We start from the raw sequence: 46691 nt of genomic DNA, 5'->3' as shown, positions 1-46691 counted from the left end.
CCCAACCATCCTGGACTCAATCTCCACCCGCCTGGGCAGCCTGCCACCCGAAACCATCGTCTACACCGGACACGGCGACACCACCACCATCGGCGACGAAATCGTCCACTACGACGAATGGGCCGCCCGCGGACACTGACGGAGCCGATCAGCCCTCGAGGATGCGGCGCTTCTCGTCCTCGAACTCCTTCTCCGTCAACGCCCCCGAATCGCGCAGGGCGGCCAGCGTCTTGAGTTGCTGCAGCCGGATACCCTGATCGGTCGGAATGTAGCTCGGGGCGGGCGCCGCACCATAGGCCGGACCGTAATCGCCGACGCCGTAGGCGCCGACATCGGGTGACTCAGGGTCCACGGCAAGGATCGGCTCGCTTCGCTTGCCCCCGAACGCCGCCCAGAACACCGCGGCAAGGAACCCCAGCACACTGAGCGCAAACAGCCCGGCGAACACCCAGACCAGCTTGCCCGACGAGCTGTCGTGCCCGAATGCCAGCCGCGGGTTGATGTACCCGTTGACGTTGCCGTCGGTCACGACGGTGTAGGTGCCCGCCTGCGGAATCCGGGCCACCCATATCCTCACTCGCACGTCGCTGTTGACAGTTGTTGTGCCGCTTCGACTTTCGCGCAGTTGCGGCTGCACCACCCCGTCGGGCGGGATGAGGGTCAGCTGCACGGGCGGGACGGGGAATCCACTGGCCGTGCTGCCGGTGGTCAGCGTGTGGAAGCTGATCGTGGCCTCGCCCGCCGGCAGCTGCACGCTGCCCCTGCCCGGGATGGGTACCTCGCCGTAAGCGTTGAACTTGTCCAGGACGAACACGTTCATCACCATTACGATGACGAACCCGGCGATCGACACCACCATGGTGATCGCCGGGACCACGATCGCAACCCGCTTGGCGAGTCGCCGATTGCTCATGGCCGAAGTCTGTCACGCACGCGACCGGCCCGCCGCGCCAACGCACCAGCCGCACCGTGACCGATCCGATGCCGACTCAGCCGGTGCACGGCGCATGGGGCGACTACCGTGTCTCGGTGCCGGTCAGTGCCCCGGCAGGAGGTTGCCATGGCCCGCGACGACGTCTCACCGACCCGCGAGTCCAGCATCGTCGTGCGCCCCCCCACGAAACCGGGCCCGACCTACACACCCGCGTCGCGGCTGCAGGCGACCGGGCTGCGGCCGGCGATCACGCTCTTCGAGCGCGCCGCCGAGGCCGTTCCGCTGCCCTCGCCTCCACAGCCCATCGTCATCGCCGACTACGGGGCGGCCACCGGGCACAACGCGCTGTTGCCGATCAACGCGGCGATCACGGTGCTGCGCAAGCGAACCCGCGCAGATCACTCGGTGCTGGTGGCGCATACCGACCTGCCGGGCAACGATTTCACCGCGCTCTTCCGGACACTGACCGACGACCAGGACTCGTACCTGCGGCGGGATGCCGCGGCGTTCGCCTCGGCCGTCGGGCGGTCGTTCTATACCCAGATCCTGCCGTCCAACAGCGTGACCCTCGGCTGGTCCTCCTGGGCGATCCAGTGGGTGAGCCGGGTGCCGGCCGACATCCCCGACCACCTGCAGGTCGCCTACTGCGGCGACGAGCGGGTACGCGCGGCGTACGCCAAGCAGGCCGCCCACGACTGGCACGAGTTCGTCGCGTTCCGGGGCCGCGAGCTGTGCCCCGGCGGGCGGCTGGTGGTGATGACGACGGCACTCGACGACCGCGGCGAGTTCGGCTACCGGCCGCTGTTGACCGCCATGGTCGACGAACTCGCCGAGATGGTGGCCAAGGGGTTGATCAGCGCCGACGAACTGCGCCGGATGTCGATCCCGACGGTGGGACGCCGCGCGGCCGACTTCGTGGCGCCGTTCGCACCATCGGGGGTGTTCGAGCGGCTGACGGTCGAACATCTCGAGGTGTTCGACGCCGAGGACAGGTTCTGGACCCAGTACCAGAAGGACAGGGAGGCCACGGTTTTCGGGGCACAATGGGCGGCGTTCGCCCGGGCGGCGGTGTTCGGCGCGCTGGCGGCAGCCCTGGACGGCGGCGACGCGTCACGGACGGCGAAGTTCTTCGACGGGCTGGAGGCCGGGATCGCCGCCCGACTGGCCGCAGCACCGGAACAGATGCAGATCCCGCTGGCCCACGTGGTGCTGACGAAGCGGCAGGCGTCGCATTGAATTGGAGTACTGACCCGGAGTGCTGATGCAACGACGCAGAGTAGACGCCTACCCCAATTCCCTTGTGCGCCCCGCCCACCAGCGGCTGGGCCAGCAGCAGTCCATACATCGACAGCTCGGACACCAGCACCAGCTTGCGTTCCAGCGTCCCGACGGTCGCAGGCAGCGCCGGTGCACGCATCCGCAGCCGGTTGAGCACCCGGACCACCGCCACCAGCAGGACCACGATGCCCAGGGTCTTGTGCACGACGAGCAACGTTGCGTAGCCGGCCAGCGAGTTCACCATCGCGTACCCGATGAGCAGCATGCTGAACACCAGAACCGCTGTCGCCCAGTGTAATATCCGCGCGACGACGGCCCGTGATTAGTTCAGGGCAAGCCGATATATGACGTGTGCCACAGGCCTCATCGGCATCGGCCCAGGGCCCCCGGATCGCAATCCAGCGCTCCACGGGAACGGCATGTCGGTCTTGCCGGCCCGCAGCCGTCGGTGTGACGACGCGCCTCAGCCCCCGAGCGTGGTGCGCATCAGCATCACGCTGTAGTTCGACCACAACGACAGCGTGAAGTACAGGTCGCGTCCGGTCGACCACGGGTGGATGTAGGGGGCGTAGATGCCACCGGGGATGTCGGCGGTTTTGACGATGGTCGTCGCCTCGCTCCACGGCCCCTCCGGTTTGTCGGCGGTGCGCATCACGACGTCGTTGAGCGTGTTCGTGTAGAGCATCACGAACTTCTTCAGGTAGCTGTTCCATGCCACCGACATCTCGCTGCCCGGCGCCCACACCACCTGCACCGCGAGGAATGGCAGACCACGCAGCCACCCGAACGGTGTGTAGTACTCGTAGGCGTCGCGGTCGGCGACCTGCCCCTCGGGAACCCTGGCCAGGAACGGCATGCCGCCGCGGCCCGCGCCGGTGCCGTAGTTGTAGACGTAGCCGCCGGATCGCAGGTAGGCACCCATCTGGAAGTTCTGGTAGCCCCAGACGAACGGGATGCCGGGGACGGTGTTGAACCAACTGGGCCGGATGCTCGAGCGCGGCACGCTCCACGTCTCACCGTTGTTGTCGGAGACCGCCACCGCGGAGAAGTTGGTCGACCACTGACCCGGGTTGCCCCAGCCGCTCACGGACATGAAGTTGACGTATTGCCTTGTGCCGACGGAGATCCCGGCGGACGGAATGACGGTGACCTCGGTGCCCGCCAGCCCCAGGCTGTCGATGACCTGCCGCGAGAAGTTCGGACGCTGCGCCGAGAGCACCGGCGAGCCGGCGTACGGGTTGCCGAAGGCAGGGTTGGGCACTTCCATCCCGTTGGCCAGATTTCGGTCGGAGCTGCGGAACAGGGTGTTCTTACGCCACTGCTGGTCGGGTGCGGAGCAGTCGCCGAACGTGTCGCCGAACGCGATGAGCACCTGGTTGTTGGCGCCGGTCTGCCCGTTGTCCCACATGATTCCGAGGTCGGCGCCCGAGATGGTGAACCGCTGATAGCTGTTGGTGTTCGGTCCGGTCAGCCAGCCGACCCTGGTCGCGGTGGCGGCGGACGGTGCGACCGCGGCCCGCGCGGCGGTATCCGGGGCAACCGCGGTGTCGGCGGCCTCCTCGGGTGTCGAGGTGACGCCCGCCAGGATCGCGGGTTTACGCCCGATCGGCAGGTGCAGGACCTCGATGATCTGGGACAGCGTCGGCGCCGACGACCGCGACGAGGCGTTCGGCGCCGCGACCGAACACGGGTCGGCGGCGGCATGCGGCGCCGTCGTGAGCGGGATCGCGAATGCGACGGTGGCCACCGATGCGATCGAGACCGTTGCGCGCCGCCAGGGGGCCGGCATGGAAGTCACACCTTTCCGGAGTCGCCGCGGGCGGCAACTCGGCATTGAGCCCGCAACCAATCGTGAACGATGTGACGATAGTGACTGAAGTGACGATTGTGCCAATTGAGCCGCTGAACTGACACGTTTCCGTGGCCGTGTCGAGACCGCCCTCCGCGCGCGCTCGCGACAACCCGGCGGCCCGGGAGCTACCCGTGCGGAGTTCGGCGGGCGTCAGGCGGGTATGGCCGAGACCGGGATATCCACGCTGCCTTCGCATTCCCCACGCGTGATGGTGGTGCGGAAGACCCCCGACAGGGATCCGTCGGACTGCGGCACGTAGTTCACGATGGAACGGGCCGGGTTCCATTCGACGGTGCCGTCGGGACGCAGGCAGTCCCATTGCCACCTGCTCGACTGTCCCCACTGCGTGCCCTCCCACGTGAAGCTCATGGGCTGGGGAACGACGAGGTTCTTCGACGGCGGTCCGTCGACGATCGTCGCCTCACAGCTGCCCGAGGAGCAGTCGGTGATGAAGACATAGTTCTTCGTATAGGCGGCTTCGTACTGACCGGCGGCGATGCTGGTGCCGGTCTTCTGGTCGACGTGAAATGTCACCGCGTACGGGCCGTTCCAGGCCGGGGTGCCGCCCGCGTGCGCGGTGGGCGCCACGCACAGCGCGCCCGCGATCACCGCCGCCAGCCCTCCCGTGAGGAGTCGTGTCATCGCCCGCCTCGCTCTCGACCCGATCACGCCAGTGTTACAGACGGGCATCGATCGCGTTCCGGATTCGCCGATCCGCATCTATCAGCCGGTATGTATGCGTGAAAGGCGTTGCGCGGGGGGCGATGTGACCCGACGCCGAACATCCGCATGATCGACACCTGCGCGGCGGTGCGACCGCGATGACCCGACGCGGCACCGTCGTGGCCAGGACGGCGATTGCCCGGAGCATGCACGGACCGTATGGCGCCGCGCGTGCGCGGCACACGCGTAGTCGACTACCTCAACACCGGGCCGTGCCCGGACGCCTTACGTGTGCTTCGAGTGGCGTTCGTCGGCGTCGCGCTGTTCCTGCGCGGTGACGACGATCGCGTCCGGCCCTGGGTAGACAGTCGAGTCGTGTTCGTCGCCGAGCCAGTGCACGACGTACGGCGGGGACCCGTCGGGCGAACGCACCTCGGTGATCCGCCCCCGCACGTCGTGGCGGTCGACAGTCGTTCCTTTGATCACCAGCCAGTCTCCGACCTCGGCCTTCATCGCTCGCTCCTTCCGGTCGTCATGTCCCATGGTGCGCGCATCGGCCCGCGGGGGGAATAGGCGGTGGCTGCCATTGGAGAGTGGCACTCCCTCACCGCGCACCGGACGGCCCGCCGTGGCAAGGTTTGCCGATGGAGAAGGTCCGCGTTCACCGGGCCGACTCGAAACAGGAAACTTCCCGAAACACGGAAATGTCACAGTAGCGCGCCTCCGTTTTGGAGACCAGCAGGCAGGGACAGGGAGACACCCGTGACCGACACAGTTCAGACACCGTCCGGAGAGTCCATCCCCCTCGACGGAGCGCCCGTTGCGGCGCCCGGTCCGACGGGGCAGACACGGAGCGGCATGACCGCCGACGCGCTGCGGCACGCGGTCGCCGACCACCTGCTGTATTCGATCGCCCGGCCCCCGTCGGTGCTCGCCCCCGAGCACTACTACCGCGCGCTGGCGCTGGCCGTGCGGGACCGCATGCAGAAGCGCTGGATGGCCACGACGAAGGACTGGCTCGACCTGTCCAGCAAGGTCACCTGCTACCTGTCCGCCGAGTTCCTGATGGGCCCGCAGCTCGGCAACAACCTGCTCAACCTGGGCATCGAGGACGCGGCGCGGCAGGCCATGGCCGATCTGGGGCAGGATCTGGACGAGGTTCTCGCGTGCGAGCCGGAGCCCGGCCTCGGCAACGGTGGCCTCGGCCGCCTGGCCGCCTGCTACCTCGACTCGATGGCAACGCTGGAGCGCCCGTCGATCGGCTACGGCATCCGCTATGAGTTCGGGATCTTCCGGCAGGAGATTCACGACGGCTGGCAGGTAGAGCAGACCGACAACTGGCTGGTGCGCGGAAACCCTTGGGAGATCGACAAACCCGATGCCAGCTACCTGGTGAACTGGGGCGGCCACACCGAGGAGTACGAGGACGTCGCCGGCCGGTTCCGGGTGCGCTGGGTCCCGCAGCGGGTGCTCAAGGGCGTCTCCTACGACACCCCGATCCAGGGCTATGGCGTCAACACCTGCAACACGTTGACGTTGTGGAGCGCGCGGGCGGTCGAATCGTTCGCCCTGGAGGCGTTCAACACCGGCGACTTCTACAAGGCGGTCGACGAAGAGGTGGTCTCCGAGACCGTCTCCAAAGTGCTCTACCCCAACGACGAACCGGAAGCCGGCAAGCGCCTGCGGCTGCTGCAGCAGTACTTCTTCGTCACCTGTTCGCTGCAGGACATCCTGCGCATCCACACCGAGCGCGTCGGGCTTCCCCTGAGCGCCCTGCCGCGGAAGTGGGCCATCCAGCTCAACGACACCCACCCGTCGATCGCCGTCGCCGAACTGATGCGTCTGCTCATCGACGAGCACCAGATGACCTGGAACGACGCCTGGGACATCACCGTCGCCACCTTCGGCTACACCAACCACACACTGCTGCCCGAGGCGCTGGAGACCTGGCCGCTGTCGATCTTCGGCGACGCCCTCCCGCGTCACCTGGAGATCATCTACGAGATCAACGAGCGCTTCCTCGACGAGGTGCGTTCGAAGTTCCCCGACGACGAGGACCGTATCCGGCGGATGTCGCTGATCGGCGAGGAGGGCGGCAAGTCGGTGCGGATGGCGCACCTGGCCACCGTCGGCAGCCACGCGGTCAACGGTGTCGCCGCACTGCACTCGGAGCTGCTCAAGGCCAGTGTGCTCAAGGACTTCTACGAGCTGTGGCCGGAGCGGTTCGGCAACGTCACCAACGGTGTCACACCGCGGCGGTTCCTCGCGCTATCCAACCCAGGGCTGCGCGGGCTGCTCGACGAGACGATCGGCGACGGCTGGCTCACCGACCTCGACCAGCTGCGTGGCCTCGAGGCCTACGTCGACGATCCGGCGTTCCGGCAGCGGTGGCGGGAGATCAAGCGCGCCAACAAGTCTCGTCTGGCCGAGTACGTGCATTCGACCACAGGCATCGAGCTCGACCCGATGTGGATGTTCGACATCCAGGTCAAGCGGATTCACGAGTACAAGCGCCAGCACCTCAACGTGCTGAACATCGTCACGCTCTACCACCGGCTCAAGACCAACCCCGGCCTGTCGATCCCGCCGCGCGCGTTCATCTTCGGCGGTAAGGCAGCGCCCGGCTACTTCATCGCCAAGCGCATCATCAAGATGATCACCGCCGTCGGCGCCACCGTGAACAACGATCCCGACGTCAACCGCTTCATGAAGGTGGTGTTCCTGCCGAACTTCAACGTCCAGAACGCCCACCTGGTCTATCCGGCGGCCAACCTCTCCGAGCAGATCTCCACCGCGGGCAAGGAGGCGTCGGGCACCGGCAACATGAAGTTCATGATCAACGGCGCCCTGACCATCGGCACGCTCGACGGCGCCAACGTCGAGATCCGCGAGGAGGCCGGCGACGAGAACTTCTTCCTGTTCGGGCTCACCGAGGATCAGGTGGAAGCCGTCAAGGCGGACGGCTACCGCCCTGCCTCCCGCATCGAGTCCGACGCCGAGCTGGCGGCGGCGCTGGAACTGATCGCCTCGGGCCGATTCACCCACGGAGACACCGACATCCTGCGGCCCGTGGTGGACAACCTGTGCCACCACGACCCGTTCCTGGTGCTCGCCGACTACCGGTCCTACGTGGATTGCCAGGACCGGGTGAGCGCCGCGTGGCAGGACCGCGACCGGTGGTCACGCATGTCGATCCTCAACACCGCGCGCAGTGGCAAGTTCTCCTCGGACCGCGCCATCGCCGAGTACTGCGACGAGATCTGGGGCGTCAGTCCCATGTCCGTGCGCATCTAGCGCGCGTCGGCGCGCCACCCGGCGATCATCCGGGCTGACCCTGCTCCTCCTGGGGCAGGGCGGCCGGTCCCCCGCACACGATGGCGGATACCGCCAGGTGACGCTTCGGTCGTCCTGCCCGCCCGTGGGTCCCGGGTGCCCGCAGGTCACGGACACCAAAGCAGTTGATAACGGCCCGATCACGCGCCGCGTCGGGGCCGCTGACCCCGATGCCGCGCTGCTAGCTTGCGGTGATCGGGAGGTGACGGTGAGAAAGCGACTGGCGGCACGCAGGCGGTGCGTCCGCGTGCGGCGGGCCGTCGCCGTGGGGATCGCGGCGGCGCTCTCGGCACTGGTGGTGGCGGGCGTGGCACCGGTCGCCGGCGCTTACTCCCGCGACGGGCTGCCGGTGGAGCAACTCGATGTGCCGTCTCCGTCGATGGGGCGCGACATCCGCGTCGAGTTCCAGTTCGGCGGCCCGCATTCGGTCTACCTGCTCGACGGTTTGCGCGCCCAGGAGGATCTCAACGGGTGGGACATCAACACCCAGGCGTTCGAGTGGTTCTACGAGTCCGGTGTGTCGGTGGTGATGCCCGTTGGCGGCCAGTCGAGCTTCTACACCGACTGGTATGAACCCGCGGTGGGCACCGCGGGCACGGTGACCTACAAGTGGGAGACATTCCTGACCCAGGAACTCCCGGCGTGGCTGGCGGCCAACAAGGGCCAGGATCCCAAAGGCAATGCCGTTGTCGGGCTTTCGATGTCGGGCAGTGCGGCGCTGACGATGGCGATCTGGCATCCGCAACAGTTCATCTTCGCCAGTTCGCTGTCGGGCTACCTGAATCCGTCATTGGGGTTGTGGCCCACGCTGATCGGACTTGCCATGAGCGACGCGGGCGGCTACAACCCGCGCAGCATGTGGGGTCCGGTCAGCGATCCCGCCTGGCGACGCAACGACCCGATGGTCAATGTGAACCGGTTGGTGGCCAACGGAACCGCGTTGTGGATCTACTGCGGCAGCGGCGCGTCGTCCGATCTGGACAACGGCTCGGATTTCGGCCTCCAGTTCAGTGCCGGGTATCTGGAGAACATCACGCTGAGCACCAACAAGCAGTTCCAGCAGCGCTATGTCGCGGCGGGCGGCCGCAACGCGGTGTTCAACTTCCCGCCCAACGGAACCCACAGTTGGGGCTACTGGGGTGCCCAGCTGCAGGCCATGAAGCCGGACCTGGTCCGGATTCTGACCACCCCGGTTCCGCCGCCGCCTCCACCCGCACCGCTGCCGGGCGTTCCCCCCGCCCCGCTGCCCGGTGTTCCAGGTGTTCCCCCCGTGCCCGCCGCGGCTCCGCCACCGCCGTAACCGGCCGATGAGGCGCTCCTACGGGATGGGTCTCGTCGCGTTGAGCGCGACGGCGCTGCTGGGCTGCGGCCACGGCGACGTCGACACGGTGGGGACGACGGGGACGTCGGGGGGGACGTCGGGGACGTCGGCAAAGATCACCGCGACGGAGTCACCGGCCGCGGCGGGCGTACCGTCCGCGCCCCGGACCATCGCTTGGGTCGACCTCGACGTCGGCGACTGTCTGGCGGGCGTTCCACCGACGGACCCCAGCGTGATCACCGTCTCGGTGGTGGGCTGCGGATCCCCGCACATTGCCGAGGTGTACTTCCGCGGCCCGGTGGCCGTGAACCGGGCGGTCACCAATGTCGCCGACAACGTGTGCGACTCCGCGTTATCCCAGTTCACTGCACACCCCGTCGACAGAAGCAGGTTCGCGGTGACCTACCTCATCGACTCCAGCCAGGACCGCACCGCGGCCAACCCCGACCCGAGCACGGTCATCTGCCTGCTCCAGGCCGCCGACGGTGGGCCGGTGACGGGGTCGGCGCGGCACTGATCCCGCACTGTGATTCGGGGAAAGATCAATCAGATTGTGTGTTGCTGCCACGCCGGGGCGGTCGGCCTGGCTATCTTCTAGGCGGCGATCCAGGCAAACGTGTCCGGTCGCCGGATCGGACTGGAGGTCGAGCATGGGCGGTTCCGCGTACATCGGTCGGATCGGTGCGCTGGCGGTCGCGTTGGGGGTCGGTGCGGCAGTGGCCTCCGGTAGCCATGGCGTCGCATGGGCGGATTCGACGTCCTCTTCATCGGGGGCATCGGAATCGTCGTCCCCGGCCTCGGGGCCGTCCGGATCGGGGTCTGCGGCATCGTCGGATTCCGGTGCGACGCCGAAGAAGATCCGCTCACCCAAGCCCAACACCGGTCCGCGGGCGCCGTCGACCTCCCGGCAGACGACATCGTCCGCCGATGACGATGCCACCGCCGCGGGTACCGCGCCGACATCTTCGGGGACGACAGAACCCCGCCCCAAGCGCTTGATTCAGCGTGCCATCGACGCGCTGACCGATTCCCAGCCCGGCAAACGTGACCGGAAACCAGCGGGCACGTCGGGAGCGTCCGGGACGGCCGAGCAGCCAGGCACCGACGACGGCGCCGAATCCAAGGGCCGCGACACCGCGACCGGCGGCGAACACACCACGCCGACTTCCTCCTCGAGCCCGGACCGGGTGCGCGCGACGCGTCCGGAGGCGACACCGCCGGTACGAACCACACCCAAAGACGCCGGCGGCGAGCAAACGCTATCCACTGCCCCGGCGGCCGAATCCGTGGGCGCAGTACCGGATTCGCCGTCAGAACCGCCCGTCCCGAAGCTGGTGTCGCAGGCGCTGGCCGCCGTGGGCCTGTCACCGCTGGCGCCCGACGCCCCCTCCGCGCCCGGCACACCACCGGCGGGTTTGGCGCTGCTTGCGTGGGCACGCCGCGAGTTCGACGGCTCGACACTGCGCACCGCCACCGCCACGTCCGCGGTGGAGGGAGCCACCCCGGTCGCCACGGCGCTGGCGGCCGACGTCACGCCGACGGCCGCGGTGGCGGTCGCACCCGCGGTCGGTTCGACTCGGCAGGTCGGCTGGATCACCGGGCCCTTGGGCACCAACAACACCCCGGGCAGGTTCAACATCGGCGGCACCGACCTCGGCATCATGTGGGACGACGGGAACGGTCGCATCCTGACCATCTTCGGCGACACCTTCCGGGAACCGGCGATGACCAACGACTGGCGCTTCAACGTGCTGCTGCGCAGCACCGATGGCAACCTGTCGAACGGCATGACATTCGACGACGCGCTGATCCAGCCGGGTAGCACGAGGCTGTTCGGCCAGGGGCCGGCCATCACGGCCATCAACGATCCCGGATTCCTCGGCCTCTTCGGCCACCACACCACCACCATCCCGACCGCAGCCATCTCGGTCACCGACGACAAGGGCAAGACCACCCAGTACGTGAACTTCATGTCCGTGCGGACCTGGGACACCCCCGGCCGCTGGACCACCAACTACTCGGCCATCGCGTACTCGACCGACGGCGGTCGGACGTGGACGGTCGACCCCGACACCGTGCGCTCCTCGGGATGGTTGCGCTCGACCAAGAGCTACCAGCCGGGTAACCAGAACTTCCAGCAGGGCGCCTACACCTATGGCGATCCCGACGACGCCAGCTCGTATAACGCAGACGGCACGCCTTACGTCTTCTCGTACGGAACCCCGTCGGGACGCGGCGGTTCGGCGTACCTGTCGCGCGTCGCCGAGGACGAGATCCTCGAGCAGGGTGAGTACGAGTACTGGAACGGGTCGACGTGGATCAAGGGCGACCCGTCCGCGGCGGTGCCCGTGATCGGGGCCACCGATCAGCCTGCCCCGCAGCCGGGTGTGTTGGGGTGGATTCAGAAGGCCTTCAACGACTTCCTCGGCGGAATCGTCGTCGGCGGTCTGACCGGTGGCAACGTCAGCGAGATGTCGGTCCAGTACAACCCCTACCTGGAGAAGTACGTGGTGCTCTATACCGACGGAAACAACAACGTGGTGATGCGCACCGCTGATTCACCCCAGGGCACATGGTCGGATTCAAGGACGCTCGCGACGTCGAGCACCTATCCGGGCCTGTACGCGCCGATGATCCATCCGTGGTCGGGCACGGCGGCCGCCGGTGCGGGTAACGAGCGGTACCTCTACTGGAACCTCTCGCAGTGGACGCCGTACTACAACGTCGAGCTGATGGAAACCGACCTGCAGCCGACGAAGCAGCAGGCGAACGTCATCGCCGTGTAGGACGCGAATCGAGTGGCGCGAATGTCCGGTGCGCCCGGGATTCTCCTCACTACAGTCACGTAGACATGCCGCCGACATCCCGCCGACGGAGGCGCCGTGACATCACCGACCAGGGCCGGCGCCGCGCGCGCCGGGCGCATCAGCGGGCTGGTTGTTGCGCTGGGAATCGGCGCGGCGATCGCGGGCAACGTCGGGGCCGCGGCGGCCGATACGGGCGACACGGGTGCGTCACAGGCATCGCAACCATCGCGCACCGCGTCGGCGTCTTCGGGCTCTTCGGGCTCTTCGGGATCGGCCGACACGTCGGCTCCGACCAAACGCAGATCCATGGCCATCGACCGACCACCTGACAGCACCGCATCGGCCGACACCGGGGCGGACGACGCCGGCGCCCATGCTGCCGCCGCGAATGAGGCTGCGGCGCAGACACGTCCGTCGACGAGGCCACATTCCGAACCGGTCACCAAGGTTGCCCACCGGCCGATCACCGGTGCTCTGCCGAGACTACGGCCGTCGGCCCGCGGCGCGACTGAGGACCCTGTTGCCCCGGTACGGGGGCTGGGCCTGGTGTCGATGCTGGGTTCGGCACGACGCGAAGCCGTCGCGCAACCGGCCCCCAGCCCGCTGGCCCCAGCCACCCCGGCCAGCCCGCTGGCCACAGCCACCCCAGCCAGCCCGCTGGCCCCAGCCACCCCGGCCAGCCCGCTGGCCCCAGCCACCCCGGCCAGCCCGCTGGCCACCACCGACCAGCTCGTAGCCGAGCAACGCGCCAGCCAGATCGTCGACACGCCGGTGGTCGGGCTGGCCAAGGTGGTGCTGAAGGCGGGCTGGCAGATCTCCGCGTACACGAATCTCGCCGCGGTCGGCGGCCCCGACAGGGAGAACCTCGCGCAGCTGAACCGGTCGGTCGACGAATACGCCAATCAGGCCGCGATGGAGGTCCAGCTGCTCAACCCGAACAACCCGAAGGTGCTTCAGCAGGTGATGCCACCGCACACCTGGTACGGGCAGACCGCGGGCGGCAACCGCATCTGGTACGACAACCCGGACACCGTCTACCGTTTCGTTGCGGTCAACGCCGCGTCGGAGTACGTGATCACCGGCCGATTCGACCGCGACCACATGCCCGCCGACACCAACTTCAGCGTGTTGACAGGATTGAACGGGAACACCGCATGGAATCTCAACGCCAGCGACCTCGACCTGGATGCCGAGGGCAACTTTCGCATCACGGTGAGTTCCCGGCCCGCACGTGCTGGCGAGGATCATCTGCAACTGCCGCCGGACGCCACCCTGATCACCACGCGCAACACGTTGTCCGACTGGGCCGACCAGACCCCGATGAGTGTGTCCATCGAGCGGGTCGGCGGGCCACCCGACAGCCTGTTCGCCCAGATCGGCGGGTTCCTCATCCCGGGTATCGGACCGGCGATCACGCAGAACTCGCAGCTGGTGTCGCTGGTGTCGATCATCCCGCCGTTCAAGGATCCGCCGCTGGTGCTGCACGCGACGGAGACCGCGCTGCTCATGCTGTTCCTCGGTCTGACCAAGCAGCACGAGTACCTCGCGGTGGCGACCACCGACCCGGCTACCGGCAAGCTGCGCAATCCCAACGAGCTCTCGGAGCCCGCGCACAACGCCCAGTTCCTGTCCACTCAACTGCAGAGTGCCGGGCACTTCCAGCTCGCCGACGACGAGGCGCTGGTCCTCACCGTCGATCCGGGCAGCGCCACCTACTTCGTCGTCCCGATCACCAACGACTGGACGATCACCGACGACTACTGGAATCAGCAGACCAGCCTGAACAACGCCCAGGCGGTGCCCAACCCCGACGGCACCTACACGATCGTCATCTCCCCCACCGATCCCGGGGTGGCCAACTGGGTGTCGACCGGCGGGCTGAACCAGGGCACCATCTCGGTGCGCTTCCAGGGGGTAGACCCGAAATCGGCTGACAGACCGACCGTTTCCACGCGGCTGGTGGCACACGACGATCTGCCGAAGGTGCTGCCCGAATCGACGCAATACGTCACTCCCGCGGAGCGGCGAGAGATCCTGGCCGGACGCAAGGCCGGATACGACAGCCGGTACGCGCCGTACCCGCAGCGGTAGCGGTCACTCCGATGCGTACTGCAGTGCGGGTTCCGACGAATCCACGTGCCCATCGCTGAGAATGGTCAGCCGGTCCGGGCGCACCTCGTAGCGGGTGCCGTCATTGGAGTTCACGACGTCGAACCCGCCACCGGAACGCACGGCGTTGCCCAGTTCGATGCTGGCGCCGTCGCTGAGGCGTTCCCCACGGTAGTAGTACCTGTTGGGACCCGACTCGCACACCACGGCCAGCGACTGGGCGGTCCTGACCATCGCCGCGGGCGCGTCTCCGGAGTCGCAGCGCGCCGAGCGTCCGACGAAGCCCTGCGCGTCGGCTCCGGTCATACCAGCGCGTGCCGTGGGGGACGTCGACGACGCGGAGGTTGTGGTCGTCGTCGGGCTTGTGGTCGTCGTCGGGCTTGTGGTCGTGGTGGCCGTCGTCGTCGGGCTTGGGGTGGTCGTCGTCTCTGTGGTCGTGGTCGCGGTCGTCGACGCTGTGGTCCCGGTGGTGGTTTCGGTGGCGGCGGACATCGGCGGCTGCGCCGCGGGGGTGAGCCGGCCCGGTGACGTGTCCCAATTGCCGGTGATCAGGATCGCGGCGAGCACCGAGGCGACCCCGAACAGCACCACCGTCACCGCGACCAGACCCACCTGGGCGGGGCTGAATCGCGGCCGCCGCTGCGGTGCCTGCGGTGGCTCCTGCGGTCGCTGCTGCGGCGGGGCAGGCGGGTATGGGGTGTATCCCGTCGCGGCCGGGTTGGGGTAGACCGCCGTGAACTGCCGGGTTTGGGCCAGCTGGCCGGGGCCCGTCGCGGGCGGAACCGGCGCCGCCGCAGATGCCGCCGCACCGGCCGCCCTGGCCAGCTCACCGGCCGAGGCGAACCGGTCCGCGGGTTGTTTGGCCATACCGCGGGCGATGACTGCGTCGAAGGACGGGCTGATCCCCCGGCGTGTGATGCTGGGCCGCGGCGGCTGCGCGAACATGTGAGAGCTCATCATCTGACGCACATCACCGTTCTCGAACGGTGGCCTGCCGGTCACAGACTCGTAGAGCAGGCACGCCAGCGAGTAGACATCGGCCTGGGGCCCTACCGGCCCGCCGCCGAACCGTTCGGGCGCCATGTACGCGCACGACCCGATCACCAGCCCGGTCATCGTCACGCCGGGGTCGCCGCCAGTGTGCGCGATGCCGAAATCCACCAGGTAGGCGAAGTCGTCGGGGGTCAGCAGGACGTTCTCGGGCTTGATGTCCCTGTGCACCAGCCCGTCGGCGTGGGCGGCGTCCAGCGCCGAGGCAACCTGAGCGATGATCGAAACCGCTCGCGCGGGTTCGAGTCCGCCGCCGGCCCGGATGGCGTCGTTGAGGTTGATGCCCTCGACCAGGCGCATGTCGATGTAGAGGGCTCCGTCGATGTCTCCGAAGTCGTGCACCGGGATGACATGAGGTTCCTGCAACCGCGCGGCCACCCGCGACTCGCGGCGGAACCGTTCCTGGAATTCGGGGTCGGCGGCCAGGTCCGCGCGCAGGACCTTCACCGCGACCATCCGGTCCCGCAGCGTGTCGTAGGCCCGGTACACCTCACCCATTCCGCCGACGCCGATCAGCGACCGCATTTCATATGGCCCGAAGCGGGTACCGAGACGCGAGCCACGGTACGGGGAGGACATCGGCAATCCCTTCTGATCGATCTGCTCGATCGGCGCGTCCTTGCGCCGGTGCGGGCCGTCATGGGCCGCTGCGAGCCTTCGGGTGTTGCGACCCGGTTTTGCGATGGAGCGCTCACTGACCGCATCGGCGAGGCAGCAGAGCTTCATCCGCTCGGTGCTCCACAGTAGCGACATCGTGAGTGTGGTTCGGCACACGCGCAACCCGTGGACGGGGGTGCGGAATGCGCTTGGGCGTGTCGGCAAACCACCGCGCGCGGATAAGGAGAGTCGTGGACGGCCGGCGTCGGGTCGCTGATCCTGTCCCAGTTGCCGTCCTCGTCGCCGTCCTCGCCCACGCCGTCCCACCCGGCGTCCTCGTCGCCGTCCCCATCGACCCAGCAGACGGAAACGAAACCTCCCGGTCAACCAGAGCCAGTACCCTACCTCTACCCAAGACGATGAGGACTCCCCCGATGCGCCTGAGAATTGCACTGCACGCCGGGCAGCGCCATGCCTGAGACCCAGTCCGCCCCAACCAGTATTGGTGTACTCACCAGCGGGGGCGACGCCCCCGGAATGAACGCCGCGGTGCGGGCGGTCATCCGCACCGCCATCTATCACGGCATCGACGTCCACGCCATCCATGAGGGATACCTTGGCCTGATCAAGGGCGGGGACCTCATCCGGCGGATGGAAGCCCAGGACGCGGACGGCATCCTGCACCGCGGCGGGACGGCCATCGGCACCGCCCGGTCCAAGGATTTCCGCACCAGGGAGGGACGCCGGATCGCGGCGAAGCACATGGTCGAGCGCGGCATCGACGCGCTGGTGGTGGTCGGCGGTGACGGAAGCCTGACCGGCGCCAACCTGTTTCGCCAGGAGTGGCCCGAGCTGCTCGCGGAACTGGCTGCGGCCGGAGAGATCTCGCCGTCGGCGGCCGCCGGTCATCCGTTTCTGCGGATCGTCGGGCTGGTCGGATCGATCGACAACGACATGTCGGGCACCGACATGACGATCGGTGCGGACACCGCACTGCACCGCATCGTCGAGGCGATGGACGCCCTTCGCAGCACCGCGTCCAGCCACCAGCGCACCTTCGTCGTGGAGGTGATGGGCCGGCACTGCGGTTACCTGGCCCTGATGGCGTCCCTTGCGACCGCGGCAAACTGGTTGTTCATCCCGGAGGATCCGCCCGCCGACGACTGGGCGCAGAAACTGTGCAAGGCCGTCTCGGAGAGCCGGACCATCGGGCGCAGGCAGAGCGTCATCATCGTCGCCGAGGGGGCGTGCGACCAAAGCGGCAATCCGATCTCGGCCACCAGCATCCGGTCCCTGCTCGAGGAGGAGCTGGGCGAGGACACCAGAATCACGATCCTCGGTCACGTGCAGCGCGGCGGCGCTCCCAGCGCCTTCGACAGATACCTCGCGACGCTGCTCGGGCATGCCGCGGTGGAACGGCTGCTCAGCGACGAACCCGACGCCCCGGCTCAGCTGATCGGATTGAACGGCAACAGGGTGGTCAGCTCACCGCTGATGGAATGCGTCGCGCAAACCCAGGCCGTGGCCGAGCGGATCAAGGCGAAGGACTTCGACGGAGCAATGCTGTTGCGCGGCGGCAGCTTCCGCGAGTCCTACCAGATCCTGCGGACCATGCAGCAGGCCGCGCCGCGGCCAACGCCGGCAGGCAGGCGACGCTTCCGGATCGCGGTGATGCACAGCGGCGGGCCGTCGCCGGGGATGAACAACGCGGTGCGCACCGCGGTTCGGCTCGGCCTCGACCGCGGCTACACGGTGCTGACGGTCAAGAACGGCTTCCGTGGGCTGCGCGATGGGGACGTCCACGAGATGGGCTGGATGGACGTCAGCGGCTGGGTCTCCGACGGGGGCGCCGAGATCGGCTCCAACCGGTACGTCCCCAAGCGTGCCGCGGTCGCCCAGATCGCCAAACAGATTGCCGCCCATCGGATCAATGGGCTGCTGATGGCCGGCGGGTGGACGGGCTATCAGGCCGCCTACGAACTGCACCGGCACCGGGACCAGTACGCCGCCCTCGACATCCCCATCGTCTGCATGCCGATGACGATCAACAACGACGTCCCGGGCACGGAGATGAGCATCGGCAGCGACACGGCACTCAACAGCATCGTGTCCGACGTCGACAAGATCCGGCAGTCCGCCGTCGCGTCCAGGCGCGTCTTCGTGGTCGAGGTGATGGGCCGCGACTGCGGCTACCTGGCGCTGCTCAGTGGCCTGGCCACCGGGGCCGAACGGATATACCTGCCCGAGCACGGGGTCACGCTCGACGATCTGACCGCCGATGTGCACTCCCTCGCAGACGGATTCCGCTCCGGCAAGCGGCTGGGACTGATTATCCGGAACGAGAACGCCGACCCGGTTTACACCACCGGGTTCATCACCTCGCTGTTCGAGAAGGAGGGCGGCGACCTGTTCGATGCCCGCCAGGCGATCCTCGGGCACATCCAGGAGGGCGGTGACCCAACGGCTTTCGACCGGATCCACGCGACCAGGCTGACCGCACGCTGCATCGAGTTCCTGTCCAACCAGCTCGAGTCCGGGGGGCGGGCCAGCGCGATGATCGGCTTCCAGTCCGGGCGACTGCAGTTCACCGACCTCACGTCGTATCCGCAGCTCATCGACGAGGAGGTGCAGCGGCCGCTGGAGCAGCGATGGATGGAGCGCCGCGTGCTGGCCAAGATCATGCGCGGGTAGGCCAGTACCTGATACACGCCGAATGCACGGTTGTTGTACGGGTTTCGCGAGAGCGTCCGTCAACAACCGTACATTCGGCGCAAAGTGACTCCAGAGCGCGGGACGGCGCGGTAGCTTTCAGGACACCATCGCCCTGCAACAGCGCCTCACGGCTCAGGACGGCAAGTGAATCACATCGACAACGGCCAGACGCCACACGAGGGCGCTGGGGACATCACCTACGCGTACCCCGCTCACCTTTTCGGCGAGCTGGACGCCCCGGCGGCCGACGGTGTCGAACCCCGCACGTTGCCCACGCAAGGCCCCGGCCCCCAGGCCCGGCTGCTCGTCACCCGCGGCCCCATCGCGGGGGCTCAATTCCTGCTCAACCGCCCCGTCACCTCTGCCGGCAGGCACCCGGACTGCGACATCTTCCTCAACGACGCCACCGTCAGCCGCCGCCACGTCGAGTTTCGGCTGGAGAACGGACAGTTCCTGCTCGTCGACCTCGATAGCCTCAACCAGACCTACCTCAATCAGGAACCGATCGGCTCCGCGACGCTCACCCACGGCGACGAGATCCAGATTGGCAAGTTCCGTCTGCTGTTCCTGACCAGGCCCACGTCGGACTGACCGGACTGAACGCGATTCCTCTGCACCAGAACGTGATTGACTACCGGGTCGTAACCGGGTCGCCCACCGGCAATGAGGTGCCGGTCAGATCCTCGGCCACACTCCACAGCGAGGCGGCCAGGTCGATGCCGCGCGCGCTGCGCGGGTAGGCCACCTTGGCGGTCGGACCGACGAGCGCGAACCGGTTCGGCCCGTAGTACGCGCCCTGTTCGGCGGCGGGGTCGGCGGTGGCGAACAGCAGCGGTTCGGTGCCCTGCTCGGGTCCCTGTGACGGCGACACGGCCATGAGTGCCCGGTACAACAACGGGGACCTGTCGCCACCGAGGTTGGGGCCGGCCGTCTGGAGATTGGTGCGGGTGTATCCGGGGTGGGCGATCGTGCTCAACAGGTTCCACCCGCGGGCAGTCGCCACGGCGGCCAGATGCGCACCCATCAGCAAGTCGGCGAGTTTGGACTGGGCATAGGCTGGCACGGCGCGGTAACGCGCGGTGAACTGCAGATCGTCGAAGTGGATGCGGCCGAAATTGGCTGCGCCGCTGGACATCGTCACCACCCGCGGCGCCGGGGCGCTCAGCAGGACCGGGAGCAGCCGGTTGGTCAGCGCGAACGGGCCGAGGAAGTTGCTTCCGAACTGCAGCTCAAACCCGTCGGCAGTGGTGTGTCGCCGCGGTGGGGTCATGACGCCGGCGTTGTTGACCAGTGCGTGCACCGGCTGTCCGTCGGCGATCAGCTCGTCGGCGAAGCGATGGACCGACGCCAGGTCGGCGAGGTCGAGGCGGCGCAGTTCCAGTACCGCGTCGGGCACATCACGCAGGATCTCCTCGCGGGCGGCGGCGGCCTTGTCGAGGTTGCGCACCGCCATGACGACGTGCGCGCCGGCGCCGGCCAGCCGCTTGGCCGCCTCCTTCCCGGTGCCGCTGTTGGAGCCGGTGACGATGATTCGGCGGCCGGACTGGTTGGGGACCTGGTACACGAGATACTCCTTCGGATCAGTTAGAGACCGTTGGTCTCCAATGCCGACGACGCTAACAGACCATCGGTCACTAGGCAAGAGACCGATGGTCTGCAATACTTCCGGCATGACGTTCCGCCGGGCGCACAGTCCGCAACAGCGCGAAGTCCGTCGACGGGCCATCCTGGATGCCGCCGCGGCCATGCTCGGCGAGATGTCGGTATCGCAGATCTCGCTCAACGAACTGAGTCGACGCGCGGACATGGCGAAGTCGAACGTGCTGCGCTACTTCGAATCCAGGGAAGCGGTGCTGCTCGAACTGCTCAGTTCGCAGATGAACGCCTGGATCGACCAGGTGGCACTGGCGCTGGACGCCGTCGCCGATCCCTCATCGCCTGCGACCGTACGCTCGCAGCAGTTGGTCGACGTCCTGGTCACGACACTGGTGGGCCACCCGGTGCTGTGCGACCTGATGTCCGAGCAGGCCGCGGTGCTCGAGCGCAATATCTCCGGCGAGGCCGTGCTGCAGCACAAGCACGCCAGCATCGCCGGCATCGAACGCCTGATGGACATCGTGCGGCGACAGTTGCCCGAACTCGGCACCGAGGGCGCGACGCGGTTCACCATGCTCGCGGCGCTGATGACAACCGCAGCGTGGCCGCACTCCAACCCTCCCGCCGCCCTGGCCGCTGTGTACCGGGACCACCCCGAACTGGCTTGCTACCGGGTCGAATTCGCGACCACGCTGCGCGAATCCTTGCAGATCATGCTCACCGGCCTGCTGGCGTCCCCGCGGTGATCGGCGAAGCTCAGCCTGCCAGAGGGGTTTCGGCGCCGGCCGTGCTGTCTTCGTTGGCTCGCTCCCCTCTCTCCAGAACCCCCCGCCGCCACGCCAATGCGGTGTGGGCATTCATCTGGTGATAGTCAAGCCATGCGAGGTTCGCGTCGCCCACACATTTGTGCGGCGTACCCAGCCACGAGGGCCGTTCGGCACCGCAACGGCGGCACGTCGACACCGATCGGCGTTGGGTTGTCTTCGTCCCTGGTGTCGGCTCCATCGGCCACTCCTTCCGCCATGGTGACCCCGGTGAACTGACCAACGCATCGCACGCCGCCCTCCATGCCGCCGTGATTCGTCGGCGATCACCCGCCAGCGGCGGTGGATGGATCGATGCGACCAATCTCGACGCCCTGAGGTGCGGCTATCGGCGTGTTGGCGCCCGTCGACCGCCCCGAACGAGGGTGATGAAGGTTACAGTTCGGCTTCTCGCCCCGCGTCCGTACTTCCGCAGTGTCGAGTGCATGTCAGGGCTCCCCAGACCGGCTCAGCTCAGCTTCCCGGCCGTCGCCCACGTCCCGCAGCGCCCGCCTCGGTCCTATCTCACCGCGCAAACGCCTCCGTCAGGCTGCCGCCGCGCCACTTCAGCCGTTCACCGACGAAATCTGTTCTCCGCCAACCGTGAACGTCGACTCATTGCTCAGCACTGCAAGGGCCCGGGTGGCAATCGAACCGTCGTCTCCGCCGCGGGAAGGCTTGCGCCGGTGTCCACCGGCGGTCAGGAACGCGCGCTCATGTCGCCGGTCCCTGGCGTGCCATCGGCAAGACCGTAACGCAGGTACACGGTGCCTTTTCCACCGGCCACCGGGGGTTCGAGGAGAGTGACGTTCGTGGGTACCGCGCCACCGTCGAACACCTTCTTCCCGACGCCGAGCACGATCGGGTGCAGCCAGAGGTCGAGCCGGTCGAAGAGCTTCTCGCGCAGGAGTGTCTGCACCAGGTTCAGGCTTCCTACGACCTTCACGTGCTCGTGCCGGTCACGGATCTCGCGCACTGCGACCGCCAGATCCGGGCCGAGTTGCGTGGACCCGGCCCAGGAGAGGTCGGGCGTGCCGCGCGAGGCGACGTACTTCGGGACGGAGTTGAAGAGCGTGGCGATCGACCCGTCCTCGCCGCCCTCCTGATGCGGCCAGTAGGCGGCGAAGATGTCGTAGGTGCGCCGGCCGAGCAGCAGGGCGTCCGTGCCCTCGTAGGCGGCACCGACCTGCGCGCCGGTGACCTCGTCCAGCAGGGGCGCCTGCCATCCGCCGAACGGGAACCCCACCGGGTCCTCCTCGGGGCCGCCGGGCGACTGCCCGACGAGGTCGAGGGTGGCGAACAGTTCGATGTGGATGAGGCCCATGCCCTGCTCCCTGATGTGTCGGAAGTTCCGGTCGCAAGGTAGACCCATGGGTGCAGGCAGACTCATCGCACCCGCCATCGCCTCAACATCCGCGGTCGCGTTGACGTTGCGCGCTGTCGGTGGTCTGACCACCCGTCAGATCGCGCAGGCCCGGCCTAACATGATGCCCGCGGTGAAGGCTGGGAAGTGAATAACCGGAGTATCCAATGACTTTGGCGCGAGAAGGGTCTACGGGTCCCGCAGGACGCAAGCACAAACGTCACGATACGTCCACCGCGCCACCGACTGTAGTGACGGAGGCGCTAGACCGGGTGTGAGCGGTGGACTTCCAGTTCGACGTGACCACCGACGGGCGGCCGATCAAGATCGTGTCGCTCATCGATGAGCACACCGCGAATGCCTCGGCGCATACTTCTTGTTCTTGTCGGGCCGATGAGATGAGCCCTCGATACATGGCCCGAAACGCCGCGATCGAGTAGTGGACTACTCAAGCCATCGGTCTCGGCGGCCAGGACGATCTCCTCATGCGGCAATAGTCAAGGCTGTTCGCGCGGCTTGGCGCTTGCGACGCCGATTCTGGCAGGGGGAGACAAGTGTGCCTGATCCGAGCCTAGATCACAGCTGCTTGACTTGCGATGATCCGATCGCCGCAGAACGCTTCTACACCAGCGGTCTCATGGCGAGGAACCTTCCAACCGACTTCTCGGCGGCGATGCTCGAGGCGGTCATGAGCATCCTCAGCGCGGTCGAGGACGGGTCCGGAGGACGCCGACGGTTCTGCGAGACTGCCGCCGCGCTCTTCGCATGCGGCGCCGTCGCCCACGCCGTGCTGGACCCCGTGCACCACGGCTGGTCGCTATGCCTGTGGCGGTCGACGCCAGCGGGCGTCGACTACGCGACCGCCGCCGACGTCGCCCAGGACCTGGCCGGTGACGTGATGGCCGACTGGTGGTCCGCGAGCCCATGCCGCCGGGTAGCTCTCAAGTGGTTCGACGGCCCGTACCTCATCGAGGTGCCGCTTGCACGGGACGGCCACGAATGCCGCAGCGTTCTCGTGCTCGGCCGGGACACCGTATTCGGCGACGAAGAGACCCGACAGATGGCCACGACGCTCCATCAGATCGCGGTCGTTGAGCGTGCCGTGCTGCGACTCGAGGCCCCCATTCTGTCCGCGCCGAGCCGGTGTAGCGCGGTGACGGAACGGGAGGTTGAGGTTCTGCGGCTGCTCAGCGATGGGCTGATCGCCCGCTCGATCGCGCACCGGATGTCCGTCTCCGAACGCACCGTGCACAAGCACCTGGAGAACCTGTACCAGAAACTCGAAGTGCACGACCGCCTCTCGGCGGTGATCCGCGGGCAGCAGCTCGGCCTCCTGCCCGACCGGCACCCCGCTACGTAGTTCTACGCATGGTCACCCGGCCCCCGCCGCGCCGATAGTGAAAACCGGGAGGAGGGGCAATGGCGACGTTCATCGATCGGGCGCTGGTTTGGCTGCACGACCCGGGCACCCTCGGTGCGCTGCTGCGTGGCGCGCCAGCCACTTCCTATCCGCACCTGGAGCGCCTCGTCGCCGCCGTGTTCGACCCGGCGGGAGTCACCATCGACCGGATCGTCGGTGCCACCGTGACGAACGTTGCACCGATGCGTGCGCTGGCGGTCACCGACCGCGTCGAGCTCAACTGGCAGCAGCACCAGCCGTCGTTCCAACTCGCCGACGTCCGCGGCACGTTCACCCGGTCAGGCACCGAGGTGTGGGCCGACTTGTACGCGACGCTGCGTCTCGACCTCGTCGCCGAGGTGGATCCCGGCGGCATCGAGTCCGCGGTGTCGTCGTCGATCGGGAACATCACCAGCCTCGCGGACTTCCAGTCCCGCTTCCGGTTCCTGGACCTGGACGACTTCCTTGCCCGGATGCGGATCTCCACCGTCGAGGAACTGCGCGAGTCCGCCGAGTACTTGCTCACCGAGGTCCGGCTGCGCCAGCTGCCGCCGTTCGACCCGACGGACCCGGCGAACGCGAGTTCTGTGACGCTCGACGTCGCGGTGGCTGTCCGCGAGGAGCGTGACCTGGCCGCCGGGCTGCAGGCAGCGCGGCGCCTGCGGGCCGCCGGTCGGACCGCCGACCCTGGCCGCTCCGACCCGGTTTTCGGTCCTGCCCTCCACCCCTACGCCCTGGCCGTCGTCCTACCGCCGGCCGCCGCAGGCGATCTGGACGACGACGCGGTCGATGCGCTGTTCGGCGCCGCCGGCGTCCTCCCACTGACCGCCGACCCACCGTGACGGCCGCGCCGACCCGGTATCCGCCACGCCACTCGAGAAGGGATCCACCATGACCGTCCGGTACGTCCGGGTGAACCCGGTCGCCGACTTGTTCGCGCCCGCCGTGCGTGCGTACGGCAACGTGGCCATCGTCGGCCCGGTCACCCCACCGAGCCCCGCCCCACCCGACCTGCTCGTCGTCGACGACCCGGTCGTGTTCACCGACCCCGCCGAAGCCCGCCGCCGCGCGCCAGGCCCGCTCGGCGACGCGATCGCGCTGGCCTTCGCCCAGTCCCCGGGCCCGTTGCAAGTCACCGGGGTTCGGGTCGCCACGACGCCGGACTGGGACGACAGTCTCGCGGTGCTCGCAACGCGAGACATCCAGATAGTCGCTCTCGCCGACCAACCGCTCGACGCGACGTCGGGCGCGGCCGGCGGTTCGGTGCGGGCGCTCGCGGACCACGTCACTTCGGTGTCGAACACCGGCGGCGACGGACTCGAACGCATCGGGGTGGCCATGCTGGCCAAGGACGCCACCGATCCGACCATCGTGACCGGCGCGCTGGCGAGCGAACGACTCGTCTACGTCGCGCACAAATCCGACGAGGACGTCGCGGCCGCGGTCGCGGGCACCATCGCCGGCTACGAACCGCACGTATCGATGCTGTTCAAACCCGTGGCCGTGTCGAGCGGCGCCTTCACGTCAGCGGAGATCGGTGAGCTCAACGGGTCGGAGACGTTCACCTCTGGTCCGGCGGGCAAGGGCGTGAACTGGCTCGTCGACCCGCCGCTGATTCCCGGCCAAGCCGTGTACCTCGGCGAGGGCTACACCGGCAACCCCGGCGGCAAGAAGTACATCGACATCGTCCGCACCATCGACAACGTCACGTTCCTGCTCAAGGCCCGCCTCATCCGGTCGATCGGCAACGTCCGCATCTCCCGGTCCGGCTTGCGCACCCTGGGCGGCCAGATCGAGGCGGTGCTCGAACCGCTGATCCGCCAGGGCGTCATCGAGGGCTACACCATCTTCATCCCGGTGCTGACGCTGCTCGACAAACCGGTGCGCACCCCGGCCGAGGACCAACAGATCAACAACGCCCAGTCCGAGCGCGTCGTCGAGGTGCTCGTCGCCGTCGACTACGCCGGGGCGATCCACCGCATCGCCCTCACCCTCAAGTTCGAATAGGAGGCCCAGCAATGGCCGATTCGTGGGGTAGCCGCCTCGAAGTCAAACTCGGTGACAAGACGATCTCGCCGATCACGAGCATCTCACCGACGTTCACCGTGCCGCACACGGTGCTGCACAGCATCGAGTCCGACAACGTCGGGATCATCCGCCAACCGTTCACCGTCACGTTCACCATGGCGATCCCCGCGATCGCCACCGCAGTCGCCGACCTCACCGAATTCGCCCTCACTGGAAAGGAATTCGACATCGCGGTGGTGGACAAGGAGGGCGACGACTGGGCGTTCAAAGCGCTCAAGTTCCGCCGATGCTTCGTCACCAGCGCGGCGCCGAGCAACGTCGTCGTCGACGGCGTACCGCAGGCGAACTTCAACGTCACCGCGCTGGACGTAGGTGTGGAGGTCTGACGTGGAATCCGACGACGTCGACCTGGACGCCGCCCAGCGCGTCGAACGCACGGGCCTCGCCCTTGTGCACGAGGGCGAGCTCGTGGTGCCCGCGCCTGGCGCCGAAGCTCGCCTGACGCCAACCGATCTCGCCGCCGACGAGGGTCCGGCCGAAGTGCATTACTGGTTCCCCGTGCAGATCGAGGTCGTCGGACTCGACGAGCAGACCGCCGGCGGCGTCGTCCAGCGGGTCTTCGACGAGCTCCAGCAGGAGCTGGAGAGCTGGGGGTGACCGCCGGTGAGCGTCTTCTCGCAGTCGGTGAAAAACTTTCCCGTCCTCATCGGCCCGGTGCCGTTGTTCGCGGTGCAGTCGATGGTGCTCACCGACGGGTACAAGATCGAGCGCGTCTACGGCAGCAAGTGGTCGCAGGCGCTCATGCCGACCGCGAAGACGATCCAGATAGAAGCCACCCTGACGGGCCCAGAACGCTTGCTGTACAAGCACTTCCTTGAGGACCTGGCACTGGCCACCCGATGGGCCGCGGCGGCCGCGGCACCGTTGCTCGCCGTCGCCGGTATCCCTGTGGTGTCCGGGATGGCGGTGGCCACCGATATGCAGATCACCGAGTTGAAGTTCACCCATTCGGTCAGCAAGCGCGAAGCGCTGGACCTCAGCATGCAGCTCGTGCACGTCTCCCGCAGCGCCATCATGGATCTCGCGGGCGAGGCGCTGGACCTCGCGCTCGCCATCGCCACCGCCGCACTGCCGACGCCCGGGCCGCCCAACCCGGTGACCCGGGTCGCGTAGGAGCAGCCGTGAGCACCGTCGCCGATCCGCTCCTCACAGCTGGCCTGCGCCGCCTGCCAGTGGACGCAGATGAGGGCTTCCCGCAGTCGTTCCTGCTCGCACTGGCGGAGCTCACGTACCGCGTCGAGCTATATGTCGATGTGCCCGAGCACCTCCTGCCGCCCCGACCCGCGCCGCGCGACGTAATCGACGTCGTCGGCGCCGCGCCCTCGGCCGGCGAACCGCACGACGCAACCGGGCTTCTGATCGCCGCGATCTCCCGGCAACAAACCGATGGAGTGTTGGTGCCGCTGCTGCGCAGGCGGCTGCTGCCCGGGCTGATGCACACCGCCAGCGAACTGGTGCTCGCCGTGGACGAGGTGCGCATCGCGGCGGGAAACCTCAACGGCGCCGGTAAATTTGGCTCGGTGGTCGAGGCCCGGGTGGGTGTGCGATGAGCAGCTTCGTGCTGTGGCACAAGCTCGTCGTCTCCGACCCGGCGGCGCCGACCGGGTTGCTGGCCGCGGCCGCTTCGGCGTTCGGCTTCGGGCTGCCGCTGACCGTGTCCAACAGTGTGTACGGACTCGGTCTCATACTCGACGCCGACGTGACCATCGTCGCCGGCGAGGGCGCCAACGCGACGACGTTCACCGCGACGATCTGGAACCTGCCCGAGGATATGCAGACGACCCTTCAAGAGGCGAACGGCAAGGACAAGAAGAAAGCCGGCAACCTGCGCATCGAGATCTCCCTGGGCTACCTCGACAAGTTCACCGTCACCTTCACCGACAAGCCGCTGCTGCGCGGCCGCATCCTCGAGATCGACGGCTCGATCGCCGACGACGGCCGCAGCAAGGTGGTGCTCAAAGGCGAAGAGGAGACCGGCTTTCTGCTCAAGCACACCGCGGCGTCGGCCAAACTAGACGGCAAGGGCGGCCTGGACTCACTTGTGAAACAGCTTGTCGCCACGGTGAATACCGAGGCGAAGACCTCAGCGGTGCGGCTGGCGCCTGGCTCCACACTTGGCAAGGACACCAAGGATTTCACCGTCCGCACCGGATCGGTGCTCGCCGCGCTCGCCCAACTGACCGAGGACGCGGGCAAGGCGCTCGTCGTCGGCGACGGCGTCGTCGCGATCGGCCCGGCGGTCGGCAAGGAGAAGGCGCCGGTGAAGATAGACCGGGCCGAAAACCTCGTCGCGCTCGGCACGGTACAGAAGGACGACAAGTCCGACGACGATCCAGCCGATTCGAGCGAGAACCGCAAGGTCGTCAACGAGAACACCGTCACGCTGCTCGGCCACCCCGGCCTGCGCGTGGGGCAGGCCATCCAGTCCACCGCCCCGAAGCTCAACGGGAGCCGCCGGATCAGTGCGCTGACGACGCGCTATTCGACGAAGACCGGCTTTGTCAGCGAGCTCGTCCTGACCGACGCGAAGGACGGTGCGCGCAGCAAGATCGCCACGCCCGCAGGCAAAGTGGTGGACCAGTTCAACAAGACCATCGCCGCCGCGCGGCAGAACAACCCGACCGTCGACGTCGGCGAGGTGACGGCGTACACCGCCGCCGACGGCGCAGCGGCAGGCGAGGCGCACCGCGTCACCCTGAACTACGCGCAGGTGCCGGAGAAGGACGTCAAGGCGCCGAGCATGGACAGCCCAGTGTCCACCGAGGCTCAACTGGTCAAGAAGCCGATGGCTTCGGTGTTCGCGTTCGACAAGGTCGGTCTCGTCACGCCGGTCTACCCGGGGATGCGCGCGCTGCTGGCCCACAACCGGTCACTGACCAACGACGCCGTCGTCACCGGTTGGCTGTGGCCCAGCAAGCCCGAGACCAGCGCGCCGCCGAAGAACCAGCCCGGCGACTGGTGGCTCGCACTGCCCACCGAGCTGGACGGCAAGGGCAAACCCACCGGCAAGGGCGTCAACGACCTCACCGACGCCCGGGGTGCGCGCGCCATCCAGGCCCGCGCCCTGCACATCCTCGTCGGCACGGGTGCGCTATCCGACGTCGGCACGCGGCCCAAGGTGCCCGCCGACGACACCATCACCATCGAGCACGCCAGCGGGACCACGATCACCGTCGACGCCAATGGCGCTGTCGCGGTGACGACGACGAACCAGACGATCACGTTCGGCAACGGCAATGTGACCCTCACGCTCGACGGCGCGGCGGTGAAGGTGCAGTGACATGGCGCTGATCCTGACCACCGCCTCCCGACTGGGCTGCCCGCACGGCGGCACGGTGCAGCTCACCGCGGGGCGTACCGGGCTGACCGTCGACGGTAAACCGGTCCTCGCCAAGGCCGACGTCGTCGGCAAGGCGATCACCGGTTGCAGCACCGTCACCTCGAGCACTCCGCCGACGAAGCAGTGCTTGACGGTGACGTCGGTCATCGCTGGTGAATCGCTGCTGCTGTCCGTGGGCGGCATGAAGGTCCTGACCGCCGACGCTCTCGGCTTGACCGACGGCCTCGTCGGCGGCCCCGTGCAGTGGACGGTCACGTCCGCCGGTCATACGAAGCTGGAGTCGCGATGAGTACCCGCGCGGAGCGGGAGCAGGCCACCTACGGTCGCGGGCTCGCGCTCGACGACGGCGACCTCGTCCTCAAGGCGGGGCGGCTGGCGGAGATCGCCGGTCTGGCCGCGCTACGCCAGGATCTGCAGCTGCGCCTCGCCACCCCGCTCGCGAGCGACCGGCTGGACGTGCGCTACGGGCTGGACGTGCGGGACGCGTTCACCAGAGGACTGCCGCGCCACCTGGTCAAAGAAGTGTTGCGGCTCAACATCGTTCGCACGATCGCCGGTGACCCGCGGGTGGCGAACCTCGAGCAGGTGCTCTTCGACGACGACCCCGCGTACCTCGCCGCGCACCCGGGTGCCGAGCCTTCGCCCGAAACACGCAGTGCCCTGGTTGAAATCACGCTGACGCCGGTGCCGCTCGTCCCATCGGTGACCGAACCGGATTCGGTCTCGGACACCCGCGTCCAGCTCCTCGCCGACGTGAGGTGGTGAGAACGATGGCAGAGTACGGAGTGACCACCGAGGGATACGTCGTCAAGGGCCTCGACGTCGTGCTCTCGGAGGCCTTCGCCAGGGCGCGGGCGGCGTTCGGCGCCGACGTCGATCTGACACCGACGAGCGCGCTGCGCAAGATTCTCGAGGTCACCGCGCTCGAAGATGCCGAGCTTTGGAAACGCCTGGAATCCAGCTATTACGCGATGTTTGTGTCGACGGCCGACGGGCAGAGCCTGGACTTCCTCGGCGAGGACATCGGAGTCGACCGGCTCGCGCTGCACGCCACCGGCGAGGTCACCCTGACCCTCGCGAACGGGGTCCCCGGCCGGTCGTACCTCGTCAACGAGGGCACGGTGCTGACGTCTGGCGGGCCTCCCTTCACCACGGTGCAGGCCGTCACCCTGACCTCAGACACTCCCGTCGCCACCGTCGGGGCGCGTGCGCTGGTGCGCGGCACCGCCGGCGACGTGGCAGCCGGGGCGATCTCGGCGATCGAACCCGCCCACGCCGCCGTGTATTTCGCCGACCTCGGTCCTGCGACGATCACCGTCACCAATGCGGAGCCCACGTCGGGCGGTCTCGACGTCGAGCCCGACGACACCTACCGCGGCCGGATGCTGGGCACCGCCCGCACGCTGTGGACGATCGAGGCCGTCCATCAGGCCGTCCTCGACGTCGACGGTGTCATCGACGTACTCATCTCCGATCCCCTTGGCGGCGTTGATGTTTCGCAATCGTATTTCGGAATCTTCGACTTCGGGCGCCGGCTGTTCGCCGCCGAGCGCCGCATCGGCGAGCCGTACCAGTTCGACGTCGTCGTAGCCCATGAGTTCCGGTGGCCGTGGGAGACCACCGGGCCGGTGCCTGGCATCGCCGAAAGCGTCCGCGCCGCACTGGATCTGGTGCGCCCGCCGGGTGTGCATCCCAACGTGATCGAGGCCGACCACATCGATGTCGGGTTGCGCGCGCAGCTCGTCGTGCGGCCCGGGTATGACACCGACGCGCTGCTGGCCCGGGTGACGCAGCGGGTGACCGAGGAGACCGCGGCGCTGCGGCTCGGTGGCGACGTGCTCTTCGCGCAGGTGATGCGAGCACTGACCGACGAGCCCGGCGTCGTCGACGTGCAGGCGATGCACCTGCGCCGCGGACCGGGGGTGTTCGGGCGATTCGGCCTCGGCCCGGTCGGCTACCGGTCGGCCGCATACGAGGCGGGGGTGGGCGAGAACCTCGACATGGGGCCCACCGAGCTGGCGGTCTTCCGCCCCGACTCCGGCCTCAACGACCTGCGGGTGATGCTGCCGTGATCCCCGCACTCCTCGCGCCGCCCGCCCTGCACGCCATGCGTGGCCGGTTCACTTTGCCGTTCGAGCGCGGTGCGCAGGCACGCGACCTCGACCTTGCGCCCAGTGCCACGCCGGGGCAGGCGGACATCGTGGACTACGACTTCGGCGAATACCGCGCCCTCTACGGCCGTGACCCCGAGCCGAGCTACGTGCTGCGCGCCCGCGGCGAAATCTCCGGCGCCACTGTCACTCTCGACGGCACCGATCCGACGCTGGGGGCGTTCACCGTGACCGTGCCCGTCGCCGCCGCCGGAGACGGGGACAGCGTCGTCGTCGCGCTGCCCGCAGGTGTGACCCCGGAGGCCCGGCTGACCGCGCTCACCGACGACGCCGTGCCCGCCGGAAGCCAGGCCGCCGAACGCTGGACGCTGACCGTGCTGCTGGGCACCACCGCGCGGCTGCTGTGGGTGATCGGCGCCGAACGCGACAGATTGACCCGGCTGGCCAGGGAGGTACACAACCAGCGCACGGTCGCCCGCACCGGCAGCGCCGCCCTCGACCTCGTGGGGGCGGACCTCGCGGTGCCGCGGTTTCCGCCCAACCCGTATTCGGTCGACGACGACACCGTCGCGCTCTATCACCTCGACGACGAGCCCGGCGCCGCGCCGGAGGTAGCGGACGCCGCGGCGCTGTTCCCCGGCCGGCCTCCGCACCACGGATCGCTCGGCGCGACCCCGCCGACGCCGGCTCCCGGTCGCTGGGGCCGCGGCCTGCGCTTCGACGCCGGCAGCCTGGTCAGCATTCCCGCACACACCGCGTTCAACATCCCGGCGAGCCGCGACTTCAGCGTCGACCTGTTCGTCCGGCCGGACCCGGCGTCCACTCTCGGCACCGTCGTGCACCGCGGCGCAGGTTCGGACCGCTGGTCGGTGGAGGTCGGGGACCTGCTTCTCGGCGGGCGAAACTCGGTGCGCGCCAATGTCACTGACGGTACCGACACGATCACCACCTCCGCGGCAGTCGACCTGCCCACCGACCGGTTCAGCCACGTCGCCGCCGTCCTCGTCCGGGACGGCGGCCAGGCCCGGCTGGCGGTCGTCGTCGACGGTGTCGAGCGGGCAGCGTCGATCGGACCGCTCGGCGCGGTCACCGGAGGCGGTGCGATCCGTCTCGGTCCCGGACCCACGGGCTTCCGCGGCGTTCTCGACGAGGTGCGGTTCAGCTCGGTGGCGCGTAGCCACTTTCACCCCGCCCTCGGCGAATCGGACGACAGCTACCGCGAACGCCTTGCGCTGTTCAGGCGCTGGGAGTTGCCCGCGCCGCAGGGCCTCCAAGCTGTACTCAACCGGCTGGTACCGGAGCTCGACGGCGTCGCCGACCCGTTCGTCGTCGACGACACCGACAGCCCCTTCCACAGCGGCGGGGTCGTGGTGCGGGTGCGACCGCAGGCGCTGGCGCCGATGGAGTCGATCGACGGTGACGGGCGCCTGCGGGTTGCCGAGGCGGACCTGTGGCCGCCGATCGACGGCGCCGCCGACGAGTCGCAACTCGGAGAGTGCACCGACCCGCGAATCGGTTTCGCACCACCCATAGCGTCTGACCCGCAGCGCCCACTCGGGCTGCCCGACCCCGACCCGCGTCTGATGCGGCCAGCGGTGGCCGCGGCCCTCACCCGGCTGGCCGACCTGGCCGAAATCACGGTGGTCGCCGGTTGGGACGCCGCCGCGACCGACTCGCGGGCCGACGGCCGCGCCGTCGTGCTGGAGTCAGGTACGACCAGTCCGGGGCGCCTCGCCGCCCTCGCCCACCGGGCCGGCTTCGACCTCGTCGAGCATCGTCCGAAAGGACTCGTGTACGCCGCGGCCGCACCGGGGCGGGCGCTGCTCACCGGTCCGGTCGGCTCGGGAGAGCTTCTGGCACAGGGGCGCGTCCCACGCGTCGAGGTGGGCACCGCCGTCGTCATCGAGGCCTCGCTCGGGACGCCGCGATTCACCGGCGCGACGCTGACGCCGGACACCGAGGTCCAGTTCGCGCTGCTTGCCCCGCCGCCCGGGACCCTGCTGACCCACATCCCTGGCGCGCACACCGCCGCGCTCACCCCCGCCCGGCCCGGGCCGCTGAACATGTCCGCCGACATCGCTTTCGGCGGTCGAACGTCGACCGTCACGATCACTCTGCAGGCACTGCCCGCGCCGCTTGCCGACGGGGACAGCATCGCCGCCGACGGCACAGCGGGCGTGGCCGAAACCGTGGTCGGGCCGCATCCGGACTTCGACCCGGCCTACCTCGGCACGATCACCGACCCGCGCGCCGTCCTGGGCCCTGATCCGGAGGACTCCCGCGCCGACCGTGGCGTCATCGGCCCGCTCATCGCGCTGCTCGACGACCTCGAGGCGGCCGGTCAGCCGGGCGATCTGCAGGTCGTGACCGCCTATCAGCCCGCAGCTCCACCCGGCGACCTTGCGGGCGAGGGGCGGCGCCTCGTCCTCGCGCACACCGTCCTGGACGGCGGCCGGCTCGCTGTCGCCGCGCATGCTGCGGGCTTTCCGTACACGGCCCGCTCCGGCGCCACCGCCGTGGTCGCCGCGCCACCGGGCGAGCCGGTCGGGGTGACCGGGCCGCTCGAGTTCGAGGTCGACGAGACAGTGACGCTCACCGTCGACCCCGCCCCCTCGGCGGTCTCCCCGACCACCCGGCTCGGCTGGTCCAGCGCCCAGCTGATGCCCACCGCACCGGACCGGCAGGGCGTTCAGCTGATGTCGACGACCGCGCCCGCCGTCGCGGTCACCGGCAGGTGGCCCGGACTGGCCTGGGTCCGCGCCACGCTGCGCGAAGCCGTAGCGCGGGGGCCATACGCATTCGAGGTCCGGCTGCGCCCGGAGCTCGCCACCGCGCACTTGTCGCTCGACCAGTACTACCTCCTCATGAATGCGCTGCACCGGCTGCACCCCGTCGGGGTGGAGGTGCTCACCGAGCGGCTGCGCGCCGCCGTCGTCGAGCTGACCACCGCACCCGACGGGATCGACCCGAGCTTCACCTACCCCACGTTCCGCGTCCGCCGGCCCGTCCGGTCCCTGAGGAAGGAGCCAGCCCATGGCTAACGTCAGCTTCACCCCGTCGTTCACCCACACCCCGTGGGTCGACAACCGCGACCGGGTGCAGGCCGCAGGCCCCAACGGATTCAACGTCCGGTTCGCCGCGCTGCAGGCCGATCTCGGCAGCCTTTCCGGTGTCGTCCAGCAGATCGACACCGCGCTGGATGCGCTGGAGGCGGGGCCCGGCGCCCAGACCCGGGTGGTCACCCAGGCGCCGATCCTGTCGCCGGTCAGCGGTACGGGAGCGTGGGCGCAGGACGCCCAGGGCAACGCGTTCCGCAGCGGCGCGCTGACCGCGCTGTCTGGTATCAGTCCCGTCGTGCTGCCCAACGGTGTCACGCTGTCCAACCTGCGCGTGCTCGGCACCAACAGCGGCAGCGGTGCGTTGCGCGTCGACCTGATGCGGGCGCCGCTCACCGGGGGCGCGGCGCCCGACCGCATCGCCCGAGTCGTCGGGGACAGTGCGCCGTTCGACACCTCGGTCGCGGCCACGGCCGCGTTCGCCGTCGTCGACAACGTGGTGTTCCGCTACTACGTGCTCGCGCTCCTCAGCGGAGCGGCCGCCGCCGACAGCGTCAGCCTGTCCGGCTTCCAGATCAGCTACCTCGCGTGACCAAAGGAGTATTGCTATGACCCTTTTCATCAGCATCGACTTCGGGCAGCCCGGCGCCGTCGACACCGCGGGGGTGAGGCCTTACACGGGCAGCGTTCCCCTATGGAACAACGCGAGCATCTTCCTCGACGGCGGCATCAGCCAGACCCAGACCAAGGAGGGCATGCCGACCACCGTCAAGGTGCGGGTGTCGGCGGCCCCGCGGACCAACTTCCAGTTCGTGACCGTCGACGCGTACGTGCTGGCGCCGTTCGCCGGACCGCTGACGCCCGCCGCCGCGCTGCACACACTCACCGGGTTCACCGGCCAGATCACCGCGGGCTCCGGCAACGCCGCCGACCCGAACGACCCGCACATCGTCACCTGCTGGATCCAGGACCCGATGCTGGGTCCGGTCCCGTGGATACCGACCCAGGACGACCTCGACGCGACATCCAACGGACACCTCTGCGTAGTCGCCAACGCCTATGCGGAAGAACCCGCCAGTGGCGGACCCGCGCCAGGGGCCACACCGTTCGACGTCCACGGCAACGAGCATCAGGGCCAGCGCAACATCAACGTGCTGCAGTCGAATAGCCTGCGGGATTTCAAATTCCAGGTCTACGGACCGCAGGCGGGCACAGAATTCGCTCTACAAATCCGACGACTCACCGCCAAAGACTTCGGGGCGAGCGACCGCGGGCTGCTCGTCTCGCTGCCCAACGTCGTGGAGCGCGGAGAGCAGCTCTACCTCATCGGCGGGCAGGGCAAGGAGCCGGTGCCGCTGAGCCAGAGCAAAGCGCGCCTCGCCGGCACACTCGACCTCGGGAAGCTCGGCACCTTCGACCTCGGTGAGCTCGCCGCATCCAAGAAGGGGATCGTCACCGTCGCCAAGCCCAAGGGCATCACGGCCACCGTCTCCGTCGACCGCGACGACAAGCCGGGCTCACTACTCGGCTTCGACGCCGCGGTGCGGGACCTCAGCACCGGCGAAGACATTGGCGGGATCCGTATTCACACGCTGCAGACGTAAACCGTGGGCACGACGGTCCACTGCCACGTGCCGATCACCGTGCGGCTCCGCGGCGATCCCGACGAGGCCGCGCTGGCGGCGTTGCGCGAGGCGGTCGGCCGTGCGGTGCGCGATCGATTGGCCGAGGCCGAGCGTGTGCTGGCCGCGCCGGTCAAGCGGGACCTTCCGGACCCGCTACGCGCCGGCGCCGCGGGCGACGTGCTGTCCGAGCGCTACGACGAAGAGCGGGACCTGCCCGAGGGCTACGCGATGCCGTCGTACCGGAAGAAGGGACGGTACATCCCGCTGCCGGTAACCGAACCGCCGTCGGGACTGGGTTTCCGGGTGTTGCGTAGCGCGCACGTGCGCGCCCCGACCAACGAGTTCTTCAGCTGGGTTGAGCAGGTGATGACGCACGGTGCGTCCAGCTGGGGCGGTGCGCTGCCCGGCCGCGCGCTGTACGAGGACATGGCCCTGTCCGAGCACTATGTCGCCGTCTGGCTGGTGGAGGTGCGCGCCGCCACCACGCTCGCCGAGCTGATGCCCAAGCTGGGGACACGTGCGCTGCAGCTGCTCGGCAACCGGCGCGGCCGCACGATCCTGCACGCCGCGACCGTCAACGACAGCCATGTCGACGAGCTCGCGAACTACGACACCAACGGCGAAATCGCCGCCCTCCCGCTGCTGTACCGCGTCAATGCCCGGCGGGTCTTCGGCAACGGGCCGGCCACCCAGCTGCTGCGCGGCGGCCGTGTCGTGTGGGCGGGGATGGAGCTGCCGGAGATCACGCCCGAGTCGCTGATCGAAACCGGGCCGGCAGGCACAGTCCGGATCACGCTGACCGACGCCGGCGTCGTCGTGCCCCAGGACCTGTTCGCACAGCGCTTCGGCCTGACTTGGCAGGAGCTCCTCGACGAAGCGGGCAGCCGCCTCGTGCGGGTGGACTACCTACCGGTCCGCACCCGCAAGGCGGTCGCCGAAGCGGCCATCGACTACGCGGCCCGCGTGCTCCTCGATGCCGCGGCGCTGCCTGCACCCGCGGCGGGTGACACCGCGGAGACCGTCGTCGACTACCCTGACGCTGCGGGCATCCCGACGGCGGTGCGCGACGCCGTCAACACCTGGTCCGCTGGCTTGCCGCCACTGCCTCCGCCGCCGAAGGACAAAAGTAAACCGGGGCCTGGATTGCGTGCTCCCGCGGGCAAAGTCGCCGTCGCGTGTCGTGCCCACTTGCCGTTCGACGACGAGACCATCGGGGCGGCCAGGCTGCGCCCCGTCGGTCGCCGGTTCGCCGCCGAGGTGCGCGCGTTGCTCGCCAAGGACACCGAGGACCGGGACTGGAAGTACGACTTCTACCACTGGGAGTACCGCAACCTCGGCTCGCCACCGGAGGCCCGCCCGGTCGGCGGCACGCCGTGGGAGTACGCGCTGGAATCGCTGGACAACACCGGCCATCTGGACGCACTGTTCGCCGCGCTCGACTTCCACGACTGGTCGACCATCACCTTCCCGATCCTGATGCACAGCAGGGCAACGAAATTCGCGGGCCACCGGCTGGTCGCCGACCTCTTCGAGCGGACCCGCAGGAGGTGGCTCGACGTCCGCGCGAACGGCTACCGGACCGCGAGTCCCGGCGTGCCCGCCGCCGTCGACCTCGACAAGGATGGCCGGTGGATCACCGTGGGCGGGAACGATGTCCTCGGCGAGTTCGAGTCGTCGTTCCTCACCGAGCGCACGGTCAAGGAGCTCACCGCAGGCGCCCAGGAACGGTTCAAGACCGCGATCCTCGCCGAGCGCGAGGGGCTGGTGAAGCGCGTCGCCGACGGCACCGAGACCCGTGACCTGACCGACGAGACCTTCCTGCGGGAGGTGATCGAGGCGGCGTGCGCGCGGGCCAAGATCACCAACGACGACTTCACCGAGATCACCATTCAGACCAGCCTGCGGCTGCTCGATGTCCGCTACACCCCTCATTACGGATTGCCGCGCTGGACCGTGAAGGTGGTGCGCGTCGAAAAGCGTTCTGACGGCGGCACGTGGACACCGATCGGGTCGCCGGTGGAAAAGATCGACGACGACTTCGAGGCGGCGCTCGTCTACGCGCGGCTCGGCAAGGCCGGGGAGTTCTACCGGGCGATGGGCATCGCGATCACCGTCGTCGGCCTGATTGCTGTCGCGTGGTCGGCGGGGATCATCGCGGCGTTGGTGGCGGCCGGCGGCGGCGCGAAGATGGTGATCGCGTCGATCGCGATCAGCGAACTCATCTACATCGTGCGCGTGGTTTTCTTCGACGCGAAGCTGACGCTCGAAGGCTTTCTCATGGCCGGCGTCGAGGGCTACCTCAACGCGGTCGGGTTCCGCGTCGGCCTGTTGGCGGGCAGCAAGCTGGGGACCTCCATCGGCACAGCGACGTTGCGTCGGGTGTGGGGCGGGATCATCGCCGAGAAGCTCGCCATCGCCGTCGTGGGCGGAGCCGTCTCCGGGGTGCTGACGCAATTCGCCCACGATGTGGTCGAGATCGCGATCCGCGACGGCACGATATCGAGCTGGCACGCGTACGTCGGGCGAATGACCGTCGGGGCCGCGTTCGGCTTCGTCGCCGAGTTCGGGCTGTCCCCGGTGTTGCGCGCGCTCGGGGCCGGCGGCCGCTCCGCGCTGACGTCCATCGACGACATCTGGAAGCAGCTGAAGAACGAGGGCTTCACCCTGGTGCAGGCCGGTGCCGCGACCGCGGAGGCCCTGTCCCGACTGCGAGTCAGCGCTCTCGTCTTCGCCGGCGACGCCGCCGTCGACGGTCTGATCGGCGCGCTGTCCGCCCGGCTCGCGCCGCTGTTCGGCAAGTTCGTGGCCGAAACGACGGCGCGTCGGGTGCTCGAGCTGGCAGGTGCGCAATTCTCCCGCCACGCGGTGGCCGGCCTCGAGCGGTTCCTGCAGGCCGCCGACGATCCGGCGTCGGCCGAGGCGGCCCGCCGGCTGGCTGCGACATTCGCGAAGAGCCCGCAACAGGCCGTGCATCTGATGGAGGTGCTGTCCACGCTTCGAGCTGACGAAGCTAGGCGCTTGCTCACCGGGACGTTCAACACCGCCGACGACCTGGCGGCGTTCCTGTCCCGGATCGCCGGGTACACCCCTGACCAGCAGCGCGGCATCCTGGCCCTGCTGGTCGAGGCGGACCTGGTGGCCAGGCCGCCCACCTCTGCAGGCTCGTCCGCGCAGTCGATCATCGACCGGCAGTTCGAGCGCAGCCAACGGCTGCAGGCCGATGCAGCGATGCGGGACGCGGCCCGGCTGCGCCGAGAGGCGCAAGAGCTGTTGAACAAGTCCACGCTCGCTGGCACCCTAGGAAAAGAGACCCGCGCCAAACGTCTCCTCGAGCAGGCGGAAGCCAAGGCTGCGGAGGCCGCCCAGGCCACCAAGATTGCGGACGACCTGGCCGCCGCCCGCGGTGACCCGTCGCTGCCCGACCCACCGGGCGCGCTCCCCCGCGACCTGCCGGGCGACAATCCCGCCGCGCTGGCCGACGAGCTCGACGCCGCCCTGAGTGAGTTGGAGGCCGGGACCGGACAGTCGGTGCACGCGGTGTGGATCAACCTGCGTGCCGAGCAGCTGGGGCCACAGCACGTCAAGGCGCTCACCCGGGTGCTGTTCAGCTCGCGCAGCGGGAACCCGGTGGTGTTCCGCGTCGAAGGCGGTACGGCCGGAATCGGCCAGCGCTCAAAAGAATTCATCACCATCGACGGCGGCAACGCGAGAATTCGGCCCGGCGACAAAAAGCTCAACATCAACGTCGGCTCCTTCGAGCGCGCGGTGGAGTTCATCCTCGAGGCCCGTCCCGGTGCGAGGATCAAGTTCTTCGAGGTGGACGCCACCTACCTGAAGAACCTGCGCAGCATCCTGACTCCTGAGCAAGGGCATCCGATGTGGCTGGCCGACGTGGACGCGGCGGGCAAGGCCATCCCCGGCACCGCCGCACCCACCCCTGGCAGCATCGCGGACGTCCAGCGAGCGGGGCGGACCGTCGACACCCGCCAGGCGGTCGACCAGCTTCAGCTCGACGCGCAGATAGCGGCCGAGCTCAACGAGTTCATCATTCCCGGGACGGCGCGGGTGCTGGAGTTCACGGCGCGCACAGGAAGTGGGAAGGCGGTACCGACGAAATGAGGATCGTGGTCCACCCGCCGACTGTAGAGGCTCCCGATGGGACCGAGCACGTCGCCGCTATCGTGCTTGCTGTTGTGCACGAACGGATTCGGGAGCTCGGCGCGGGTATCGAATCCGCCGGCGAGGCGGAGACCTCTATCTCGTGAACATATCTCGTGAACACGGTTCGACGACTTCGACGTTCGCAGGATGACCGGTATGGAGTATTGATCTAAACATCAAGGTGGCCCAACTGTGGGGCGGCCGGGGGTCGAGCGCCAAGCGGTTACGTTCGGCGGCGAGCCGGGTGTTGGCGTCCAACGCTCGGTCTGCCATTTAACTCTCCATCCGCCATCCGCCATCCACTTGACCCGCGTCGATCGAGGTGCACCGGTGCATACGTTCACGCCGTCTGGGTCATCGCCGAAACGCGAATGCGGTGGGGAGTCGGGCATCGGGTGTCGTCGCCACCTCACCCAATGCAGTGCGGGCGATCGCCGCGGACGCTTCTGTCACCGGCAAACAGATGAACGGCCGCGTCGTCAGGCTGGGGGCCGCTCGTTGGGCCCCCAGTTCCACACGCTTGGATCGACCGGCGGATAGTTCATGCAGACATCGGTGGCGTGCGCCACGACGCCCTTGTTGTTGAAGAACAGCTTGGCCCAGTTGCCCCAGTGGGTGGCCATCTGTTCGTAGTACACGTTGGTGGCGGTGTCCTCGGAGTATTGGCGGCGGCCGGCGTAGTCGAGCGAGAAGAACCAGTAGATGCGATCCCGCGCCGCGTTCTCCACATCGACGGGCCTGTTGTTGTAGTCGATCATGTACCGCTGGTAGTAGATGGGCGAGGTGTCGCGCGCTGCCGCCATGTATTGGTCCACCGTGCAGGTGGTCTTGAGCATCCGGTTGGGGATCGGGTAGTCGTCGGTTGCATCGGCCGACGCGATCCCCGGAGCGGCCGCCAGGCTCGCGACCACAGCAGCTCCGACGACACTGCTACGGATCAGTCGCTTCAGACGGTGTGCCACGGTGTGCTTCCAATCGTCAAGGTGGATGGTCGGTCTAGTTGGGCCGCTGTTCGGCGACCTGTACCAGCAGGGCCTGCTTGTCTGGACAGTACGTCTGGAAGGCCAGCGCCATGAACTGCCAGGCCTGCTCGGTGGTGCTGTCCTTCTGCAGCTGCATCAGGATGAATTTCGCAGAGTCGTAGGCGTTCTTGTCGACGCCGCGGTCCACTCGTTCGCAGGCGATCTTTCCGATCCAGGCGTTGTAGTCCTTCTGGCCGTAGATGCCATGGGCATGTAGCGCGTTGGCGAAATCGGTGTCGGGGTCGGCGTGCGCGACGGCCGGCGCGGCAACCGCGAACGCGCCGAAGACACCGGTCAGGATCGCAGCGCGAACTCGTCGGCCGTTCATGGTTGCGCCCCTTCGAGTTGGCGGACGGGCGTCGGCCAGGGTAGCGGACGGGGGCGCTGACGGACATGCTGCGGCCACCAGAACCACCGCCCGAGCAGCGCGGCGATGGACGGAGTCAACAGCGACCGCACCACCACGGTGTCGAACAACAGTCCCAGCCCGATGGTCGTGCCGACCTGGCCGATCACGATCAAGCTGCTCACCGCCATGGAGGCCATGGTGAAGGCGAAGACCAGCCCGGCGGCGGTGACCACGGAGCCGGTTCCCACCATCGCGCGGATGATGCCGGTGTTCAGCCCGGCGTGAATCTCTTCCTTCATTCTCGACACCAGGAGGAGGTTGTAGTCCGCACCGACGGCCAACAGCACGATCACCGACATCGGCAGCACCATCCAGTGCAACGGGATGCCGACGATGTGCTGCCACAGCAGCACGGACAGGCCGAACGAGGTGGCCAGGCTCAGTACCACCGTTCCGACGATGACCGCCGCGGCCACCACCGCACGGGTGAGCAGCACCATGATGATGAAGATCAGGATCAGTGCGGCGACGGCGGCGATGATGAGGTCGTAGTCGGCGCCCTGCTGCATGTCGTTGTATGTGGCCGAGCTACCGCCGACATAGATGCTGGAGCCTTCCAGCGGTGTCCCCTTGATCGCGTCCGCCGCGGCAATCTTGAGCGGTTCGATTCGGGACGTTCCCTCCTCCGTCAACGGGTCACCCTGGTGGATGATGGTGAACCGCACCGCATGGCCGTCCGGAGACAGGAACAGTTTGATGCCACGCTTGAAGTCGTCGTTGTCGAAGGCCTCCGGCGGCAGGTAGAACGAGTCGTCATTGCGTGCCGCGTCGAAGGCCTCGCCCATCGCCGTCGCGTTGTCCTGCGCCGCCATGGTCTGGTCCTGCTGCACCCTCTGCGCCTGATACTGGTTGAGCATCAGTTGCTTCTGCGTCTTCATGGTTTGGATCATCGGCGGCATCACCGCGACCATCCGCCCGGTCAGATCGGCCATCTGATGGATATCGGGCACGATGTCCTGGAAATCATCTGACAGCGTCGAGATGCCGTCGAGGCTGTCGAAGACCGAGCGCATCGACCAGCACAGCGGGATGTCGACGCAGTGCGGCTCCCAGTAGAAGTAGTTTCGCAGCGGCCGGAACTGGTCGTCGAAGTCGGCGAGATGATCGCGCACGGTGGCGATGTCGTCGGAGGTGACGGCCATCTTGTCCGACATCCGTCGGGTTACCTCGGCCAACTGCTGTGTGATGCTCTGCATCTCGGTCATCGAGTCGATGGTGACCTGCATCTCGTCGGCCTGTTTGAGGATATTGTCGATTACGGTCTGCTGATAGTCGTTGTTCATCAGCTGGCCGGTGCTGTTCTGGCTGATCGAGTACGGGATCGTCGAGTGCTCGATCGGCTTCCCCTCCGGCCGGGTGATCGTCTGCACCTGCGCGATACCGTGCACCCGCGACATCGCCTTGGCGATCTTGTCGATTACCAGGAAATCGGCCGGATTGCGCATGTCGTGGTCGGTTTCGATCATTACCAGGTCGGGGTTCATCTTGGCCTGTGAGAAGTGCCGATCGGCGGCCGCGTAGCCGACGTTGGCCGACACATCGTCGGGAAGGTAGATGCGGTCGTTGTAGGTCGTGTAGTACCCGGGCAGTGTGAGCAGGCCGACGAGCGACACGACGACGGCGCACACGAGGACCGCACCGGGCCAGCGCACGGTCGCTGTGCCCACCCGATGCCACAGCCGTTGCCGCCCAGCCCGTTTGGGTTCCAACAGGCGGCCGAATCGGCTGCACACGACGATGACAGCCGGGCCAAGGGTGAGCGCCGCGGCGACCACGATGACCATGCCGACGGCCAGCGGGATGCCCATCGTCTGGAAGTAGGGCAACCGGGTGAAATGCAGGCAGAAAGTGGCTCCGGCGATGGTCAGGCCCGACGCCAGCACGACGTGTGCGGTCCCGTGGAACATGGTGTAGTACGCCGATTCCCGGTCCTCGCCGGCTCGACGTGCTTCCTGGTAGCGGCCGATGAGGAAAATCGCGTAGTCCGTTGCCGCGGCGATCGCCAACGTCACCACCATGTTGGTCGCAAATGTCGTCAGCCCGAACACGTTGTGGTAGCCCAGAAACGCCACCAGGCCGCGCGCGCCGGACAGCCCCAGCAACACCATGCCGAGCACGATGAGCGTCGTGAGGATCGACCGGTAGACGAGCAACAGCATGAGGGTGATGACGCCGAAGGTGACGAACTCGATCATCCTCATGCTGGCGTCGCCGACCTCGTTCTGGTCGGTGGACGTCGCCGCGGGCCCCGTGACGTAGGCCTTCACCCCAGGGGGCGCCGGGGTCTCGGAGGCGATGTGGCGGACCGCCGCCACCGACTCGTTGGCCAGCGCTTCGCCCTGATCGCCTGCGATGTAGACCTGGACGTAGGCGGCCTTGTTGTCGGTGCTCTGGGCTGCCGACGCGGTGAAGGAGTCGCCCCAGAAGTCCTGAACGTGCTGGATGTGCGTGGTGTCGGCGCGCAGGTCTCGGACGATCGTGTCATAGAACGTGTGCGCCTCGGCGCCCAGGGGCGCGTCGCCCTCGATCACGATCATCACCGAGCTGCTGGTGTCGTACTCGCCGAACACCTGGCCGACCCGTTTGGTCGCGATCATCGACGGTGCGTCGTTGGGGCTCATCGACACCGCGCGCAGCTTGCCGACCTCCTCCAGCGTCGGCACGACGGTGTTCAGCACGGCGATGAGGACGATCCAGCCCAGGATGATCGGCACGGCGAACACGCGGATGAACCGCGAGATCCTCGGGCGCGCCGGCTGGCGGTGGCTCGGGATCGTGTCGGTCGGAGCGTCGTCCACGGTTGCGGTCATGCCGATTTCACCAGGCAGAAGGTTTCGGCGTTCACGCCCGTAGCGGTCCTTTCGTCCTTGACCACGTCATCGACGGTGACTCGGCAGCTGATGGAGTGCCCGTCGCCCTGGGCGATGATGTTCGGCGACGCCGACGGTGAGGTGGTGCTCAGCGTCAACGACCAGGGCAGTGCGACGCTGCCGGTGCGCTGGGGCTTACCGTCGAGATCGAGGTAGTTGATCACCGCCGTGGAGCCCGAGCCGAACACCTCGTAGGTCACCACTTTGGGGTTGAAGTCCTCGGCGCTGTCGGAGCTCTTCGGCGTCACCACGACGGGCTGAGCGCCGAACACCGAGCGGGCGTTCATCACCGCGACCACGCCGATGGCGACGGCAAAGACCACAAGCAGCGGAATCCACACGCGCCCAAGAGTTTTCATCACCGCAAATGCCGTTCGTGCGCTATGGCAGCGACCGTTGGAGGCTTGTCCACGACGGAGGTCATTTGTTCGGCCTTTCAGCATTCGAAGCCACCCCGGATTCGTGGCCGGACGCAGCGCTAGACAGATAAGCTAACGATTTAAGCGGATGCGGTCAATCCACTTCTGCTGTTGCGCCCGTTACACTCGGCCCCGTGAGTTCTCACCCGACGGCCGATCGGCCGCTGCGCAAGGACGCGCAGCGCAACCGTCAGCGTGTCATCGACGCCGCCCGCGAACTGTTCGCGGAAAAAGGTCTGGAGCCCAACCTCAACGACGTCGCCCGCCACGCGGGCGTGGGAGTGGGTACCGTGTACCGACGCTTCGCCAGCAAGGAGGAGCTGCTCGAGGCCATTTTCGAGGACGGACTCCAACAGCTCACGACACTGGCCGAAGTTGCTCTGCGCCATGATGATTCGTGGCAGGGGTTCGTGTGGTTCGTCGAGCACATGTGCGAGATCACCGCCACTGACCGGGGTTTGCGGGAGATCGCCTTCAGCAAGGCCTACGGCGGGTGCCGCGTGAACGCCGCCCAGGATTGCCTCAGTCCCGTCGTGACCAGAATCGTCGAGCGAGCGCAGGCCGACGGTCACCTCCGTCCCGGCCTTTCCTCCACGGACATGCCGGTCATCGGCCTCCTGGCCGGCACGGTCAGCGAATTCGCCGGACACGTCGATCGTGATCTCTGGCGTCGTTACGTGGCGCTGCTGATCGACGGAATGCGCCGCCGCGACGGCCAAGCACAACTGCGCGTCGATGCGCTCGACGAGCCGGGACTCGACGCGGCGATGCGAACGTGGGAGCCCGCGGGCTCGCCCTCCCGAGCGCTGCCGACACGGTAGTTGCGGGGATGAAGTGGGGCGGGCGGGGCTCGAACCCGCGACCAATGGATTCGGTTTTGGCGGTTCTCAGCGTCGATTGTCAAGGTCGGTAATTTCCCAGTGCCACAAGGGATTCCGCGCCCATCGATTCCCATCGAGAATCTGCTGATTCCGGTCGAATCCCGCTCATAACCGCTGAAAAAGTGATGACTGAAGGGTGTCCAGACATAGCCACATAATTTGGCTCGAGAAATGGGTTCACAGTGCCTAATCACGGCTGCATGAGCCGTCGCCGGGGCGGTATTCCACCACCGCCCCCGCCTGAGGCTGCAACAGATTAGAGGCGCAAATTGGAGTGTTCCGGCAGCGAGAAACTTCTACCGGCGTCACTGTCGTCGCCGGAGTCGCGCGAGGCCATCCAGCACAAGCTCGACCAGTTCGTGGCGATCGCCGAGCGGTCGGTGGTCGTCGGGTACGGGGCGCTCATCGGCGCCGCGGTGATTACGTAGGGAGGGCGCCACCATGACCACCACACCGGCACCGCCCGCGGAGGGCTGCGGCGAAATGAGGCTGTCGCAGTCTTCCGCCGGCGGTGACGGATGGATGCGCCGTTGTGCGCTGGCAGCTGCGACGTGAACCGGTCCACAGCCCAAGGCGTCGCAGCTTCCCGCCCGCAGCGGCAGCGGTAGGGCGTCTTGGCAGCGGTGGTCTGGCTGTGGACCGCACCGCCACCACGACGACCTATAACCCGTACTCATCGAGGACCAGGAGAACGAACCCAATGAGCACCGGATGCCAATTCACCGACGCCGACCGCCAACGCCTCAAATTGGCCGTGCACGAAGCCGGCCATGCGGTCGTCGGTCTGCTTTACGGGGCGACGGTCGGGCGCGCCGCCCCGACCGACGACGGCACAGACGGCGAATGCACGTTCACAGCAGACTGTTTCGGCCCGTCTGCCCGCGCGCAGCTG

Annotated in this window: 39 protein-coding genes and 4 pseudogenes; 31 read left to right on the top strand and 12 right to left on the bottom strand. The window is 68.0% G+C overall.

What is annotated here, in order from left to right; genetic code table 11:
• A pseudogene (locus tag ADBZ6K_RS23845) lies at positions 1 to 139 on the top strand (MBL fold metallo-hydrolase); the annotation flags it as partial.
• 9 nt (positions 140 to 148) lie between these two features.
• On the opposite strand, the gene ADBZ6K_RS23840 reads toward ADBZ6K_RS23845, so the two are convergent.
• Complete coding sequence (locus ADBZ6K_RS23840; RefSeq protein ID WP_526351339.1) at positions 149 to 913, bottom strand: SHOCT domain-containing protein; 765 nt, start codon at positions 911 to 913, stop codon at positions 149 to 151.
• 147 nt (positions 914 to 1060) lie between these two features.
• Between ADBZ6K_RS23840 and ADBZ6K_RS23835 the strand changes: the two genes are divergently transcribed.
• The gene (locus ADBZ6K_RS23835; protein WP_526351337.1) at positions 1061 to 2170 is read left to right on the top strand and encodes a class I SAM-dependent methyltransferase; all 1110 of its coding nucleotides are present in this window, start codon (positions 1061 to 1063) and stop codon (positions 2168 to 2170) included.
• Positions 2171 to 2228: 58 nt separating this feature from the next.
• On the opposite strand, the pseudogene ADBZ6K_RS23830 reads toward ADBZ6K_RS23835, so the two are convergent.
• The 4 genes and pseudogenes from ADBZ6K_RS23830 to ADBZ6K_RS23815 all read right to left on the bottom strand — a co-directional run.
• Positions 2229 to 2513, bottom strand: a pseudogene (locus ADBZ6K_RS23830) (cytochrome b/b6 domain-containing protein); the annotation flags it as partial.
• A gap of 162 nt (positions 2514 to 2675) precedes the next feature.
• Positions 2676 to 4001 (bottom strand): DUF4185 domain-containing protein, encoded by a 1326-nt coding sequence (locus ADBZ6K_RS23825; RefSeq protein ID WP_526351335.1) that lies wholly within the window; start codon positions 3999 to 4001, stop codon positions 2676 to 2678.
• A 213-nt stretch (positions 4002 to 4214) separates the two neighbouring features.
• Positions 4215 to 4706: an Rv2253 family sensor-like surface protein gene (locus ADBZ6K_RS23820; RefSeq protein ID WP_526351333.1), complete on the bottom strand. Its 492-nt coding sequence runs from the start codon at positions 4704 to 4706 to the stop codon at positions 4215 to 4217.
• A 306-nt stretch (positions 4707 to 5012) separates the two neighbouring features.
• Positions 5013 to 5240 (bottom strand): DUF1918 domain-containing protein, encoded by a 228-nt coding sequence (locus tag ADBZ6K_RS23815; RefSeq protein ID WP_526351331.1) that lies wholly within the window; start codon positions 5238 to 5240, stop codon positions 5013 to 5015.
• 345 nt (positions 5241 to 5585) lie between these two features.
• Between ADBZ6K_RS23815 and ADBZ6K_RS23810 the strand changes: the two genes are divergently transcribed.
• From ADBZ6K_RS23810 to ADBZ6K_RS23785, 6 genes are all read left to right on the top strand, one after another.
• A complete protein-coding gene (locus ADBZ6K_RS23810) occupies positions 5586 to 8021 on the top strand; it encodes a glycogen/starch/alpha-glucan phosphorylase (protein WP_526351345.1) in 2436 nt (811 codons plus the stop codon).
• Positions 8022 to 8325: 304 nt separating this feature from the next.
• Positions 8326 to 9360 (top strand): alpha/beta hydrolase, encoded by a 1035-nt coding sequence (locus ADBZ6K_RS23805; protein ID WP_526351343.1) that lies wholly within the window; start codon positions 8326 to 8328, stop codon positions 9358 to 9360.
• A 7-nt stretch (positions 9361 to 9367) separates the two neighbouring features.
• Positions 9368 to 9898 (top strand): hypothetical protein, encoded by a 531-nt coding sequence (locus ADBZ6K_RS23800; protein ID WP_526351329.1) that lies wholly within the window; start codon positions 9368 to 9370, stop codon positions 9896 to 9898.
• Between the two features lie 225 nt (positions 9899 to 10123).
• A complete protein-coding gene (locus ADBZ6K_RS23795) occupies positions 10124 to 10312 on the top strand; it encodes a hypothetical protein (protein ID WP_526351327.1) in 189 nt (62 codons plus the stop codon).
• 64 nt (positions 10313 to 10376) lie between these two features.
• Complete coding sequence (locus tag ADBZ6K_RS23790) at positions 10377 to 12167, top strand: DUF4185 domain-containing protein (protein WP_526351325.1); 1791 nt, start codon at positions 10377 to 10379, stop codon at positions 12165 to 12167.
• A gap of 96 nt (positions 12168 to 12263) precedes the next feature.
• The gene (locus ADBZ6K_RS23785; RefSeq protein ID WP_526351323.1) at positions 12264 to 14279 is read left to right on the top strand and encodes a hypothetical protein; all 2016 of its coding nucleotides are present in this window, start codon (positions 12264 to 12266) and stop codon (positions 14277 to 14279) included.
• Between the two features lie 3 nt (positions 14280 to 14282).
• Here the strand turns inward: ADBZ6K_RS23785 and ADBZ6K_RS23780 are convergent, their stop codons facing one another.
• The gene (locus tag ADBZ6K_RS23780) at positions 14283 to 15926 is read right to left on the bottom strand and encodes a serine/threonine-protein kinase (RefSeq protein ID WP_526351341.1); all 1644 of its coding nucleotides are present in this window, start codon (positions 15924 to 15926) and stop codon (positions 14283 to 14285) included.
• Positions 15927 to 16415: 489 nt separating this feature from the next.
• Here ADBZ6K_RS23780 and ADBZ6K_RS23775 point away from each other — a divergent pair, with 489 nt between their 5' ends.
• The gene (locus tag ADBZ6K_RS23775) at positions 16416 to 18635 is read left to right on the top strand and encodes a 6-phosphofructokinase (protein ID WP_526351321.1); all 2220 of its coding nucleotides are present in this window, start codon (positions 16416 to 16418) and stop codon (positions 18633 to 18635) included.
• Between the two features lie 165 nt (positions 18636 to 18800).
• Positions 18801 to 19247, top strand: coding sequence for an FHA domain-containing protein (locus tag ADBZ6K_RS23770; RefSeq protein WP_526351319.1), 447 nt, complete (start codon positions 18801 to 18803; stop codon positions 19245 to 19247).
• 40 nt (positions 19248 to 19287) lie between these two features.
• On the opposite strand, the gene ADBZ6K_RS23765 is transcribed toward ADBZ6K_RS23770, so the two are convergent.
• On the bottom strand, positions 19288 to 20220 hold the full coding sequence (locus ADBZ6K_RS23765) for an SDR family oxidoreductase (RefSeq protein WP_526351317.1): 933 nt from the start codon (positions 20218 to 20220) through the stop codon (positions 19288 to 19290).
• A gap of 106 nt (positions 20221 to 20326) precedes the next feature.
• Between ADBZ6K_RS23765 and ADBZ6K_RS23760 the strand changes: the two genes are divergently transcribed.
• Positions 20327 to 20998 (top strand): TetR/AcrR family transcriptional regulator, encoded by a 672-nt coding sequence (locus ADBZ6K_RS23760; protein WP_526351315.1) that lies wholly within the window; start codon positions 20327 to 20329, stop codon positions 20996 to 20998.
• A 757-nt stretch (positions 20999 to 21755) separates the two neighbouring features.
• Here the strand turns inward: ADBZ6K_RS23760 and ADBZ6K_RS23755 are convergent.
• Entirely contained in the window at positions 21756 to 22379 is a 624-nt protein-coding gene (locus ADBZ6K_RS23755; protein WP_526351313.1) for a dihydrofolate reductase family protein, read from the bottom strand.
• 46 nt (positions 22380 to 22425) lie between these two features.
• On the opposite strand from ADBZ6K_RS23755, the gene ADBZ6K_RS23750 reads away from it, so the two are divergent.
• From ADBZ6K_RS23750 to ADBZ6K_RS23670, 17 genes and pseudogenes are all read left to right on the top strand, one after another.
• On the top strand, positions 22426 to 22569 hold the full coding sequence (locus tag ADBZ6K_RS23750; protein WP_526351347.1) for a hypothetical protein: 144 nt from the start codon (positions 22426 to 22428) through the stop codon (positions 22567 to 22569).
• A pseudogene (locus tag ADBZ6K_RS23745) lies at positions 22539 to 22785 on the top strand (IS3 family transposase); the annotation flags it as partial. The gene ADBZ6K_RS23750 and the pseudogene ADBZ6K_RS23745, both read left to right, overlap by 31 nt.
• Positions 22786 to 23055: 270 nt before the next feature.
• Positions 23056 to 23778 carry a helix-turn-helix transcriptional regulator gene (locus tag ADBZ6K_RS23740; RefSeq protein ID WP_526351311.1) on the top strand — a complete coding sequence of 241 codons (723 nt, stop codon included), beginning with the start codon at positions 23056 to 23058 and terminating at the stop codon, positions 23776 to 23778.
• Positions 23779 to 23837: 59 nt separating this feature from the next.
• Positions 23838 to 24659: a hypothetical protein gene (locus tag ADBZ6K_RS23735; RefSeq protein ID WP_526351309.1), complete on the top strand. Its 822-nt coding sequence runs from the start codon at positions 23838 to 23840 to the stop codon at positions 24657 to 24659.
• Positions 24660 to 24708: 49 nt separating this feature from the next.
• Positions 24709 to 25824 carry a hypothetical protein gene (locus tag ADBZ6K_RS23730; protein ID WP_526351307.1) on the top strand — a complete coding sequence of 372 codons (1116 nt, stop codon included), beginning with the start codon at positions 24709 to 24711 and terminating at the stop codon, positions 25822 to 25824.
• An 11-nt stretch (positions 25825 to 25835) separates the two neighbouring features.
• Positions 25836 to 26231 carry a hypothetical protein gene (locus ADBZ6K_RS23725; RefSeq protein ID WP_526351305.1) on the top strand — a complete coding sequence of 132 codons (396 nt, stop codon included), beginning with the start codon at positions 25836 to 25838 and terminating at the stop codon, positions 26229 to 26231.
• Position 26232: 1 nt separating this feature from the next.
• On the top strand, positions 26233 to 26502 hold the full coding sequence (locus ADBZ6K_RS23720; protein WP_526351303.1) for a hypothetical protein: 270 nt from the start codon (positions 26233 to 26235) through the stop codon (positions 26500 to 26502).
• Between the two features lie 6 nt (positions 26503 to 26508).
• Positions 26509 to 27018: a hypothetical protein gene (locus ADBZ6K_RS23715; protein WP_205634923.1), complete on the top strand. Its 510-nt coding sequence runs from the start codon at positions 26509 to 26511 to the stop codon at positions 27016 to 27018.
• An 8-nt stretch (positions 27019 to 27026) separates the two neighbouring features.
• On the top strand, positions 27027 to 27455 hold the full coding sequence (locus tag ADBZ6K_RS23710) for a hypothetical protein (protein ID WP_526351301.1): 429 nt from the start codon (positions 27027 to 27029) through the stop codon (positions 27453 to 27455).
• Complete coding sequence (locus tag ADBZ6K_RS23705) at positions 27452 to 29185, top strand: hypothetical protein (protein WP_526351299.1); 1734 nt, start codon at positions 27452 to 27454, stop codon at positions 29183 to 29185. Before ADBZ6K_RS23710 ends, ADBZ6K_RS23705 begins: the two co-directional genes overlap by 4 nt.
• Before the next feature lies 1 nt (position 29186).
• The gene (locus tag ADBZ6K_RS23700; RefSeq protein WP_526351297.1) at positions 29187 to 29534 is read left to right on the top strand and encodes a hypothetical protein; all 348 of its coding nucleotides are present in this window, start codon (positions 29187 to 29189) and stop codon (positions 29532 to 29534) included.
• Positions 29531 to 30010, top strand: coding sequence for a contractile injection system sheath initiator (locus ADBZ6K_RS23695; protein ID WP_064928245.1), 480 nt, complete (start codon positions 29531 to 29533; stop codon positions 30008 to 30010). Before ADBZ6K_RS23700 ends, ADBZ6K_RS23695 begins: the two co-directional genes overlap by 4 nt.
• 5 nt (positions 30011 to 30015) lie before the next feature.
• Positions 30016 to 31317: a baseplate J/gp47 family protein gene (locus ADBZ6K_RS23690; RefSeq protein WP_526351294.1), complete on the top strand. Its 1302-nt coding sequence runs from the start codon at positions 30016 to 30018 to the stop codon at positions 31315 to 31317.
• The gene (locus ADBZ6K_RS23685) at positions 31314 to 34397 is read left to right on the top strand and encodes a LamG-like jellyroll fold domain-containing protein (RefSeq protein WP_526351292.1); all 3084 of its coding nucleotides are present in this window, start codon (positions 31314 to 31316) and stop codon (positions 34395 to 34397) included. Before ADBZ6K_RS23690 ends, ADBZ6K_RS23685 begins: the two co-directional genes overlap by 4 nt.
• Positions 34390 to 35004, top strand: a complete 615-nt coding sequence (locus ADBZ6K_RS23680; protein WP_526351290.1) for a hypothetical protein — start codon at positions 34390 to 34392, stop codon at positions 35002 to 35004. Before ADBZ6K_RS23685 ends, ADBZ6K_RS23680 begins: the two co-directional genes overlap by 8 nt.
• Before the next feature lie 16 nt (positions 35005 to 35020).
• Positions 35021 to 36016, top strand: a complete 996-nt coding sequence (locus ADBZ6K_RS23675) for a hypothetical protein (protein WP_526351288.1) — start codon at positions 35021 to 35023, stop codon at positions 36014 to 36016.
• 3 nt (positions 36017 to 36019) lie between these two features.
• Positions 36020 to 40156, top strand: coding sequence for a hypothetical protein (locus ADBZ6K_RS23670; RefSeq protein ID WP_526351286.1), 4137 nt, complete (start codon positions 36020 to 36022; stop codon positions 40154 to 40156).
• Positions 40157 to 40677: 521 nt separating this feature from the next.
• On the opposite strand, the gene ADBZ6K_RS23665 is transcribed toward ADBZ6K_RS23670, so the two are convergent.
• The 4 genes from ADBZ6K_RS23665 to ADBZ6K_RS23650 form a co-directional block, all read right to left on the bottom strand.
• Positions 40678 to 41109 carry a DUF5078 domain-containing protein gene (locus ADBZ6K_RS23665; protein WP_526351284.1) on the bottom strand — a complete coding sequence of 144 codons (432 nt, stop codon included), beginning with the start codon at positions 41107 to 41109 and terminating at the stop codon, positions 40678 to 40680.
• Positions 41110 to 41194: 85 nt separating this feature from the next.
• Positions 41195 to 41548, bottom strand: coding sequence for a DUF732 domain-containing protein (locus tag ADBZ6K_RS23660; protein WP_526351282.1), 354 nt, complete (start codon positions 41546 to 41548; stop codon positions 41195 to 41197).
• On the bottom strand, positions 41545 to 44439 hold the full coding sequence (locus ADBZ6K_RS23655) for an MMPL/RND family transporter (RefSeq protein WP_526351280.1): 2895 nt from the start codon (positions 44437 to 44439) through the stop codon (positions 41545 to 41547). The genes ADBZ6K_RS23660 and ADBZ6K_RS23655 overlap by 4 nt, the downstream gene beginning before the upstream one ends.
• Complete coding sequence (locus ADBZ6K_RS23650; protein ID WP_526351278.1) at positions 44436 to 44858, bottom strand: MmpS family transport accessory protein; 423 nt, start codon at positions 44856 to 44858, stop codon at positions 44436 to 44438. Before ADBZ6K_RS23650 ends, ADBZ6K_RS23655 begins: the two co-directional genes overlap by 4 nt.
• Positions 44859 to 45052: 194 nt before the next feature.
• On the opposite strand from ADBZ6K_RS23650, the gene ADBZ6K_RS23645 reads away from it, so the two are divergent.
• The 3 genes and pseudogenes from ADBZ6K_RS23645 to ADBZ6K_RS23635 all read left to right on the top strand — a co-directional run.
• Positions 45053 to 45739, top strand: coding sequence for a TetR/AcrR family transcriptional regulator (locus ADBZ6K_RS23645; protein ID WP_526351276.1), 687 nt, complete (start codon positions 45053 to 45055; stop codon positions 45737 to 45739).
• Between the two features lie 329 nt (positions 45740 to 46068).
• The gene (locus ADBZ6K_RS23640; RefSeq protein WP_526351274.1) at positions 46069 to 46227 is read left to right on the top strand and encodes a hypothetical protein; all 159 of its coding nucleotides are present in this window, start codon (positions 46069 to 46071) and stop codon (positions 46225 to 46227) included.
• Positions 46228 to 46499: 272 nt separating this feature from the next.
• Positions 46500 to 46691 (top strand): annotated as a pseudogene (locus tag ADBZ6K_RS23635) (hypothetical protein); the annotation flags it as partial.

This window comes from Mycobacterium sp., from assembly GCF_044223235.1.
GTDB lineage: Bacteria > Actinomycetota > Actinomycetes > Mycobacteriales > Mycobacteriaceae > Mycobacterium.
Note: the sequence above shows the minus strand (reverse complement) of the source record. Positions and strands in the feature narration are given on the sequence as shown.

Excerpts from the sequence above, each read along its gene's own strand:
- ADBZ6K_RS23840 (WP_526351339.1), bottom strand. The coding sequence starts at position 913 with ATGAGCAATCGGCGACTCGCCAAGCGGGTTGCGATCGTGGTCCCGGCG.
- ADBZ6K_RS23835 (WP_526351337.1), top strand. The coding sequence starts at position 1,061 with ATGGCCCGCGACGACGTCTCACCGACCCGCGAGTCCAGCATCGTCGTG.
- ADBZ6K_RS23825 (WP_526351335.1), bottom strand. The coding sequence starts at position 4,001 with ATGCCGGCCCCCTGGCGGCGCGCAACGGTCTCGATCGCATCGGTGGCC.
- ADBZ6K_RS23820 (WP_526351333.1), bottom strand. The coding sequence starts at position 4,706 with ATGACACGACTCCTCACGGGAGGGCTGGCGGCGGTGATCGCGGGCGCG.
- ADBZ6K_RS23815 (WP_526351331.1), bottom strand. The coding sequence starts at position 5,240 with ATGAAGGCCGAGGTCGGAGACTGGCTGGTGATCAAAGGAACGACTGTC.
- ADBZ6K_RS23810 (WP_526351345.1), top strand. The coding sequence starts at position 5,586 with ATGACCGCCGACGCGCTGCGGCACGCGGTCGCCGACCACCTGCTGTAT.
- ADBZ6K_RS23800 (WP_526351329.1), top strand. The coding sequence starts at position 9,368 with ATGAGGCGCTCCTACGGGATGGGTCTCGTCGCGTTGAGCGCGACGGCG.
- ADBZ6K_RS23795 (WP_526351327.1), top strand. The coding sequence starts at position 10,124 with ATGGGCGGATTCGACGTCCTCTTCATCGGGGGCATCGGAATCGTCGTC.
- ADBZ6K_RS23780 (WP_526351341.1), bottom strand. The coding sequence starts at position 15,926 with ATGTCCTCCCCGTACCGTGGCTCGCGTCTCGGTACCCGCTTCGGGCCA.
- ADBZ6K_RS23775 (WP_526351321.1), top strand. The coding sequence starts at position 16,416 with ATGCCTGAGACCCAGTCCGCCCCAACCAGTATTGGTGTACTCACCAGC.
- ADBZ6K_RS23760 (WP_526351315.1), top strand. The coding sequence starts at position 20,327 with ATGACGTTCCGCCGGGCGCACAGTCCGCAACAGCGCGAAGTCCGTCGA.
- ADBZ6K_RS23755 (WP_526351313.1), bottom strand. The coding sequence starts at position 22,379 with ATGGGCCTCATCCACATCGAACTGTTCGCCACCCTCGACCTCGTCGGG.
- ADBZ6K_RS23750 (WP_526351347.1), top strand. The coding sequence starts at position 22,426 with ATGGGTGCAGGCAGACTCATCGCACCCGCCATCGCCTCAACATCCGCG.
- ADBZ6K_RS23740 (WP_526351311.1), top strand. The coding sequence starts at position 23,056 with ATGGCGAGGAACCTTCCAACCGACTTCTCGGCGGCGATGCTCGAGGCG.
- ADBZ6K_RS23735 (WP_526351309.1), top strand. The coding sequence starts at position 23,838 with ATGGCGACGTTCATCGATCGGGCGCTGGTTTGGCTGCACGACCCGGGC.
- ADBZ6K_RS23730 (WP_526351307.1), top strand. The coding sequence starts at position 24,709 with ATGACCGTCCGGTACGTCCGGGTGAACCCGGTCGCCGACTTGTTCGCG.
- ADBZ6K_RS23725 (WP_526351305.1), top strand. The coding sequence starts at position 25,836 with ATGGCCGATTCGTGGGGTAGCCGCCTCGAAGTCAAACTCGGTGACAAG.
- ADBZ6K_RS23705 (WP_526351299.1), top strand. The coding sequence starts at position 27,452 with ATGAGCAGCTTCGTGCTGTGGCACAAGCTCGTCGTCTCCGACCCGGCG.
- ADBZ6K_RS23700 (WP_526351297.1), top strand. The coding sequence starts at position 29,187 with ATGGCGCTGATCCTGACCACCGCCTCCCGACTGGGCTGCCCGCACGGC.
- ADBZ6K_RS23695 (WP_064928245.1), top strand. The coding sequence starts at position 29,531 with ATGAGTACCCGCGCGGAGCGGGAGCAGGCCACCTACGGTCGCGGGCTC.
- ADBZ6K_RS23690 (WP_526351294.1), top strand. The coding sequence starts at position 30,016 with ATGGCAGAGTACGGAGTGACCACCGAGGGATACGTCGTCAAGGGCCTC.
- ADBZ6K_RS23680 (WP_526351290.1), top strand. The coding sequence starts at position 34,390 with ATGGCTAACGTCAGCTTCACCCCGTCGTTCACCCACACCCCGTGGGTC.
- ADBZ6K_RS23675 (WP_526351288.1), top strand. The coding sequence starts at position 35,021 with ATGACCCTTTTCATCAGCATCGACTTCGGGCAGCCCGGCGCCGTCGAC.
- ADBZ6K_RS23660 (WP_526351282.1), bottom strand. The coding sequence starts at position 41,548 with ATGAACGGCCGACGAGTTCGCGCTGCGATCCTGACCGGTGTCTTCGGC.
- ADBZ6K_RS23655 (WP_526351280.1), bottom strand. The coding sequence starts at position 44,439 with ATGACCGCAACCGTGGACGACGCTCCGACCGACACGATCCCGAGCCAC.
- ADBZ6K_RS23650 (WP_526351278.1), bottom strand. The coding sequence starts at position 44,858 with ATGAAAACTCTTGGGCGCGTGTGGATTCCGCTGCTTGTGGTCTTTGCC.